Below are 56418 nucleotides of genomic sequence, written 5' to 3' on the forward strand. Positions count from 1 at the left end.
ACTTGTGATGCTGATAATCTTTGTGACTATCAGTCCGTACTCACAAGCACCCACACGAATTGCTTGATTCGATTTGTTAAAGAGCGTTTGGTTAAGAGCCTTTCGTCTCAACCGAGGCGCGCATTCTACGCTTTCCTCATTTGCTGTCAAGCGTTTATTTTGAAGTTTTCTGCGAGAAACTCGTTTAGCTTCAAACACTTGACTCGCTGCGATCTCTCGTAGCGGGAGGCGAATCATACAGCGTTTAGAAGCGCTGTCAACCATCATCTCAACCACTGCCGATCATTCGATCGAAGCGCTCCTGACACTACCTGAATCGCCCAACTAATTGATTTGCAAGAAGTTTTGCGCTTCGACTACGTCAGAAGTGGGGCGCATTATAAGGGGATTCGAAACCGCGTCAACCCTTAATTTCAAGAAACCTTGATATCGCTGAAAAGCAAAGCGGGGAGGCCTGACGGCCACCCCGCTTTTCACCAAAGCCAAACGTCCTTAAAGCACACCGGCACTGCGCAGCCGCTGCACCTCACCGGCATCCAGCCCCAATACATCCTCCAGCACCACCTCGGTATGCTCACCCAGCAGCGGCGGTGCGCGAAGGTACTCAACCGGCGTCTCCGACAACCGTATCGGGCTCGCCACCTGCGGCACACTCCCCGCCAACGGATGCGGAATGCTTACCGCCAATCCGCGCGCCAGCACCTGCGGGTCCTGGAACATCTGCGCCAGGTCATTGATAGGCCCGCACGGCACCCCTGCAGCCTCCAGTTGGCTCACCCATTCCGCCGTGGTCTTGAACACCGTGGCCTGGCGAATCAGAGGAATCAGCTCGGCCCGGTTGGCAACCCGCAGCTTGTTGGTAACGAAACGCGGGTCGTCCGCCCACTGCGGCTGCCCAGCCACCTCGGCGAACTTGCGGAACTGGCTATCGTTGCCCACGGTAAGGATGAAGTCGCCATCCGCCGTCGGAAAATCCTGATAAGGCACGATATTGGGGTGCGCATTACCCAGGCGACGAGGCGGGTTGCCCGTGGTCAGGTAGTTCATCGCCTGATTCGCCAGGCAGGCCACCTGCACATCGAGCAACGCCATGTCGACATGCTGGCCCACCCCGGTCTGCTCGCGATGGGCGAGGGCAGCGAGGATCGCCACCGTGGAATACAACCCGGTAAGGATGTCGGTCAGCGCCACCCCTACCTTGACCGGCCCCGCACCTTCCTCACCTTCCGGGCGGCCGGTCAGGCTCATCAGCCCGCCCAACCCCTGGATCATGAAGTCATAACCCGCGCGCCTTGCATAAGGCCCGGTCTGCCCGAACCCGGTGATGGAACAATAGATAAGCCGCGGGTTGATCGCCTTCAGGCTCTGGTAGTCCAGACCGTAGGCAGCCAACCCACCAACCTTGAAGTTCTCGATGACGATATCGGACTTCGCCGCCAACTCACGTACCAGGCGCTGCCCCTCGGCCTGTGTGAAGTCGATCGTAACCGAGCGCTTGTTGCGGTTGGCCGACAGGTAATAGGCCGCCTCACTGGTGTTCTCACCCTCGGCATCCTTGAGGAAGGGCGGCCCCCACGAGCGGGTATCGTCACCACTGCCAGGGCGCTCGACCTTGATCACATCGGCACCAAGGTCAGCTAGAATCTGGCCAGACCATGGGCCGGCCAACACGCGAGAAAGGTCCAGCACCCGCAGATGTGATAGCGCGCCCATGGGCTGGCTCCTTATCAATAGAAGGCCTGGATGCCGGTCTGCGCACGCCCCAGGATCAGTGCATGCACATCGTGAGTACCTTCATAGGTGTTGACCACCTCCAGGTTGACCAGGTGACGAGCCACGCCGAACTCATCGGAAATGCCATTGCCACCCAGCATGTCACGCGCCATGCGAGCAATATCCAGCGCCTTGCCACAGGAGTTGCGCTTCATGATCGAGGTGATCTCCACTGCAGCTGTGCCTTCGTCCTTCATGCGCCCCAGACGCAGGCAGCCCTGCAGTGCCAGGGTGATTTCCGTCTGCATGTCGGCCAGCTTCTTCTGGATCAACTGGTTGGCAGCCAACGGGCGACCGAATTGCTGACGGTCCAGGGTGTACTGACGCGCGGTGTGCCAGCAGGCTTCCGCAGCGCCCAGCGCACCCCACGAGATGCCATATCGGGCGGAGTTCAGGCAGGTGAACGGGCCCTTGAGGCCGCGTACATCCGGGAAGATGTTTTCCTCCGGCACGAATACGTTATCCATGACGATTTCGCCAGTGATGGAGGCGCGCAGGCCGACCTTGCCGTGAATCGCCGGCGCGCTGAGGCCTTGCCAACCCTTTTCCAGAACAAAGCCGCGGATATCACCCGCATCGTCCTTGGCCCAGACCACGAATACATCGGCGATCGGGCTGTTGGTGATCCACATCTTGCTGCCAGTCAGGCGGTAGCCGCCGTCGACCTTCCGGGCACGAGTGATCATCGAACCCGGGTCGGAGCCGTGGTTGGGCTCGGTCAGGCCGAAGCAACCGATCCACTCGCCGCTGGCCAGCTTGGGTAGGTACTTCTGCTTTTGTGCCTCGGTACCGAACTCGTTGATTGGCACCATCACCAGCGACGACTGCACGCTCATCATCGAGCGGTAACCCGAGTCGATGCGCTCTACCTCGCGAGCAATCAGGCCGTAGCAAACGTAGTTCAGGCCACTGCCACCGTATTGCTCGGGAATGGTGGCGCCCAGCAACCCGACCTCACCCATTTCACGGAAGATCGCCGGGTCGGTCTGTTCATGACGGAAGGCCTCGAGCACACGCGGGGCCAGCTTGTCCTGGGCGAACTGATAAGCGCTGTCACGCACCATGCGCTCTTCTTCAGTGAGCTGCTGATCGAGCAGCAGCGGGTCGATCCAGTTGAAGCTTGCTTTACCGGCCATGAGCGAAATCCTCGAAATAGGGGGCAGTTTCTTGTGCCTTTGAGCCTAGGCCTGATCGGCCGCCGGGACAAACGAGGATTGCGCACCAATTAGTGATAATTTGTCACTTCGTAAATCGGCAAAACGCCATATTGACAGCCTTACGAGTGAGGTTGACGTACATGCGCCGCAAGATCCCCAGTACCGCCGCCCTGGTTTGCTTCGAGGCGGCGGCCCGCAACGAGAGCTTTACCAAGGCCGCCCAGGAACTTGCACTGACCCAGGGCGCCGTCTGTCGGCAGATAGGCGGCCTGGAAGCCTTCCTCAATGTGGAACTGTTCCGCCGCTCGCGCCGCGGCGTGAAGCTGACCGAAGCAGGCCTTTCCTATAGCCGCCAAGTGGCCGCCCAACTGGACGCGGTAGAGCGCGACACCTTGTCAGTCATGCGCCAGCAGGGCGCCAACGTGATCGAGCTGGCCGTCGTGCCCACCTTCGGTACCCAATGGCTGCTACCACGGCTAAAGGACTTCCAGCAGCGCCACCCGGAGGTCACGGTAAACCTCACCAACCGCACCCGGCCATTCCTGTTTGCCGACACCACCTTCGATGCCGCTATCTACTTCGGCGATGCCGACTGGTCCGGCACCCAGTCGCACCGGCTGATGGGGGAAAACCCGGTACCGGTGTGCAGCCCGGCGCTGCTGGGCGGGCAGGGCACACTCGACGCTCAGCGTATTGCCCAACTGCCACTGCTGCAGCAGAGCACGCGCCCCTATGCCTGGCGGCAATGGTTCGGCAGCGTCGGCATGAATGTGGAACGCGACATGACAGGCCCGCGCTATGAACTATTCTCGATGCTCGCTCAGGCGGCCATGCATGAGATGGGCATCGCCCTGATTCCACCGTTCCTGATCCAGCGCGAGCTGGAGGAGGGTAGGTTGGTGGTCGCTAACAGGCATGCCCTGAGTAGTGACAAGGCCTACTATCTGATGATTCCGGAGCGCAAAGTGGAGTCGGCTTCGCTGCGCGCCTTCCGTGACTGGCTGGTAAGCCAGGCCCAGGCGTACACGGCCAAGACGTGAGCAGGCACGATAAATTGACTCCGTAGTCAATTATTTTTAACACCTACAGATATATGTATTTGTCGCATATACATAAACTGTTATGCAGGAGCAAAAATCCGCTTTAACCCTGCTTACGGCGCGGCTTCGCGGGTTATTTTGCGACATTCACCAAGCCGTAAGCGAATCAACCGCAAATTTTTTGTTTTTTTCTCCTAATCTGCCAATAGCCTATGTTTGACAGGCTGCAGCCTGGCCGTTGCGACATACGGTCACAGGGTGACTTGTAGTTTTGACTTCGTTTCGCTCCAGAACCGGTTGAAGGCCTCTGGCTTCGTCTGCAAAATGCTTCGCCCGCCCGGGATTCGGCGGGTCGGCGCTCCACAGCCGCCCCAGCGCACCATCCGAAGTGCGCTGGCTTTTAAAAAGACAAAAGGTCACCGCAGGAGAAATAGTCGTGCACATTGGTGTTCCTCTCGAGACGCAGACCGGTGAGACAAGGGTCGCTGCGACCCCGGAAACCATCAAGAAACTGATTGGCCAGGGCCATCAGGTCACCGTCCAACGGGGGGCAGGGCTCAATGCCAGCATTCCGGACAGTGCCTATGAGGCCGTGGGTGCTTCCCTAGGGAGTGCAGCCGATGCCTACGGCGCCCAATTGGTGCTCAAAGTGGTCGCCCCCAACGACCAGGAACTGGCCCTGATCAACAGTGGCAGCCTCCTGGTGGGCATGCTCAACCCCTTCAACAGCGAGCTGATCGGCAAGATGGCCGAGCGCGGCATTACCGCGTTCGCCCTGGAAGCCGCGCCGCGCACCTCGCGGGCGCAGAGCCTGGACGTGCTGTCGTCGCAGGCCAATATCGCCGGTTACAAGGCGGTGTTGCTGGCTGCCCATCACTACCCACGCTTCATGCCCATGCTCATGACCGCCGCCGGTACCGTCAAGGCCGCGCGCGTGCTGATCCTGGGCGCGGGCGTAGCCGGCCTGCAGGCCATTGCCACGGCCAAGCGCCTGGGCGCAGTGATCGAGGCGTCCGACGTACGCCCGGCCGTGAAGGAGCAGATCGAGTCGCTGGGCGCCAAGTTCATCGACGTACCCTACGAAACCGAAGAAGAGCGCGAGTGCGCCGAAGGTGTCGGCGGTTACGCCCGGCCGATGCCGGCCAGCTGGATGCAACGCCAGGCCCAGGCCGTGCACGAGCGCGCCAAGCAGGCGGATATTGTCATTACCACTGCGCTTATCCCGGGGCGCAAGGCGCCGACCCTGCTCAGCGCCGAAACCGTCGCGCAGATGAGGCCCGGCTCGGTGGTCATCGACCTCGCAGCAGCCCAAGGCGGCAACTGCCCACTGACTGTCGCCGACCAGGTGGTACAGGAGAACGGGGTGATCATCGTCGGCCCGACCAACCTGCCGGCCCAGGTGGGCGCCGATGCCTCCGCACTGTATGCACGCAACCTGCTGGACTTCATGAAGCTGCTGTTCGACAAGGACGGCGCGCTGGTCATCAACCTCGAAGACGACATCGTCGCGGCCTGCCTGATGTGCCGTGATGGTCAGGTCGTCCGCAAGAACGGCTAAGGAGCACGACAATGGAAGACATGCTGATTTCCCATGGCATCTACAACCTGATCATCTTCGTGCTGGCCATCTATGTGGGCTACCACGTGGTGTGGAACGTCACCCCGGCGCTGCACACGCCGCTGATGGCCGTGACCAACGCCATCTCCGCGATCGTCATCGTCGGAGCCATGCTGGCCGCCGCCCTGACGGTAACCCCGGCCGGCAAGCTGATGGGCACCCTGGCGGTGGCCCTGGCCGCGGTCAACGTGTTCGGTGGCTTCCTGGTCACCCGTCGCATGCTTGAGATGTTCAAGAAGAAAACCAAGAACGAGGCGCAGAAGTAAGCATGAGCATGAATCTGGTAACGCTCCTCTACCTCGTCGCCTCGGTGTGCTTCATCCAGGCGCTCAAGGGCCTGTCGCACCCGACTACCTCGCGCCGCGGCAACCTGTTCGGCATGATCGGCATGGGTATCGCCATCGTCACTACGGTCGGCCTCATTTATAAGCTCGGGGCCGAGCTTGCCACCGCCGGCATCGGCTACGTCCTCGTTGGCTTGCTGGTCGGCGGCACCGCCGGTTCGATCATGGCCAAGCGCGTCGAGATGACCAAAATGCCGGAACTGGTCGCCTTCATGCACAGCATGATCGGCCTGGCAGCGGTGTTTATCGCCATCGCCGCGGTACTGGAACCGCAATCGATGGGCATCGTTGCCGCCATAAGCGACCCGATCCCCACCGGCAACCGTCTGGAGCTGTTCCTCGGCGCAGCCATCGGTGCCATTACCTTCTCCGGCTCGGTGATCGCCTTCGGCAAACTGTCGGGCAAGTACAAGTTCCGCCTGTTCCAGGGCGCACCGGTACAGTTCGCCGGCCAGCACAAGCTGAACCTGATCCTCGGCCTGACCACCATCGCCCTGGGCCTGCTGTTCACCTTCACTGGCCACTACAGTGCCTTCACCCTGATGCTGGTATTGGCCTTCATCATGGGCGTGCTGATCATAATTCCGATCGGGGGCGCCGACATGCCGGTGGTGGTGTCGATGCTTAACAGCTATTCGGGCTGGGCAGCGGCCGGTATCGGCTTCTCGCTGAACAACTCGATGCTGATCATCGCAGGCTCTCTGGTCGGCTCGTCCGGTGCCATCCTTTCGTACATCATGTGCAAGGCGATGAACCGTTCGTTCTTCAACGTCATCCTCGGTGGCTTCGGTGGTGATACCGATGCTGGCGCGGCGCAAGGCTCCAAAGAGCAGCGCCCGGTGAAGTCTGGCTCTGCCGACGATGCCACCTTCCTGCTCAGCAACGCCGACAGCGTGATCATCGTCCCGGGTTATGGCCTGGCGGTGGCTCGCGCCCAGCACGCGCTCAAGGAACTGACCGAGAAGCTGAGCCACAACGGTGTGACCGTGAAGTACGCGATCCACCCGGTGGCCGGCCGTATGCCCGGGCACATGAACGTGCTGCTGGCGGAGGCCGAAGTGCCGTACGACCAAGTGTTCGAGATGGAAGACATCAACGCCGAGTTCGGCCAGGCCGATGTGGTGCTGGTGCTGGGCGCCAACGACGTGGTGAACCCTGCGGCGAAGAACGACCCCAAGTCGCCGATCGCCGGCATGCCGATCCTCGAAGCGTTCAAGGCCAAGACCATCATCGTCAACAAGCGCTCCATGGCCAGCGGCTATGCCGGCCTGGACAACGAACTGTTCTATCTCGACAAGACCATGATGGTGTTCGGCGACGCCAAGAAGGTCATCGAAGACATGGTCAAGGCCGTGGAGTGACAATGGCAGCTGCAAACCAGCTGATATAAAGGAAGCCCCGGTCAGAATCTGCCGGGGCTTTTCTTTTATTGATCCGGATCAACGGCTCTATTCCAAGGCTTCTCATACGACCATGGTCGTGGGACGGCAAGGGGCGAAGTCTCTAGACTGCGCTGCAGTAGTTTCAGTAGCCCGAGATAACAATCCATGTACCGTGATCGTATCCGCTTGTCCTCCCTGCACAGCAAGGTAATGAGTGCGGCTGATGCCGCTGGTCTGATCGAGGACGGCATGACCGTCGGCATGAGCGGTTTCACCCGCGCCGGCGAAGCCAAGGCCGTACCACATGCACTGGCCGAACGTGCCAAGCAGTCGCCACTGAAAATCAGCCTGATGACCGGCGCCAGCCTGGGCAACGACCTGGACAAGCAATTGACCGAGGCCGGCGTGCTGGCTCGCCGCATGCCGTTCCAGGTCGACAGCACCCTGCGCAAGGCCATCAACGACGGCCAGGTGATGTTCATCGACCAGCACCTGTCGGAAACCGTCGAGCAGCTGCGCAACCAGCAGCTGAAGCTGCCGGACATCGCGGTCATCGAAGCCGTGGCCATCACCGAGCAAGGCCATATCGTGCCAACTACCTCGGTGGGCAACTCGGCCAGCTTCGCGATCTTCGCCAAGCAGGTGATTGTCGAGATCAACCTCTCGCACAACACCAACCTCGAAGGCCTGCACGACATCTATATCCCGACCTACCGCCCGACCCGCACGCCAATCCCGCTGGTCAAGGTCGACGACCGTATCGGCAGCACCGCCATCCCGATCGACCCGGCCAAGATCGTCGGCATCGTCATCAGCGACCAGCCGGACTCGCCGTCCACCGTATTGCCGCCGGATGACGAAACCCAGGGCATCGCCGACCATCTGATCAACTTCCTCAAGAAAGAAGTCGAAGCTGGCCGCATGACCAACAAGCTCGGCCCGCTGCAGGCCGGTATCGGCAGCATTGCCAACGCAGTGATGTGCGGCCTGATCGAGTCGCCGTTCGAAGACCTGACCATGTACTCCGAAGTACTGCAGGACTCCACCTTCGACCTGATCGACGCCGGCAAGCTGAGCTTCGCCTCGGGCAGCTCGATCACCTTGTCGACCCGCCGCAACGCCGACGTGTTCGGCAACCTGGAGCGTTACAAGGACAAGCTGGTACTGCGCCCGCAAGAAATCTCCAACCACCCGGAGGTGGTCCGTCGCCTGGGCATCATCGGTATCAACACCGCGCTTGAGTTCGATATCTACGGCAACGTCAATTCCACACACGTGTGCGGTACCAAGATGATGAACGGCATCGGCGGCTCGGGTGACTTCGCCCGTAACGCCCACCTGGCCGTGTTCGTCACCAAGTCGATTGCCAAGGGTGGCGCGATTTCCAGCGTGGTGCCGATGGTCAGCCATGTCGACCACACCGAGCACGATGTGGACATCCTGGTCACCGAGCAAGGCTTGGCCGACCTGCGCGGCCTGGCGCCACGCGAGCGCGCCCGGGCGATCATCGACAACTGTGTGCACCCGGACTACCGCGCAGCACTGAGCGACTACTTCGATCGCGCCTGCCAGCGTGGCGGCCATACCCCGCACATCCTGCGTGAAGCCCTGAGTTGGCACGAGAACCTGGAAGAAACCGGGCGCATGCTGGCTAGCTGATACAAATGAGGAATGGAACGGCGGCCCTGCTTCCGCTGTTCCGGTCGTTATTCTTGTGATCCTGGGGCCGCTTTGCGGCCCCTTTCGCGACACAAGGCCGCTCCTACAGGAGCAAGCATTACAGCATCAGTTATTTTTAAACAAAACTGTACTACTGTACTTGTTATTTTTAGCCCTTCCGCCTGAAAGATCCCGTCTCCGAAGCCAGAACGCACCAAAAAAGGGCGAACCAGTACAGTTACGCCAGTTTCGAGTGCAACAGTAGGGTTACACAGTTAACTGGACCATCGTCTTTCAACCGAACTGTATCTACTGTTATGGACGACAGAGGAGGATCATTGGCATCAGTTAAATCACTACCTAATCCCGCCATAAGCGGAAGGATGAAACATCATGGAACGTACCCTCAGTTCCGGTCTGGTTTTTGAAAGCAACGCCCAACAATCCAACGCTTCGCTGCCGCTGCGCGCTCTGTCCACCTTGCTGCTGTGGCAGCGCCGCATGGCCAGCCGCCGTCAACTGGCTCGCCTGGACGCCCGCCTGCTGGCCGACGCCGGTATCAGCGAGTCGCAGCGTTACGAAGAGCTGAGTAAGCCATTCTGGCGCTAAGCTCCGGCTTGCCGGCTTCGGCCGGCACCGCGAATTCCCGAAACCCGTTGCAGGTGACTGCGACGGGTTTTTTGTTTGCAGGCGGCATGCCAGAGCCTTTTACAACCGTACCTGTACAGTTTTAAAAATCATAAAACAGACCATAACAGTTTATTGGTGCGCTGTTCATTAACATCCAGAAACACCGGCGCGTGATACGCTTGGCGTAACAGTCTGGTAGAACGCACTGTTGAAAAGTACCGCGACGAGCTGTGCGAGCGTCCGATAAAGCAGAACCACCCGACCCTAGTCCAGGAGTCCACGATCATGTCCCGTAAATACCTGATTGGCGCCGCCCTGATGCTGAGCCTGGCCGGCACCGCAAACGCCACCAGCTTCGTTGTAACCACCGACGCCGTCGTTGGCGCAGTGGCCGCGTCCACCGATGCCACTTCCGATATTTCCTCCTCGTTCCGTGACGACAAGATCGTCCAGGCCGCCCGTGACGACGCCGCCAGCTTCGTTGGCAGCCAGGGCGACATCCGCGGTGCCAAGCTGGAAAGCGCTTTCCTGCACATCCGCTCGCAGATGCCAACCCTGCAGGCCAGCGACGCGCAACTGGCCCAGGCCATTCTGGCGCTCTGACCCCGCCTGAGCCGTTCAGCTGTGCTGGCCACCACCAGCACAGCCGTACTCACCATTGCCGCCCACGTTTCCAGCTGTTGTAGAGCCCATGCGTTATCTGTTGCCGTTGCTGTTCTCCGTTATTGGCATGGCCAGCGCCCATGCCATGGATACCACTACGCAAAGCCTGGTCATCACCGGCTATGTCACCAGCCAGGTCACCAGCGCACCGTTCGACCGCAAACTGGTCCGCCAGGCCCAGGACGATGCCGCTGCCTTCGTCGCCAGCGACGGCCAGATCCGCGGTGCACGGCTGGAGGCAGCACTGGAATCATTACGCCACAATTGCACACGGCATACCGTCGGCGATCTGGAACTGGCGCAAGCAATTCTCGTCCAATAATTAAATCTGACTCCCTGTATTTTTCGGAGATGCTCCATGCGTAAACCGCTGATTGCCGCTACCCTCGGCATGCTGCTGCTGGCCGACCTGGCCCAGGCACAGACCCTGGTGGCCACCAGCAATATCATCGTGCGCGCCTTTGGCCGTTCGATCGATTTCACCTCTGACACCACCACCTCGATCCGCGATTCCAAAGTGGTTCGCGAAGCCCATGACGACGCCGCCAGCTTTGTCGCAAGCAACGGTGAGATCCGCGGAGCCCAGCTCGAGGCCGCCTTCAACACCCTGCGCGAGCGCGTGCCGCAAGCGCGTGACGCCAGCGACCAGGTACTGGCTGAAGCCATCCTCGCGCTGTGAACCGCGTGCGCGCCTGGCTGCTCGGCTGCGCCCTGACGCTGCTCGGCACGCCCGCCCTGGCCGACCTGCAGCTCGAGCTGCAGGCGTCCGGCCTTGACTCACAGCAGGCCCTGGCCACTCAGGCTCTGCTCGACGAAGCCATGGGCAAGCTGCCCCCCAGCTTCAAGCAACAGCTGAACCGTCGCGTGCGTGTCAGCTGGAGCGACAACATGCCTGCCGACGCCTATGGCCAGGCATCGCTGGTCTCTACCCTCGAACTCAATCGCCGCCTGCTGCCCAGCCTCACCGATGGCAGTGCGGCCACCGAACGCACCAACCGCCCGCATGGCACGGTGCGAGAAGAACTGCTGGCCACCGTGCTGCACGAACTCACCCATATCTATGACCGTGCCCGGCTGTGGCCCAACGCCGAGAACGCGCTGATCGCCCGTTGCAAGCGCCAGCAAGGTACGTTGGGCAAGGTCGGCCTGCCCGAAGCATGCCGTGGCCAGGCCGAGCGCCGCTTCACCCTCAGCGACGACCCGCGTCTGCTCGACCTGGCCGGCTGGCAGCAGTACGTGGGCCGACGCGGCGAGCGCGAGCAGCACAACGGCCAGTTCGTGCGCAGCCCCGACAGCTATGAACTGAGCAGCCCCAAGGAGTACATCGCGGTCAATATGGAGTACTTCCTCCTCGACCCGAGCTACGGCTGCCGCCGTCCGGCGCTGAACCAGTACCTGCGCGAACACTTCGGCTGGGCACCGCAGCAGGACAGCTGCGCCAAGGGCCTGCCGTTCATCAATGCCGGCAGCGACTTCGCCCGCCAACCGCTGGGCGAAATCGACCCCGAGCGGGTCTATGAGGTGGACTACCTGCTGGCCGAAGCCAACCAGAACCTGGTCAGCCGCTGGGGCCACAGCATGCTGCGCCTGGTGATCTGCAAGCCGGGCCGCCCACGCGGGCCGGACTGCCGCCTGGACCTCGACCAGAGCCTGGTGCTGTCGTACCGTGCCTTCGTCAACGATGTGCAACTTTCCAGCTGGGACGGCCTGGTCGGCGCCTACCCCTCGCGCCTGTTCGTGCTGCCGCTGGGCCAGGTGATCGACGAGTACACCAAGACCGAACTGCGCAGCCTGGCCTCGGTGCCCTTGCGGCTCGACCGCGACGAGATCGAGAACCTGGTGCGTCAGGCCGCCGAAATGCACTGGAGCTACGATGGCAACTACTGGTTCCTGTCCAACAATTGCGCAGTAGAGTCGTTGAAGCTGCTGCGCAGCGGCACCGCCAACCCGCGCCTGAACGACCTCGACAGCATCATGCCCAATGGCTTGCTGGCTGTGCTCAAGGGCAGGGGACTTGCCGACACCAGTGTGCTCGACGACCCCCGCGAAGCGTTGCGCCTGGGTTATCGCTTCGACTCCTACCGTGACCGTTACCAGGCCATGTTCGAGGTGTTGAAGAAGCAGTTGCCAATAAAGCAGGACAAGGTCGAGGACTGGCTGGCCCTGGACGCCGAGCAACGGCGGGCCTGGTTCGCCCAGGCCGACCTGCGTACCAGCGCCGCCTTGCTGCTGCTTGAACAGGCCAGCTTGCGCCGGCAACTGCTGCTGGCCCAGGACGAGGTCAAGCAGCGTTACCTGAACGCCGCAGCGCTGAAGGATGGCAGCGTCAGCAAGGCCGATGCGACCCTCAGACAAATGCTCGCCAACAGTGGCTTCCTCAGCCGCCCGGCAGAGTTGCTCGACAGCAAGGGCTACGGGCTGCCGCAGCCGCAGGAGCGCAAGCATCTGGAGCAGGTCAGCAGCGAGCGGCAAGCGCAGTTGCTGCGCTTGAGCACGAGCCTGGACAAAGAGGTGAGGGCGCTGCTGGAGCCGTCGCGGGCCAAGGAAATTGCGGCGGTGGAAGCCAATGTGAAGCAAGTGGGCGAACATCTGCGGGCATTGCACAAGGCTGCAGGAGGCCTGCAGTTGTAAATATGGCTGTACTGGCCCTATCGCCGGCAAGCCAGCTCCCACCATAGGTCTGAAGGTGGTGGGACACCTGTGGGAGCTGGCTTGCCGGCGATAGGGCCATCAGCACCAACACAATCTCTTACAGGTTCTCCTCGGCCTCCGAAGGCAAATCCTCATCCAGATGCAACCAAGGCAACCGGCTACCCACCCAGATATGCCGGTTGGCCCTGACCCGTTCCGGGTGGTCCAGCGTCGCCACCGTCACATCCACCGTCTCCGGGCTATGTGTAGTCACCAACGCCACATGCGCCCCGCAATGCCCACAGAAGTACCGGCTGCAACTGGCCGGCGCCACATAGCAGTTCGGCTGGCCCGCCAGCCACCGGAACCCCGAGCGGGGCAGGGTGAGCCAGGTCATCACCAGCCCGCCACTGACCCGCCGGCAGATCGAACAATGGCAATGGGCAATGTCCGTCAGGTCGCCCTCCAACCGATAACGCAAGGCGCCACAATGGCAGCCACCCTCGGTCACATCCTGCATCACCTACCTCTCGTCGCCTTTGCTTCGGCGAAAGCTGGCTGAAAGCTTGCCCTCATAGGATAGCCCCCACTACCGGCACAAGACCGGTCAGCCAGGGCACCCGGTAACCACCGCGCCCGGCCCAATCAACAACAACAATGGTGATTCTGATGTATTCCTGTGCCCGACTTTCCGTAGCCCCCCTCCGCATGCTCCCTGCACAGCGCCAAGCGCGCTGATCCGCCCGAATCGACGTTCCTTTCGCCGCGCCACGCCTGGAGTACTGCCATGCTGACCTTCCTCGGCTTTGCCATGGTCATCACCTTCATGTACCTGATCATGACCAAGCGCCTTTCGGCCTTGATCGCGTTGATTCTGGTACCGATCCTGTTCGCCCTGTTCGGCGGTTTTTCCGCCAAGATCGGCCCGATGATGCTCGAGGGCATCAGCAAGCTCGCACCTACCGGCGTGATGCTGATGTTCGCCATCCTCTATTTCGCCCTGATGATCGATTCCGGCCTGTTCGACCCGGCCGTGCGCAAGATCCTCAAGCTGGTCAAGGGCGATCCGCTGAAAGTGTCCGTCGGCACCGCGGTACTGGCCCTGGTGGTCTCGCTCGACGGTGACGGCGCCACCACCTACATGATCTGCTGCGCCGCCATGCTGCCAATGTACAGCCGCCTGGGCATGAGCCCGCGGATCATGGCCGGCCTGATCATTCTCGCCGGCGGGGTAATGAACATGACCCCCTGGGGTGGCCCGACCGCCCGCGCCGCCAGCGCCCTGCACGTGGACCCGTCGGACATCTTCGTGCCGATGATCCCCGCCATGCTGTTCGGTGTGCTGGCGATCCTGGCCATCGCCTACATGTACGGCAAGCGCGAACGTGCCCGCCTGGGCGAGTTGCACCTGCCCACCGACGACATCGACCACAGCGAAATTACCGTTTCGCAGTACCCGGACGCGCGCCGGCCAAAATTGCTGTACTTCAACGGTGCCCTGACCGCTGCCCTGATGGTCGCGCTGATTGCCGGCGTGTTACCGCTGCCCGTGCTGTTCATGATCGCCTTCAGCATCGCCATGATCGTCAACTACCCGTGCCTGCAGCAGCAGAAAGACCGCATCGCCGCCCACGCCGGCAGCGTGCTGGCGGTCACCGGGCTGATCTTTGCCGCCGGCATCTTCACCGGCATCCTGTCGGGCACCGGCATGGTCGACGCCATGTCCAAGAGCCTGCTGTCGGTCATCCCCGAGGCGTTGGGCCCATACCTCGCGGTGATAACCGCGATCGTGAGCATGCCGTTCACCTTCTTCATGTCTAACGACGCGTTCTACTATGGCGTGCTGCCGGTGCTGGCCGAAGCTGCCAGCCACTACGGCATCAGCCCGGTGGAAATGGCCCGTGCTTCGATCGTCGGGCAACCGGTACACCTGCTAAGCCCCCTGGTACCCTCCACCTACCTGCTGGTGGCCCTGGCCGGCATCGAGTTCGGCGATCATCAGCGCTTCACCTTGAAGTGGGCAGTGCTGGTGTGCCTGTGCATAATGCTCGCCGCGCTGCTGATGGGGATTTTCCCGCTGTTCAGTAGTCTTTAATAAACACGTATTTCCCTAACGCGACGCGCCCGGATCCGGGCGCGTCGCCTTTACCGTTCGAAGGAAGACACATGGAATGGCTGACCAGCCCGGAAATCTGGGTTGCCTTTTTTACCCTTACCGCGCTTGAGATCGTCCTCGGTATCGATAACATCATCATGATCTCGATTCTGGTCAGCCGCATGCCCAAGCACATGCAGCCGCGCACCCGGATCTTCGGGCTGGCCCTGGCCATGGTCACTCGTATCATGCTGCTGCTGTCGATCACCTGGGTCATGCGCCTTACCGCCGACCTGTTCGTGGTCATGGGCCAGGGCATCTCCGGGCGGGACCTGATCCTGTTCTTTGGTGGCCTGTTCCTGCTGTGGAAAAGCTCGCAAGAGATCTATCACGGCCTGGAAGGCGAGGACGAAAACCCGGAAGAACCGAAAGGCGCGGGTGGCAAGTTCTTCTACACCATCATCCAGATCGCCATCATCGACATCGTGTTCTCGCTGGACTCGGTGATCACGGCGGTGGGCATGGTGTCCCACGTACCGGTGATGATCGCCGCGATCATCGTCGCCGTGCTGGTGATGATGCTGTGCGCCGGCACCATCAGCGATTTCATCGACAAACATCCGTCGTTGAAGATGCTCGCACTTTCGTTCCTGATCGTGGTCGGTACCGTGCTGATCGCCGAATCTTTCGACGTACATGTGCCTAAAGGCTATGTCTACTTCGCCATGGCGTTCTCGCTGGCGGTGGAAGCCATCAACATCCGCATGCGAACTGCCTTGGCCCGCAAGAACGGCAAAGAGCACGAGCCAGTGAAACTGCGCAAGGACATTCCGGGTCAATAAGATCAGGAAGTGCAGGACAAAGGGCCCTTCGGGCCCTTTTTTCATTTCCGCCGTATTTCAAACAAATGACAGCCATGCGAAGCTGGCGACAGCTCCGCAAAACAACTAAAGCTTTGAGTGAGCACTGAAAATTCTTCAAACGCTCACGCTTCGTCTCTTGGCCCTCTGGGCCGATGCAACAGGGGGCCGTCGCCATGCTGACCCTGCTCAACCTGCTCTCGGCCGTTACGCTTCTGGTCTGGGGCACCCACATCGTGCGTACCGGCATACTCCGGGTATTCGGCTCGAGCCTGCGGCGCATCATCAGCCAGAACATGAGCAAACGCCCGCTCGCGTTCGTCGCAGGCATTCTGGTCACAGCCCTGGTGCAAAGCAGCAACGCCACAGCCATGTTGGTCACCTCGTTCGTCGGCCAAGGCCTGATGGCCATGACCCCGGCCTTGGCAATCATGCTCGGCGCCGACGTGGGTACCGCGCTGATGGCCCGGGTGCTGACCCTGGACCTGTCCTGGCTGTCGCCGCTGCTGATCTTCCTGGGTGTGATCTTCTTCCTCTCGCGCAAGCAGACGCGGGCGGGCCAGCTGGGCAGGGTAGGGATCGGGCTTGGCCTGATCATCCTGGCACTTGAGCTGATCGTGCAGGCAGCTACACCGATTACCCACGCCCAGGGCGTGAAGGTGCTGTTCGCTTCGCTCACCGGCGACATCATGCTCGACGCCCTGGTCGGCGCACTGTTCGCCATGATTTCCTATTCCAGCCTGGCCGCCGTGCTGCTCACCGCGACACTGGCCGGCGCCGAAGTGATCAGCCTGCCGGTGGCTATCGGCCTGGTGGTGGGCGCCAACATCGGCAGCGGATTGCTGGCCTTCATCAGCACCAGCATGCAGAACGCCGCTGGACGCCGTGTGGCCCTGGGCAGCCTGCTGTACAAGCTGATCGGCCTGCTGCTGATCATCCCAGTGCTGCACCCGCTGGTGGGTTGGATGGACTCACTGAGCTTCAGCCCACAGGAGCTGGTCATCGGCTTCCACCTGCTCTACAACACGCTGCGTTGCCTGATCATGCTACCCACGGTCAAACCTATGGGCCGGCTGTGCAACACCCTGCTACCCGAACGGGAAAACGGCAACGGCCAGATTCGCCCGCGCCATCTCGACACCTCGGCGCTGGAAACACCCAGCCTGGCCCTGGCCAACGCCTCCCGCGAAACCCTGCGCCTGGGCGATATCGTCGACAGCCTGCTCGAAGCCATGCTCGGTGCCCTGCGCGGTACCCAGGCCGCCTTGCCGCAACAGGTCCGCGCCCTTGGCGAGGACGCCGAAGCCTTGTACAGCGCGATCAAGCTGTACCTGGCGCAGATTTCACGTGAAGGCCTCAGCGAACAGGACAACCGCCGCTGGGCAGAAATCATCGAACTGGCGATCAACCTCAAGCTGGCCTGCGACCTGATCGAGCGTATGCTGCGCAAGGTCCAGCAGCAGAAAACCAGCCAGCGCCGGGAGTTCTCCCAGGTGGGCCTGGAAGAACTCACCGGCTTGCAGGAACAGCTTCTGGCCAACCTGCGCCTGGGCTTGTCGGTGTTTCTCAGTGCCGACCCGGAAAGCGCCCGTCTGCTGCTGCGGGAAAAACGCCGATTTCGCGCACAGGAACGGCGCCTTGCCCACGCCCATGTCAGCCGCCTGCAGCGCAAGGTAGTGCAAAGTATCGAGACCAGTTCGCTACACTTGGAGCTGATCGCCGACATGAAACGGTTGAACTCTTTGTTCTGTAGCAGTGCCTATGTGGTACTGGGCGGCTCGGACACGGGCGGGCTGATGCTCGACAGCGTGCCGGACGAAGCCCGCCTGCCGTGATTTCGCCTACCTGAGGACCCAAGCTCGCCCATGCGTTGCCTGATGTTCGTTTGCCTGCTGATCTGCAGCCTGCCCTCATTCGCCCTCGACCGCTCGCGAGTTGAAGGTTACCTGTTGCCCAACGGCCTGCAGGTCATCCTGAAAAACGGCTATGAACGTGACCATGTAGCGATTCGCCTGGTGGTCGGCGTCGGCCTGGATGACTTCAATTGCGAGCAGAAAGAGCTGCCGCACCTGCTCGAGCACCTGCTGTTCAGCGGCATCGACGCAACCGGCGAGGGTGGCCTGGAAGAGCGCCTGCAATCGCTGGGCGGCGAGTGGAACGCCTACACCAGCAGCGCCGACACCACCTTCGTCATCGAAGCCCCGGCGCGCAACCAGCGCAAAGTCCTCGACCTGCTACTGGCGGTGATCCACGAAACCCGCATAGATGCCAAGGCCCTGGCCACCGCCAAGCGCATCATCGAGCGTGAAGATGGCGGCCATTATGGCCACCTGCAGCGCTGGCTCGACCGCCAGGACATCGGCCACCCCGCCAGCGACCAGTTGGCCACCGAGCTAGGCCTGAAATGCCCGGAGCGCTCCAACCTCGACGACATGACCCTGGAGCAGGTGAACACCTTGCGTGACCGCTGGTACGCGGCCAACAACATGACCCTGATAGTGGTCGGCGGCCTCGACCGCCTGCTGCCGGCCTACCTGGAGCGTACCTTTGGCGAATTGCCCGCCACCGAGCCGGAGGAGCGCCGCACCCTGGAAAGCATCGGCCAGCAAGCTGAACAGCGCCGCGACCTGACCCGCGGCTGGCTGGGCGACAGCGTCAAGCTGCACTGGCTGTTCGTCGAGCCGGTGCTGGACAACGACCATCAGGCCACCCTCGACCTGCTGTCGCACTACCTGGATTGGGCGCTGTATGACAAGCTGCGCTTGCGCAACGGGTTGTCCTACGGCCCTTCGGCACAACGCGAGAGCTTCGGCGACACTGGCCTGCTAAGCCTCAATGCCGACCTGGAGCGCGAGGACATCGACCAGGCGGTCGAGGTGATGCAGAAATTGTTCGATCACCTGCGCAAGGAAGGCCTCGACCCGGACACCTTCGAGCGCATCAAGTACGCCAGCGTCGCCAAGGAAAGCTGGAGCACCCAGGGCAACAGTGCCTTGGCCGACTACTATTGGGGCGCGCTGAACGACTATAGCGACGGACGCTTCGCCAACCCGGTGCGCAAGTTGCGGCAGGTCAGCCTGGCGCAGGCCAACGAGGCGCTGAAGGAACTGCTCAAGGAAGATGGCTATGTGCGTATCGAAAAGCCGTTGCTTGGCTATGATGAACTCTATGGGCTGGTTGCCTTGCTATCGGGGCTGATCCTGGCAGCGGGGCTGTTGCGCTGGCGTCGGCACGGTCCGGAAAAACCGAGCGGTGCTACACGCTAGCGGTGAATCGGCGGTATCCTTTTGCCAGTACCGGCCCCTTCGCGGGTATCGCAACGCGGTCCCTGTGGGAGCGGGTTCACCCGCGAAGAAGCCGGCACAGCCACCATATCCTTTCTGTTGTAGCCCCCAATGCCCCAAATCCCCCACATCGTCCAGCGCATCATCGAACTGCTCAAACGCTACCCCGGCATCATCGCGCTCGGCGGTTTCCTCTCCGGCATCGGCAGTTTCATCCTGGTCGACCGTCAGGCTGGCCTTGCCAGCTGGGTAGCTGTGCTCATGCTGGTCAGCTGGCTCTGGCTGATGCTGGAAAACACCCTCACCGGCCTGTTCGCGCGCACCTTCAACCGCGAAATACCGCAGCCATTGCTGCGCTACGCGACACAGATGATCCACCAGGAATCGCTGTTCTTCGTGCTGCCATTCTTCTTCATCACCACCACCTGGAACAGCGGCCAGTTGGTGTTCACCGGCCTGCTTGGTGCCGCCGGGCTGATTTCGATCATCGATCCGCTGTACTACAAGTGGCTGGCACCGAGGCGCTGGCTGTTCCTGGCGCTGCATACCCTGACCCTCTTCGCCGCCCTGCTGACCGCGCTGCCGATCATCCTGCACCTGACCACCGCGCAAAGCTTCAAGCTGGCCCTGATCGCAGCCATGGCCCTGTCGTTTCCCAGCCTTGCCAGCAGCTTCCCGATCAACAACTGGCGCCGTGCCGTGGCCCTGGTGCTGGTCACCCTGTCGGTTGGCGGCGGGGGCTGGCTTCTGCGCTCCTGGGTGCCACCAGCAACCTTGTGGATGACCGAAGTGGCGGTCAGTACCGAAGTGCTGAACCGCCAGCCGGGCGATTCGCTGCACGAAATTGCCGCCAGCCGCATCCGTAGCAGCGGCCTGTATGCCTACACCGCGATCAACGCGCCACGCGGCCTGAACGAGCGGATCTATCACGTGTGGCAAAAGGACGGCCAGGAAGTTGATCGCATTGCCCTGGACATCCATGGCGGGCGCAAGGAAGGCTACCGGGCCTGGACCCACAAGCAGAACTTCCCGCCGAACCCGGTGGGCAAGTGGCAGGTGAGGGTACTGACAGAGGATGGGCAGGTCATCGGTGTGCTGCGCTTCAAGGTGGTCGATGACGCGCCCGCAGGGTGAGTGTAAGGGGGCCCCTTTGCGGCCCCCAAGGTCCGTGAAGACAGCACATAATCACCAAACAGCCCATGCCCGCTGCGCTATGATCAGGCCCTAAGCCTTAGCGCCGAGTCAGTAGCATGGAGCCGATGACCACCCCCAGCGCCACCCTGGACACCAGTAGCCAACCGGCTTGCCTGCGCATTACCGGTGACTGGACCCTGGCGCACTACGCCAGCCTCAAGCGTGAGAGCGAGCGCCTGCGGGCGCAATATGCTGCCGATACCGTCGCCGACCTTAGCCAACTGGGACGCCTGGATACCGCCGGTGCCTCGCTGCTGGCCGAACTGCTCGGCTCCGAACGCCTGTCCCGCTGCACCGATGGCCTGCCCGAAGCCAGCCGCGCCCTGCTCAAGAATGTCTACTGCTCGGTGCAGGACTACTGCATTCCGGTCAAGGAACCCGAGCGTAACGTGCTGCTGTTGCTGCTAGAGCGCATCGGCTGCGCCGTTGGCACCTTGTGGCAAGACACCCTGCAGGTGCTCGGCTTCGTTGGCCTGATCCTCGAAACCCTGCTGCGCCGTGCCCTGCAACCCCATCGCTGGCGCTTTACCCCGGTCGTGGCGCACATCGAACAGACCGGTCTGGACGCCGCGCCGATCGTCGCCCTGCTGACCTTCCTGGTGGGCGCGGTGGTGGCCTTCCTCGGCGCCACGGTGCTGGCCGATTTCGGCGCGACCATCTTCACCGTCGACCTGGTGGCATTCTCGTTCCTGCGAGAGTTCGCCGTGCTGCTGACCGCCATCCTCATGGCCGGCCGCACCGCCAGCGCGTTCACCGCGCAGATCGGCTCGATGAAGGCCAACGAGGAAATCGACGCCATCCGCACCCTGGGCCTGAACCCCATGGAGCTGCTGGTGGTGCCGCGCGTACTGGCGCTGTTGATTTCGCTGCCCTTGCTGACCTTCATCGCGATGATCTGCGGCATCGTCGGCGGCGCGGTGGTGTGCGCGCTGACACTGGACATCTCGCCAGCCATGTTCCTGTCGCTGCTGCAAAGCGACATCGGCGTGCAGCACTTCCTGGTCGGCCTGGCAAAAGCACCGTTCTTCGCCTTCCTGATCGCCGCCATCGGCTGCCTGGAAGGCTTCAAGGTCAGCGGCAGCGCCGAATCGGTGGGCGCGCACACCACCTCGGCGGTCGTGCAGTCGATATTCGTGGTCATCGTGCTGGATGCGGTGGCTGCGCTGTTCTTCATGGAGATGGGCTGGTGAATGGCCAGGAACGTGTGATCGAGGCCCGCGGCATCTGTAACCGCTTCGGCCGTCAAAGCGTGCACGAAAACCTCGACCTCGACCTGTATCGCGGCGAGATACTCGCCGTGGTCGGCGGTTCGGGCAGCGGCAAGTCGGTGCTGCTACGCAGCATCGTTGGCCTGCGGCGGCCCGACGAAGGGCAGATCAAGGTGTTCGGCCAGGACTTGGCCGGCCTGCGCGAAGAGCAGCGCTCACTGGTCGAACGGCGCTTCGGCGTGCTGTTTCAGAAGGGCGCGCTGTTCTCTTCGCTGACCGTCACCGAAAACGTGGCATTGCCGCTGATCGAGCACGCCGGGCTGTCCCGCGCCGATGCCGAGCACCTGGCCGGGGTGAAACTGGCCTTGGCCGGGCTGCCAATCTCGGCCGCCGACAAATACCCGGCCTCGCTGTCCGGGGGCATGATCAAGCGCGCCGCGCTGGCCCGGGCACTGGCACTGGACCCTGACATCCTGTTCCTCGACGAACCCACCGCCGGCCTGGACCCGATCGGTGCCGCCACCTTCGACCAGTTGATCCTTACCCTGCGTGACGCCCTGGGCCTGTCGGTGTTCCTCATCACCCACGACCTCGACACCCTGTACACCATTACCGACCGCATCGCCGTGCTGTCGCAGAAGAAGGTCCTGGTGGCCGGCCCGCTGGCCGAGGTCGAGCAGACCAACGACGCCTGGATTCAAGAATACTTTCATGGCCCACGCGGGCGCGCGGCCGAGCAGGCCGCCACCCGTGCCGGGCAGGAGCGCTGAGCAATGGAAACCCGAGCCCATCATGTTCTTATCGGCCTGGTCACCGTCCTGGTGGTGGCCGGCGCCATGCTGTTCGGCCTGTGGCTGGCCAAGTCGAGTGTCGACGACGCCTTCAAGGACTACGAAGTGGTGTTCAACGAAGCCGTCTCCGGCCTGTCCCGCGGCAGCCCGGTGCAGTACAACGGCATCAAGGTAGGCGATGTGTCCACCCTGCGCCTGGACCCGAAAGACCCGCGCCGGGTACTGGCACGGGTGCGCCTGAGCGCCGACACCCCGGTGAAGGAAGACACCCAGGCCAAGCTCACCCTGGCCGGCGTGACCGGCAACTCGTTCATCCAGCTCAGCGGGGGCACCCCGCAAAGCCCCGAGTTGAAAGGCAAGGACGGCAAGCTGCCGGTGATCATCGCATCGCCCTCGCCAATCTCGCGCCTGCTCAATGACAGCAGCGACCTGGTGACCAACATCAACCTGCTGCTGCATAACGCCAACCAGATGTTTTCCGAGGACAACATCGGCCACCTCAGCAACACCCTGTCCAACCTCGACAAGACCACCGGCGCCTTCGCTGGCCAGCACGGCAGCATCACCCAGGCCATCGAGCAACTGGTGCAGGTGGGCAAGCAGGCCAGCGCCACCCTGGCCGAAACCCAGGCACTGATGCGCAATGCCAACGGCCTGCTGGGCAGCGAAGGCAAGCAGGCAATCGGCAGCGCCGAGCAGGCCATGCAGTCACTGGCCGAGAGCACCGCCACCATCAACCGCCTGCTCGAGGACAACCGCGAAGCCATCGGCGACGGTGCCCAGGGCCTGAACCAGCTGAACCCGGCGATTCGCGAGCTACGCGAAACCCTAAACGCACTCAAAGGCATTTCCCGGCAACTGGAGGCCGACCCTAGCGGCTACCTGCTCGGCCGCGACAACAACAAGGAGTTCCAACCATGAAACCGTCGCCGCGCCCGTTGGCCCTGGCGGCCGCACTGAGCCTGGCCAGCGCCTGCTCGATCCTGCCGCAGAGCGAGCCCGTCGACCTGTACCGTCTGCCGGTGAACCAGCCCGGCCGGACGGCACCGGCGCTGGACTGGTCATTGCGCCTGAACAAGCCGCTGGCCAGCGAAGTGCTGGCCGGGCCACGGATTGCAGTGATTCCCCAGGGCGATGTGGTCAGCAGCTACAAGGGCGCGCGCTGGAGCGACGCAGTGCCGGTGCTGCTGCGCAACCGCCTGCTCGACGGTTTCCAGCGTGACGGCCAGGTACAACGCCTTAGCGCCGACGACAGCAACCTGCAGGCCGACTACGAGCTGGCTGGCGAGCTGCAGGCGTTCCAGACCGAATACCGCGCGGGCGGGGCGGTGGAGGTGGTGATCCGCTATGACGCACGCCTGGTCCAAGGCCGCAACCAGCGCATTCTGGCCAGCAAACGCTTCGAAATCCGCCAGCCGCTGGCCGACAAGCAGGTGTCAGCGGTGGTTGCCGGCTTCGGGAAGGCCTGCGACCAGCTGACCGGGCAGGTGGTGAGTTGGACCATTGCACAGGCAGGTAGTACACAACCACCATCAGTCCGTTGAGTCAGGCCCGGTTCTATCTCCTGTCAGGGCCTCATCGCCGGCAAGCCAGCTCTCATAGAACAACACATGACTCATTGGTTCGGCGAGGTTCTGTAGGAGCAGCCTTGTGCTGCGAAGAGGCCGGTACTGACAAAGCCTTTCTATCGATTGTACCGGCCTCTTCGCAGCACAAGGCTGCTCCTACAAAGGCCGCGTCAGACGAGCGATATTTGTTCTCTGCGCGACAGCGCAGCCCAAAAGGGCTGGGTAATCTCCCACAGGTACTTCGCATGCCTTGAAGTCTGTGAGGTCAAGGTGGGAGCTGGCTTGCCGGCGATGGGCCGCAAAGCGGCCCCAAAAAGGTCAGGCGAAAAACCAGTAACAGACGAAGATCGCCGCGATCACACCGGAAAACTCCGCCAGCAAGGCGCAGCCGACGGCATGGCGCACGCGCTGGATACCCACCGCACCAAAGTAAACCGCCAGCACGTAGAAGGTGGTTTCGGTACTCCCCTGAATCGTCGCTGCCACCAGCGCCGGGAAGCTGTCCACACCGTGGGTCTGCATGGTCTCGATCAGCATCGCCCGCGCCGCACTGCCGGAGAACGGTTTGACCAGCGCCGTGGGCAAGCCCTCGACGAAGCGGGTGTCCAGGCCCAGCCCAGTCACCGCATGACGAATACCGTCCAAAGCCAGCTCCAGGGCGCCTGAGGCCCGCAATACACCCACCGCCACCAGCATCGCCACCAGGTAAGGCAACAGGCCCTTGGCCACATCGAAACCTTCCTTGGCGCCTTCGACAAAGGCTTCATACACCTTGACCCGCTTCAAGGCGCCGATCACCAGGAACAGGGTGATCACGCCAAACAACGTGAGGTTGCCCAGGATCGACGACAGGCTGGCCAGCGCGGCCGCCGAAAGGGTGCCGAGAAAGGCCATGAAGCCGCCCAGCAGCAAGGCACCGGGAATCAGGTAGGCAAGCACTACCGGGTCCCACAGGCGCAGGCGCTGCATCACTGCCACCGACAGCAGGCCGACCAAGGTGGAGACGCTGGTGGCCAGCAGGATTGGCAGGAACACCATGGTCGGGTCCGCCGCACCTTGCTGGGCCCGATACATGAAGATGGTCACAGGCAGCAGGGTCAACGACGATGCGTTGAGCACCAGGAACAGGATCTGCGCGTTGCTCGCCGTGGTACTGCTGGGGTTCAACTCCTGCAGCGCGCGCATGGCCTTCAGGCCGATCGGCGTGGCGGCGTTGTCCAGCCCCAGGCCGTTGGCGGCGAAGTTCATGGTGATCAGGCCCAGGGCCGGGTGGCCGGGCGGAACTTCCGGCATCAGCCGGGCAAACAGCGGGCCGAGCACCTTGGCCAGCCACTCGACGATGCCAGCCTTCTCGGCGATCTTGAGAAAGCCCAGCCACAGGGTCAGCGTGCCGAACAGCAGCACCATCACCTCGACCGACAGCTTGGCCATGGCAAAGATGCTCTCGACCATCGCCGCGAAGATGCCGGCGTTGCCGCCTACCAGCCATTGGGCCAGGGCGGACACTGCCGCCACCAGGAAAAAGCCAAGCCAAAGGCCGTTGAGCATCCGTGTGTTCCCCCTGAAAAATGCCCGAATGATAGCGTATCGGGGCCTGTGACTGGCGATCGCGATCCTTTGTAGGAGCGGCCTTGTGTCGCGAAAGGGGTGCGCAGCGCCCCCCAAGATTTCAGCTCCGCTGCACAAATTGCCGGGGCCGCTCTGCGGCCCTTTCGCGACACAAGGCCGCTCCTACAAGGGTTCGCAATTGGCTCCCAAGATCTCACAGGCAACAAAAAGCCCCGACAGGTCGGGGCTTCTTGTTCAGCTCATCAGGCTCAGCGCTTGGCAGCTTCGCCAACCATGGCCGCTTCCTGTTTGCCGGCCATCAGCGAGGCGTAGTACTTCTCGCCCTTGGCGGCGTCGTACATGCCTTCCCAGCGAGCGATGACCAGGGCTGCCAGGGCGTTGCCCACAACGTTCAAGGCGGTACGGGCCATGTCCATGATGCGGTCGACACCGGCGATGAAGGCCAGGCCTTCCAGCGGGATACCCACGCTGCCCAGGGTGGCCAGCAGCACCACGAAAGAAACACCCGGTACGCCAGCGATACCCTTGGAGGTGACCATCAGGGTCAGCACCAGCAGCAGCTGCTGGCTCCACGACAGATCGATACCGTACAGCTGGGCAATGAAGATGGCCGCGATGCTCTGGTACAGGGTCGAGCCGTCGAGGTTGAACGAGTAGCCGGTCGGTACCACAAACGAGCAGATCGACTTCGGCGCACCGTACTTCTCCATCTTCTCGATCACGCGCGGCAGCACGGTTTCCGAGCTGGAGGTGGAGTAAGCGAGAATCAGCTCATCTTTCATGATGCGCATGATCTTGATCACCGAGAAGCCGAACAGGCGGGCAACCAGGCCCAGCACCATGAAGGCGAAGAAGGCGATGGCGAAGTACACCAGTACCACCAGCTTGGCCAGCGGCAGCAGCGAGCTGAACCCGAAGTTGGCCACGGTCACGGCGATCAGGGCGAACACGCCGATAGGGGCGTAGTTCATGATCATGTGGGTGACCTTGAACATGGTCTCGGAAACCGCCTGGAAAGTACGCACCAGCGGGTCGCGCAGCTCTGCCTGCAGGCTCGACAGACCCAGGCCGAACATCACCGAGAAGAAGATGATCGGCAGCATTTCGCCACGCATCAGCGCTGCGAAGATGTTCGACGGGATCAGGTTCAGCAGGGTTTCGATGAACGCATGCTCATGCTGCACCTCGGCCGCGGTAGCCTGGTACTTGGAGATGTCCACTGTACCCAGGGTGCTCATGTCGATGCCGGCGCCCGGGTGGAACAGGTTGGCCAACACCAGGCCGACGACGATGGCGATGGTGGTCACCACTTCGAAGTAGATGATGGTCTTCAGGCCGATGCTGCCCAGTTTCTTCGCGTCGCCAACCCCGGCGATACCCACGATCAGCGACGAAATCACGATCGGGACGACGATCATCTTGATCAGGCGAATGAAGATGTCACCAGCGGGCTGGAGGACGTTGCTGATCCACCATGCCTTTTCTGCACTGAAATGATTCAGTAGAGCGCCGATTGCAACACCCAGGACCAGACCGATGACGATCTGCCAGGCGAGGCTCAGTTTTGCCTTCTTCATGTCTTTACCCTTTGTTCTAGTGGTCATGGGCACCCAACGGAAACGCGCGTAACAGAGCCGTTGGCTAGGTCACGGGCAGCAGCTGCTTCCGTCCGGCGACTTCATGTAAGGACACCGCAGGCGAGCGACAGGGCGCTCGGCCGGCGAAAAAGGCGGCAACTATTGCGATGGCAAAGGGGGAAATCTAATGCCTGAAGCGCATGGCCCATGCCGTTTATGCATAACGTTTCTGACCACAACGAGAGGTTCGCAAGTGCTTGATTTACAACGTTCGGAATCCCGAACAAGACCAAACCGCCATATTTAGGCAGATTTGGCAGGGTAAAAAGAACAGGGGCGATGGCTTGTTCGACAATCCGAATGGCCGAAATGCCACTTGAACAAGCGCCGAGCTGATCGAAAAAAATTGATGTGCGGTCGAGACAAAATGTGTCTCGAAGAGGAAATCGCGCAGGGAAGAGACGTTTCCTACATGGCTCCTCGGAAGTCAGGTCTGGTCAGATGCCCCTATGGCACCGCCGACCTGAAACTTCCGATTCCGCCGTTCCTGACCCGGCCCATGGCTGGAGGCACTCCCTGTACCCCTAGGCCACTCCGATCCTGCAACAATCAGAACAGCCCGGCCCCTTGGTCATGTGCAGCCCCTCCTCGGGGCGGCGCATCATAGAAGGCTGAAATATAGACAGGTTCAGCTTCTATTACGTGACAGTGCATGACCTTTCATCCGTACCGGCTACAAACGCTCAGTACCAGTTCGGGTCACGCTTGAGCTGCTCCTGCAGCATTGCCTTCATGCCGTCATCCGGCTCACCCAGCCAGCGGTACTGCGCGTGGCGGGTGGGCGACTTGTCGTTCGGCAGACCTTCGGGCACCTCCACGAGCATCCCGTAGGCATCATCCTTGTCCCAGCTGAACGCCACGATCAGGCGCTTGTAGGTGCAGTTGTCCTGGCCTTCGCACAACGGGCCGACCAGGTACTTGTCGCCGTCTTCGGTGACGGCAGACATCTGCTGCTGGGAACTGCCGGTCAGATTGACCACCCAGTCAGGCAGGCGTTCCTCGCCTTTGATCGTGTCCTGCCAGGTTCCCCTGTACTCCGGGTCCGAGCCGAGCAACTGGTCGACCCGGACCTGGCCGTCATTGGCCGCCATCGCCGCCGCACTGCCACCCAGTAACAGGGCGGCAGCCAGGGCTGTCCAACGCTTCCTGCCCATCTTCAACCTCGTCCACGTCCAAAGAAGAAGGAGGCTACGAACAGCACCAGGAAGACAATGAACAGAATCTTCGCGATACCCGTGGCAGCGCCCGCGATACCACCGAAGCCCAGTACGGCGGCGACAATGGCGATGATGAGGAAAGTGATAGCCCAACTCAGCATGGTGGTTCTCCTTTCTTTTTCGGAATCGGTTCAACCGGCGGTCAGAACACCCAGCGGTCCTGGGGTACGACATTTTCCAAGGTGCCCGGTGACGCACTGGCCTGGCCGGTTGGCAGCGGGTCGGCGGCCTTGACCAGGGTGTTGGCACGGGTTGCCTGAATGTGCGTCAACAGGGCGGTCTGCGCCGCCACTTGCTCGGCCAGGCGCGCGGTCTGCCAGCTGTAATAGAAGAGGCCAGCGGCCAAAGTCAGTACCAGCGCCAGGCCGAGTGACAACACCTGGCGCAGGGGCAGTGCGGCGCTCTGCAAGCGGTTGACGGATTGGCAGTTCATGCCGGCTCCTCCTGCTGTAATTCTTGTTCAAACCTGAATAAGTAATTGCAGCCTGCATGCCAGCCTTTTGAATCAAATAAAATCCTTTCAAATCAAGTAGTTACACATAAAGGCGATAATCGACAGGGACGTATCCTGCACGATGCCTTCCGTGGGGTCGTGCGAATTGCACGATCAACCTTCGATCTTGGTCGCCACCTTGAGCAGGTCGGCATCCACCCCGCGCACGCCGATGATCTGCCTAGCGATTTCCACGGCGATGGTTTTTTGCTCGCTGCTGACCACTTCGCCTGAAAGCCGAACCAGCCCCTCTTCGCTGGCCACTTTCAGGTTCAGGCCATCGAGGTTGCGGCTGAAGCGGTAGCTGTTCTGGATCTTGTCGATGATCCAGCTATCACTCGGCTGCGGCCCGGTCGGCAGCCCAACCGGAGCTTCCCGGGCCTTGGCCATGGCGGCGGTATCGAGGCTGACCAGGTTGTTGACCAGGTGTACGCCCTCGGTGGTGCGCGCCACCACGCCGGCCAGCTCCTTGGCCTCGGCACTGTCGACCTTGCCGCGCAGGGTCACCACACCTTCGCTGCTCTGTACATCTATAGGTGCCTTCTCGGTTATGCGGCTCCATAGCAGCCGAGCACGGATCACGGCGGCCAGGGTGGCATCCTCCAGGCGCTGGGCGTAGGCACGCAACGCCAGCGGGCGCTCCACCAGCTGGGCATTGACCCGCAGTTGGTTGTCAACCTGCTCGATGCCACGGGTAGCCAGAGCCACATGCTCTGCCAGCTGGCGCTCGACGTCGTTCTCCACCTCACCGGAAAGCCGCGCCTGCTTGCCATCCACCTCGACCTGAATACGGAACGGGTCGAGCATGCGGTTCAGCGACAGGGCAGTTTGCAGGGCCCCCTCCAGGCGGGCGTCTTGCACCGGATCGGCGAATACCGGCGTGAACACCGGTAGCAGTGTGGCTGCCAACATGGCGGCTCGGATGGAAAAGCGCATGGCAGTGCCTCCTTTTGTAGGCAAAAACTGAAAATCCTCGCAACCAATGTGCCACCGTGCGCCTCTAAGAAAATCATCTGGATAACGCGGCCTCCACGCGCTGATTGGCCAGTGGCTAGCATGCATAGGACAGGTTCCTTCACAATGGACCATGCAACTTGCCCGATTTTTCCCACACTAAATGAAGATCTTTCCTAAAGGAGCGCAGCACATGGAGTCAGCCCAGGACAACCAAGGCCGCATTCTGCTGGTGGATGACGAGTCCGCGATCCTGCGCACCTTCCGCTACTGCCTGGAGGACGAGGGCTACAATGTGGCAACGGCCAACAGCGCCGCCCAGGCCGAAGCCTTGCTGCAGCGCCAAGTATTCGACCTGTGCTTCCTCGATTTGCGCCTGGGCGAGGACAACGGCCTCGATGTGCTGGCGCAGATGCGTATCCAGGCCCCCTGGATGCGGGTGGTGATCGTCACCGCGCACTCAGCGATCGATACGGCGGTAGACGCGATCCAGGCCGGCGCCGCCGATTACCTGGTAAAGCCGTGCAGCCCCGACCAGCTGCGCCTGGCTACCGCCAAACAGTTGGAAGTGCGCCAGCTTTCCGCGCGACTGGAGGCCCTGGAAGGTGAAGTGCGCAAACCCAAGGACGGCCTCGACTCGCACAGCCCGGCCATGATGGCGGTACTGGAAACCGCCCGCCAGGTCGCTACCACCGACGCCAACATCCTCATCCTTGGCGAGTCGGGCACAGGTAAAGGTGAACTGGCCCGGGCCATCCACGGCTGGAGCAAGCGCGCGCGCAAATCCTGCGTGACCATCAACTGCCCGTCACTGAACGCCGAGCTGATGGAAAGCGAGTTGTTCGGCCACACCCGCGGCGCCTTCACCGGCGCCAGCGAAAGCACCCTGGGGCGAGTCAACCAGGCAGATGGGGGCACGCTGTTCCTCGACGAGATCGGCGATTTCCCGCTGACCTTGCAGCCCAAACTGCTGCGTTTCATCCAGGACAAGGAATACGAGCGCGTCGGCGACCCGGTCACCCGTCGCGCCGATGTGCGTATCCTCGCCGCCACCAACCTCAACCTCGAAGAGATGGTGCGTGAGAGCCGTTTCCGCGAAGACCTGCTGTATCGCCTGAACGTCATCACTTTGCACCTGCCGCCGCTGCGCGAGCGCAGTGAAGACATCCTGACCTTGGCCGACCGCTTTCTCGCCCGCTTCGTCAAGGAATACTCTCGGCCTGCGCGCGGCTTCAGTGATGAAGCCCGCACAGCCCTGCTCAACTACCGCTGGCCCGGCAACATTCGCGAACTGCGTAACGTGGTGGAGCGGGCCAGTATCATCTGCCCGCAGGAACGCGTGGAAATCAGCCACCTGGGCATGGGCGAGCAGCCTGCTGGTAACGCCCCTCGCATAGGCGCCGCGCTGAGCCTTGATGAGCTGGAGCGCGCCCACATTGGCGCGGTGCTGGCCGCCAGTGACACCCTTGACCAGGCCGCCAAGACCCTGGGGATCGATGCATCCACCCTGTACCGCAAGCGCAAGCAGTACAACCTATGAAATGGCCGCCCATGAAGCTGCGCACGCGGCTTTTCCTCAGCATTTCGGCGCTGGTCACCGTGGCCCTGCTCGGGCTGCTGCTGGGCCTGGTCAGCGTGCTGCAAATGGCCACGGTGCAGCAGCGACTGGTGCGCGATACTACCCACACCTTGGAAATAGGGCTGAAGCTGCGCCAGAACCTTGGCGAACAGTTGACTCTGATCCTCGATGACGAGACCGCCCCGGAAAACCTGCGGCTGCTGCAAGACAACTTCCAGACCCTGCTGAACCAAGGCCTGGACCAAGGTGGCGAGCGCACCGGCTTCAGCAAGGCCAGCAGCAATTACCAGGCCTTCCTCCAGGCCTACCGCGACAGCCCGGCGCCCTCCCGCAGCATGGGCGTTGACCAACCACTCGGGGCCGCGTTCAACCAGGTCCGCACCGATCTGATCGATTCCCACAAGCAGGCCTTGGAGCACATCACCCGCAGCGAGGAACACACCCGCGCCCACGCCCTCCTGGTCAGCGGCGTACTCGGCCTGATGGGTTTGGTGGTACTGGTACTGGGCTTCATCACTGCGCACAACATCGCCCGGCGCTTCGGTCAGCCGATCGAAGCATTGGCTAAAGCGGCCGACCAACTCGGCAAGGGCGATTTCGACGTCACCCTGCCGGTCACACAGGCCACCGAACTGAACCAGCTCACCCGCCGCTTCGGCCTGATGGCCGATGCCTTGCGCAAGCACCAGGCCACCAACGTCGATGAACTGCTGGCTGGCCAGCAACGCTTGCAGGCCGTGCTGGACAGCATCGACGATGGCCTGCTGATCATTGATCGCCAGGGCCGCCTGGAACACCTCAACCCGGTGGCGCAGCGCCAGCTGGGCTGGACCGACAGCCGCGCCGGCAGCAGCCTGGCCGAAGCCCTGCAGCGCCCGGAACTGGAACAGCAGCTACGGCAGGTACTGCGCGGCGGCAACCTCGACCGCCAGCCAGACGACCTGAACATGGACGTCGATGACGAAACGCGCCTGCTCGCCTACAGCCTGACCCCGGTCAGCCACCCGCAAGGGCCGATACTTGGCGCAGTGATGGTGCTGCATGATGTAACCGAGCAGCGCGCCTTCGAACGCGTGCGCAGCGAGTTCGTGCTGCGCGCTTCCCACGAGTTGCGCACCCCGGTGACTGGCATGCACATGGCCTTCGGTCTGTTGCGCGAGCGGCTCAAGTTCCCGCCAGAGGCGCGCGAGCATGACCTGCTGGAGACCATCGGCGAGGAAATGCAGCGCCTGACCCAGTTGATCAACGACCTGCTCAACTTCAGCCGCTACCAGAGCGGGATGCAGAAGCTCGAGCTGGCTCCCTGCGCCATAGACGAACTGCTGGAACGTGCACAACATCGCTTTGCCGAGCCAGCGGCGAACAAGCAGATCGAGTTGATCACGGAGCTGGAACCGCCGCTACCGCGTATCCAGGCCGATGTCGCCCAACTCGACCGGGTGCTGGACAACCTGTTGCACAATGCCATCCGCCATACCGCCAGCGGCGGTCGTATCCGCCTGCATGCACGACGGCATGCGGAGCGGGTCATCATCAGTGTCGAGGATAACGGCGAAGGCATTGCCTATGGGCAACAGGGGCGCATCTTCGAGCCCTTCGTGCAGGTAGGGCGCAAGAAAGGCGGCGCGGGGCTGGGGTTGGCGCTGTGCAAAGAGATCGTGCAGCTGCATGGCGGGCGCATGGGCGTGTTTTCCCGACCGGGGCAGGGGACCCAGTTCTACATGGCACTACCGGTCTGAATGTACCCTGCCCCCGGCCCCATCTTCGGTGCCGGATCAGTCAATGCTCAACCCGCCGCGGCAGCCGACCTCGAGTCACCAGTTCGGCAAACTGCCGGGCATTCAGTGGCCGGGCAAAAAGCCAGCCCTGGCCATAATTGACCCCTTCGCTGTTCAGCAGCACCGCTTGGTCTTCACACTCGATTCCTTCGGCAATCACCCGCAGGTGCAGGTCGTGAGCCATGCGAATGATATGCGGGGCAACACCGCTACTGGCGGCGTCGTGCCCCAAGGCATCGATAAACGCCTTGTCGATCTTCAGGCAGTCCACTGGCAGGGTTTGCAGGTACGCCAGGCTGCAATAGCCAGTCCCAAAATCGTCGATCAGCACTTGATGCCCCACTGCGCGCAGCGCCTGGAGGTTGTCGCGGGCCACAACCACATCGATCAGGCCGCGCTCGGTCACCTCGAAGGCGATCTGGCTGGCCGACACACGGTGCAAGGCCAGCAAGCGTGCCGCCACCCGCCCGATGCGCGGCACCATCACATCACAGGCCGCCAGATTCACCGAAATGTACAAGTTGGGGTGCGAGCGCAGTAGCTGCCCTAGCTGTTCCAGCACACGCTGCAGGACAAAGTCCGTGATCTGGCGAATCTGCCCGGTGTTTTCCGCCAAAGGGATGAACAGGTCCGGGCTGGTCAGGGTACCGTCCGGGCGGCGCCAGCGCACCAGAGCCTCGGCCCCGACACAGCGTCGGCTGTCGAGCTCGAAGATCGGCTGGTAGAGCACCTGCAGTTCGCCGCGACGCAAAGCATTCTGCAATTCCGAGCTCATCGACCGCCGCTGCAGGATCAGTTGCAGTACCAGCCAGCCGATGCAACAGGCCGCCAGTACACTGCCGGGGAACAGAAGCCAGAGCATGCCGTTCATCCTCAACGGCAGGCTCGCCCGCGGGGCGATCAGCACCAACTGGTAGTCCGGTGACTTGGTCGGCATTCGGTAGATCAGTCGATCGCTGAGTTCAAGCAGCGACTTGTGGCTGGTTGACCAGGCCGAAGGAGGCGGCCATACCTGCGGTGGGCCCAGCACGGGGATGGCCCGGGCACCGTTGTCCAACACCACCACCAGGCTGCCGCCCGGGGGCAAGTCGACCACATCGGTCAGGTGCCCACGAGAGGTGGATACCACGAACTTGCCCCTCCCAAGCATCAGCGCGGCCAGGTTCTCGTTCGGCTCGGTCGTGGTATTCAGCCAGTAGCTGTAGGTCGGCCCTTGAATGTCGGGGGCGCGCAGGGGTTCGAACGCCCGCTCATCACCGCGGTTTGAGCAGGCCACATCTCCATCCACGTACGCCGCTTCATAAATGAAGCGGGAACTCAGGCCTACCTGCTGCAATGCCGTCAGCATCGCCGGGCTGCAGCCGCGCAAGGGTTGCGCCTGCAGCAGGTCGACCCCTTCGCGCAACTGGCCGAACACCTGCTCGAGGCGCTCCAGAAAGCGTTCGCCCTGGGCGTTCATCTGTGCACTCTCGCTTTGCTTCATCTGTTGCAGGGCAATGCCGATGCTTGCAGAAAGCAACAGTGCCGCGCTGGCCAGTGCTGCCAACGTGGCCAGCATCCAGGGACGGTAAAAAATTTGGCGCAGCAAGGCGATGAGGGCTGACATCGAGGGCATCCAGTTGATTACTAGGTTATAGCAACTGAATCAGGAATCACCTTTGCCGTTTGGCGCTTCGCTACAAGCGCCGAAGGCCGCTCCTAAACAAGAGCCCGTCTCACCTTGGCAGATCAACGCATCCGGTTGAGCACCTGCAGCATCGCCGCCGTCTGCGCATCCGGCATGCCATCGAAGCGCTGCGGGCGGAAACGCATCTGGAAGGCGGCGATCACATGGCGGGTGGCAACATCAAGTACCCCAGTCTGCTCGATCGCATAGCCAAACCGCGCCAGCTCCTGCTGGTACCAGCCAACGCTCGGCGGGTTGACGCTGAAATAGGCTTGCTGCCGTGCCACGGCAGTTGCATCCGGCCAGACACCCAATCCGGCGTCGGCCAGGCGTTTCCACGGAAATAGCGGCCCCGGGTCAAGCTTGCGCAGCGGCGCGATATCGCTGTGGCCAATGATGTGCCGTGGCTCGATGTTGTTACGCTTGACGATGTCCTTGAGCAGCGCGATCAGCGACTGGACCTGCGCTTCGCTGTAAGGGTGCCAGACCCGCCCATTCGGCGTGTCGGTGAAGCCCGGGTTGACGATTTCGATACCGATGGACGAGGAGTTCAGCCAGGTCCGCCCCTGCCACTGGCTATCACCGGCATGCCAGGCGCGGCGGCTTTCATCCACCAGCTGGTACACCGTCGCCGGGCCGTCACCAATCAGATAGTGGCTGCTGACTTCCCCATGGGTCAGCAACGCCAGGGAACGCTCCAGCGAAGCATTGGTGTAGTGCAGGACAACGAACTGGATGCGGTTGTCCTGGTTGATCGAAGGGTGGCTACGGTCGATGCGCAGGCCGGTCGAGCAACCGGCGACAGACAACAGCAGGAAGGAAATCAGGGTTTTTTTAAGCGTGGAAAGCACGTCAGTGGCCTCAGCGTATGAGCGCTACAGTATAACGTGCTCCCCAAGGGCCGTGCTTGCCGCGAGTCAGCAGCTACCGGCTATGCCAGCTCGACACGGTTGCGTCCCGATTCCTTGGCCCGGTAAAGCGCCGCATCGGCGCGCTTGAGCACCTGATCGCCGCGCTCGCCGGGACGGAATGCACCCAGGCCGATGGACGTGGTGATCACCACCCGTTCGCCCTTGAAGTGGAACGGGCACGCCTCGACCGTGGCCCTCAGCATCTCGGCTATCTGGGCAGCGGCAGCCGGCGAGGTTTGCGGCAGCAGCAGGACAAACTCCTCGCCGCCAAACCGGGCGATGAAGTCATGGCTGCGCAGGCGCTTGCGCAACTGGTCGGCGACGATCTTCAAGACCTTGTCCCCAGCCAGGTGCCCATAGCTATCGTTGATACGCTTGAAATGGTCCAGGTCGAGGATCGCCATCGCCAGATGGCCGCCGTGTGCCTGCCATTCGAGCATTTCGCGCTCGACCCGCTCGCTCCAGGCCGCACGGTTGGGCAGGCCGGTTAGGGGATCGAGCAAGGCCTTCTGGCGCTGCTCTTCCAAGTGCTCACGGTAGCCGAGCGCCTCTTGCTCCATGTTCGCCACCCGCTCCGACAGCCCTTGCAGGCGACCAGCCAGCTCCTGTTCGCGGCGATCACGCTCATGCTTGTGCTCATCCATAGTCACCAACAGACCTTCCAGGCGGTTTTCCAGAATGTGCTTGAGGCTGTCGACGTCGGCGGCACCTTGCACACTGCTCTGCAACCCATCGACGTGCTCACGCAGCTGGGTATCCAGCTCGCGAGCGGCCGAGCTGTTGTCGGCATGGCCGGCGCTAGCCTCGTGCAGGTGGCTCTGGAAACCTTCCAGGCGTTCGTTGAGCTGCTGCAGGTAGGTTTCGAATTCGTGCTGGCCGCTGTCGGTGATCGCCAGCATGAGCACAGCCAGGTCATCCAGCACCGGTATCAGCTCATACCAGTTCAAGCCGCGGGCGACGCGTTCACGCATCTCTAGCGCCTGGGCCTTGTGTCGCTCTGGCAGGCTGAGGTCATCGAGCAAGCCGATCAGAGTGTGCTCGATGTGCTCGGCAACCTGGCTGTAGGGCGGCTCCACCGCGTAGGGCAGGGCGTAGGGGCCATCTTCGCCAAAGGTTTCTTCGAGTGTTTGCGCCGGTCCTGCTTCAACCGGCGGCTCGCTGGCGATAGCTACCGCTGCCGGTACATCGTCCGGGAGCGGCTGCGGCAGCGGGGCTGGTGACAGTTCGGCCGTTTCGATAAGCGCCGGGCCTGGTGCCTCCAGCTCGGGCTCCGATATTACGAGGGCTTCGACAACAGAAGCTGAGGAGGCTGGCAGCGGCTGTAGCGCGTCCATGTCGTCGGGCTGCGGGGCATCGACACCGGCAGGTGCCGCCAAGGGCTGCGCCTCGGCAACCGGCAGCGCCAGAGGCACAAGCGCTGGCTCGCCTTGCACACCATCCTCGCGGCTGCCGAACAAGCGCTGCAAGAAGCCGGGGCGGGCCTCCGCCGCCGATTTGCCCAAGGCTGACAGCGCGCGGCCCTGCAAGCCGCTCAACTCGCCCAGCAACGGTGGCAGGTCGCGTGACTGGGCCACTCCGCCATCGAGCTTCTTCGCCAGCTTTTTCAACGGACGCGACACATCGTTCGGCAATGGCAGGCCTTGCAGCTGGTTGACCAGCGCTGTCAGCGCATCGCTGACCTGGTTCATGCGGGCTTCCCGACGCTGTTCGGAGTCCAGTACCGCCTTCTCAAGACGAGGAATCAACCCGGCAAGGCCGGCGTCCATGTTGTCGCTGCGGATGACCTCGCGCATTTCCTTCATGCACTGGTCCACCACCTTGTCGCTGCCTTCGGCAGCCAGGGTGCTGCGTACCAAACCACGACGCAGCAGGTCGAGACGGGCGTCCCAACGGCGCTCGAGCTTTTCCTGCTGCTCGATGCTTTTCAGGTATTTTTCTTTCCAGCGCTCAGCGTCTTCAGTCATGCCCGGGTCCGCAAACGGTGATGGCAATTAGCTCAGGACCGGCAGCGTATCCACAGTCAATGCATCAGGCAATCGAATCTCTACAGCAACGGGAAGGTGGTCGGAAATTGGCTGCGCCAGCACCTCGACACGCTCCAGCGTGAGGCTTGGGCTGAGCAGGATATGGTCCAGGCAACGCTGTGGTCGCCAGCTGGGGAAAGTGGCCTCGACTTGCGGGGCTATCAGGCCCAGGTCGCGCAACGGCGAGTGCTCCAGCAGGTCGGTTGCATGGGTATTCATGTCGCCCATTAGCACCTGGTGGCGATAGCCGCCAATCAGCTCGCGGATGTAGCCCAGCTGCAGAGTGCGGGTCTTGGCGCCGAGGGCCAGGTGCATCATCACCACGATCAGCGCATCTTCACCCTCGCCAAAGCGCACCAGGATCGCACCACGCCCAGCCGGGCCGGGCAACGGGTGATCCTCCAGCAGATGCGGCTTCAGGCGGCTGAGCACCCCGTTGCTGTGCTGGGCAAAACGCCCGAGGTTGCGGTTGAGTTGCTGGTACCAGTAGGGGAAGGCACCCAGGTGGGCAAGGTGCTCGACCTGGTTGACGTAGCCCGAGCGCAGGCTGCCGCCATCGGCCTCCTGCAAGGCTACCAGGTCGAAGTCGCCCAGCAGTTGGCCAATCTTCTGCAGGTTGCCGGCACGCCCGTTGTGCGGCAGCAGGTGCTGCCAGCTGCGGGTCACGTAATGCCGGTAGCGCTCGGTGCTGATGCCCACCTGGATGTTGAAACTGAGCAGCCGCAGGCGACCATCCTCAGGCAGGCCAGGGGCCTGCAGGTGATGCTCGTTGACCTGCGGCTGGTGCAGGCCAATGCCACGCGCGGTTCTGAAGCGGCGCATGGGTTACGCCGCCTACTTAGCGGCGCGCTCCTTGGCGATCAGCTGGTCGGCAACGTTCAGTACGCCTTCCGGCCCGCCGGCGGTACCCAGGTCGAAGCGGTACTTGCCGTTGACCACCATGCTCGGTACGCCGGTGATCTCGTACTTCTTCGCCAGTTCCTTGGCCTGGTTGACCTGGCCCTTGATGGCGAACGAATTGAAGGTGGCGAGGAACTTGTCCTTGTCCACGCCTTGGGTGGCAAGGAAGTCGGCCATGTCCTGCGGGTCGGTCAGGCGCTTGCGCTGGTTCTGGATGGCATCGAACACTGCGGCGTGCACCTTCTGCTCGACGCCCATGGCTTCGAGGGTCAGGAACATCTGGCCGTGGGCGTCCCATGCGCCACCGAACATGGCTGGTACGCGCTTGAAGTTGACGTCCTTGGGCAGTTTATCGACCCACGGGTTGATGGTCGGCTCGAAGTGGTAGCAGTGGGGGCAGCCGTACCAGAACAGCTCGACCACTTCGATCTTGCCAGGTACGGAAACCGGAACAGGGTTGCTCAGCTCGAGGTATTCCTTGCCAGCGACAGGCTCGGCGGCCTGGACGGCAGTCATACCGAATACGCTGGCAGCGACCAGCGCGGCGCTGAGAATCAGTTTACGCATGCTTTACTCCTGGGCAGTCATTGGTCGCCACGACGCGACCTGCACTGAGACAGGCCGGGAACGGGCCGAGTTCTGTAGTGTAACGGCTGCGAACGAAAAAAAGGGCGGTCCGGCCGCCCTTTCATCATTGGCCTACAACATTAACTGAAGGTTAATGCGCCGACCGTAATGGCCTCAGTGCAGGCCCTGGATGTAACTGGCCAGCGCCTCTATGTCGTGGTTGCTCAGCTTGCCAGCGATGGTGCGCATGGTCATGGCATCGCCATCGTTGGTGCGGTTGCCTTCGCGGAAGTCGGTGAGCTGCTTGGTCACGTACTGCGCGTGCTGCCCGCCCAGGTGCGGGAAGCCGGCCAAGGCGATACCCGCGCCGTTCGGCGAGTGGCAGCCGGTGCAGGCAGGCATGCCTTTTTCCAGGTCTCCACCGTTGAACAGCGCCCGACCACGTTCGACCAGCTTGGGATCGGCGGCGCCCACGCTGCCTTTCTGGCTGGAGAAGTAGGCGGCGATATCGGCCAGGTCCTGGTCGCTGAACGCGGCCAGCATGCCGGTCATCTCCAGCACGGTACGCTTGCCCGACTTGATATCGTGCAATTGTTTTTCAAGGTAGCGCTGGCCTTGGCCGGCCAGTTTCGGGAAGTTCGGTGCCAGGCTGTTGCCGTCGGGGTTGTGGCAGGCGCCACAGACGGCCGTCTTGGCCTGGCCGGCGGCGGCATCGCCTTTGACGGGTTGCGCAGCAGTGGCCGCACCTGCGACACCCAGGGTCAACAGCAGACTCACGACTAGTTTGTTCATCAGCTAATCCAACACGGCTAAGGGTGAAATGTTATGTATCGGGACTGCCACTCATCCAAAGGATGACCAAACGGTAGTCCTCGGCACTGCAGTCCATGCACAATCCACGCGGCGGCATAGCCTTGAAACCCTGGGTCACGTGCTTCACCAGTACATCCATGCCTTGCGCCAGCCTTGGCTCCCATGCTGCCCGGTCACCCTGCCTGGGTGCCTGTGGCAACTGCCCGGTGTGACAGGCCGCACACGTGCGGTTGTACAACACCTCGGGATCCTGTGTAGCCTGTGCGCTGAAAAACGGCAGGAACATACCGACAGCAAGCAGCCATTTCGCCATGCGGAACGACCTTCAGGGTTGGGGGCCGCGCTGCGTTCTGTTGCGCGAGCTATTGTTCGACACCCCATGCCCGTTCTCCTTCGCCGGGAGAATGAGCACACAAAAACTGGGGCATTATATACTTCCGCCATCCAAACGGAAACGACACCGCTTGCCAGGCTCGGGCCTATAGAGTCAGGCAACACCCACATCGGATATCCCATGCAAGTCAAGAACCCCATCCTCGGCCTCTGCCAGAAAGCCAAATTCGCCCTCAGCGCTGCCAAGGTCGAACAATGCCCGGACGACCAGGGTTACGAGGTGGCTTTCGCCGGCCGCTCCAACGCCGGCAAATCCAGCGCCCTCAACACCCTGACCCATGCCAGCCTGGCACGCACCTCGAAAACCCCTGGGCGCACCCAGCTGTTGAATTTCTTCAGTCTGGACGATGAACGGCGTTTGGTCGACCTGCCAGGCTACGGTTATGCAAAAGTCCCGATTCCGCTCAAGCAGCACTGGCAGAAACACCTGGAAGCCTACCTGGGCAGCCGGGAGTGCCTGCGTGGCGTGATCCTGATGATGGACGTGCGCCACCCGATGACCGACTTCGACAAGATGATGCTCGACTGGGCCAAGGCCAGCAGCATGCCGATGCACATCCTGCTGACCAAGGCCGACAAGCTGACCCACGGCGCGGGCAAGAACACCCTGCTCAAGGTGCAGTCGGAAATCCGCAAGGGTTGGGGCGATGGCGTGACCATCCAGCTGTTCTCGGCGCCCAAGCGCCTGGGCGTGGAAGAGGCGTACCGGGTGCTGGCGGACTGGATGGAGCTGGAAGACAAGCCAGTAGCCTGAGGCCCGCACCGCTCGTTGTAGGAGCAGCCTTGTGCTGCGAAGAGGCCATGACAGGCTGTATAGGTCTGTTGGCTGTACCGGCCCTTTCGCAGCACAAGGCTGTTCCTACAGGGGTAGCTGCGCCATCAGGTCAAATTCCGGGCAAAAAAAACCCCGGACTTCGTATGGGGAGGGGGAAGTTCGGGGTCCAAGTCCGGACCGCTAGGGCGGGGTCCAGATATCTGCCAACACTTAACACAACATAGGAGCATCGAAAGGCTTCACCAGCCATTCAGTTACTCTGAGTTCCGCTTCACCGGTTTAGTTCCAGAGCCCTGAAAACTATTTGCGATAGTTTCATGAAACCTCAGCACCGCTGGCACTGAGCAGTGCCAAGATCCGCATCCCTACGACACGGATCCTACACAGCTTTCCCCACCCGATCAGTGAGCTTCGTCCCAATTCGCACCAATTCCTGCCTCGACCAGCAGCGGCACATCCAGTTGCGCGGCCTTGCTCATGTGCTGGCGAATTTCATCTTTCACCTGCTCCACCAGGTCCTCGCGCACTTCCAGCACCAGTTCGTCGTGCACCTGCAGGATCACCCGTGCATCCAGCCCGCTCTCGCTCAGCCAGTTATCCACATTGACCATGGCCCGCTTGATGATGTCGGCTGCAGTACCCTGCATCGGGGCGTTGATCGCCGTGCGCTCGGCGCCTCTGCGCAGGGCCGGGTTCTTGGCATTGATATCCGGCAGGTACAGGCGGCGGCCGAACAGGGTTTCTACAAAGCCTTGCTCCGCCGCCTGGGCGCGGGTGCGCTCCATGTACGCCAACACGCCCGGGTAGCGGGCGAAGTAGCGGTCGATGTAATCCTGCGACTGCTTGCGGTCTACGCCGATCTGCTTGGCCAGGCCAAAGGCGCTCATGCCGTAGATCAGGCCGAAGTTGATGGCCTTGGCACTGCGGCGCTGATCGGTGGTGACGTCTTCCAGGGCTACGCCGAATACTTCCGCCGCCGTGGCGCGGTGCACGTCCAGGTTGTTGCGGAAGGCATGCAGCAAGCCTTCGTCCTTGGCCAGGTGGGCCATGATACGCAACTCGATCTGCGAGTAGTCCGCCGCCAGCAGCTTGTAACCCGGGCTGGCAACGAAAGCCTGGCGGATGCGCCGGCCTTCGGCAGTACGGATCGGGATGTTCTGCAGGTTCGGGTCGCTGGACGACAGTCGACCGGTGGCCGCCACCGCCTGCTGGTATGAGGTGTGGATACGCCCGGTGCGCGGGTTGATCTGCCCCGGCAGCTTGTCGGTGTAGGTGCTCTTGAGCTTGCTCAGGCTGCGGTACTGCATCAGTACCTCCGGCAGCGGGTAACCTTGCTCGGCCAGTTCGTCGAGCACCGCTTCTGCCGTGGATGGCTGGCCCTTGGTGGTCTTGCTCAGCACCGGCATGCCCAGCTTGTCGTAGAGGATCGCGCCCAGTTGCTTGGGCGAGCCGAGGTTGAACTCCTCACCGGCCAGCTCATAGGCGCGCTGCTCGAGTTCGGCCATCTTTAGCCCCAGTTCACCGCTCTGCACCTGCAGCAACGCGGCATCGACCAGCGCCCCCTGGCGCTCGATCTTGGCCAGCACCGGCACCAACGGCATCTCGATGTCCATCAACACCGGCTGCACGCTTGGCGTCTGTGCCAGGCGCGCCTGCAGCGCCTGGTGCAGGCGCAGGGTGATGTCGGCATCTTCGGCAGCGTAGGGGCCGGCCTTGTCCAGGTGGATCTGGTTGAAGGTCAGCTGCTTGGCGCCCTTGCCGGCGATATCCTCGAAGGCAATGGTGGCATGGTCGAGGTACTTCTGCGCCAGGCTGTCCATGTCGTGACGGGTGGCGGTGGAGTTCAGCACGTACGACTCGAGCATGGTGTCGTAGGCAACGCCGCGCATTTCGATAGCGGGCGAGCCATTGGCAAGGATGTTGATATCGTACTTGGCGTTCTGCCCGACCTTGGCCTTGGCCGGGTCTTCCAGCAGTGGCTTCAGCGCCTGCAGCACGGCAGTGCGGTCCAACTGGGCCGGCGCGCCTTCATAGTCGTGGGCCAGCGGCACATAGGCCGCTTCGTGCGGTTCAACGGCGAACGACAGGCCGACCAGCTGGGCCTGCTGAGCGTCTAGGCCGGTGGTCTCGGTATCGAAAGCGAACAATGGCGCCTGGCGCAGCTTCTCCAGCCAGAAGTCGAAACGGGCCTGGTCGAGAATGGTTTCGTACCTGGGCTCGACCTTGGCCACCTGCTCCGCGACCGGCGCGATTTCGTCACCGGCCTTGGCAGCGTCACGCTGCACCTCGGCGATCCAGCTCTTGAATTCCATCTCGGTGTACAGCGCCAGCAACGCGTCGCGATCAGGTTCGCCGCACACCAGGGCATCTACTTCGATATCCAGCGGCACATCGACCTTGATGGTAGCCAGCTCATAGGACAGGAACGCCGCGTCGCGGTGCTCTTCCAGCTTGGCCGGCAGGGTCTTGGCGCCGCGAATGGCCAGCGTCGGGACCTTGTCCAGGTTAGCGTACAGGTCGCTGAGACCGCCGCCGATACCGGTCAGCAGGCCCACCGCGGTTTTTTCGCCCACGCCCGGCACACCGGGGATGTTGTCGACCTTGTCGCCCATCAGCGCCAAAAAGTCGATGATATGTTCCGGGCCGACGCCAAATTTCTCGTGCACGCCAGCCACGTCCAGCACGCTTCCGGTCATGGTGTTGACCAAGGTAATGTGCCCGTCCACCAGCTGCGCCATGTCCTTGTCACCGGTCGAGATGATCACCGGGCGGTCCAACGCGGCGCTGCTGCGCGCCAGGGTGCCGATCACGTCGTCGGCCTCGACCCCCTCGACGCACAGCAGCGGGTAGCCCAGCGCCTTGACGCTGGCGTGCAGCGGCTCGATCTGTACCCGCAGGTCGTCAGGCATGCTCGGGCGGTTTGCCTTGTATTCAGCGAACATGGCATCGCGGAAGGTGCCACCCTTGGCATCGAACACCACCGCGAACAGGCTGTCGGGGTATTGCTTGCGCAGGCTCTTGAGCATGTTCAGCACCCCCTTCACCGCGCCGGTCGGCATGCCCTTGGAGGTAGTCAACGGCGGCAGCGCGTGGAAGGCGCGGTACAGGTAGGAGGAACCGTCCACCAGGACGAGGGGCGCTTGGCTCATGAGCAGAATCAACCTTTTCGACGGGTCCGGCGCTAGAATAGCCAGAATCATTGACGACAAAGGGACAAGGTTATCATGCGTACACTCAATCGCCTGTTACTGCTCGGTCTGTTGGCCACCATGCCTGTCGTCACCCTGGCGGCGGAAGACGCCCCCTCGGCCGATCCCGAGGTGACCATTCGCACGGAAGGCGACAAAACCATCCAGGAGTACCGGCAGAACGGGTTCCTGTATGCGATCAAGATCACGCCGAAAAACGGCAAGCCTTATTTCCTGGTACGCGCCGATGGCTCTGATGGCAATTTCATTCGTTCCGACCAGCCGGACATGCTGATTCCGTCCTGGAAGATCTTCGAGTGGTAATCTGACGCGCACCGTTCACATCAACCCGGCACTTCCCGGCGGAAGTGCCCGTATGGGCAAATTTTCATCATGTCAGTCTTCACCCCCGTGACCCGGCCTGAGCTGGAAACCTTTCTGGCGCCGTACGCGCTGGGTCGTCTGCTCGATTTCCAGGGCATCGCCGCCGGCACCGAGAACAGCAATTTCTTCGTCAGCCTCGAACAGGGGGAGTTCGTCCTGACGCTGATCGAGCGCGGGCCCAGCGAGGACATGCCGTTCTTCATCGAGCTGCTGGACACTTTGCACGCAGCCGACATGCCGGTGCCCTATGCCATACGCGACCGCGACGGCAATGGCCTGCGCGAGCTGTGCGGCAAGCCGGCGCTGCTGCAGCCACGGCTGTCGGGCAAGCACATCAAGGCACCGAACGCCCAGCACTGCGCCCAGGTCGGCGAGCTGCTGGCGCACATTCACCTGGCTACCCGCGAGCACATCATCGAGCGCCGCACCGACCGCGGCCTGGACTGGATGCTGGCTTCGGGGGCCGAGTTGCTGCCGCGCCTTACCACCGAGCAAGCCGCGCTGCTGCAACCGGCGCTGGATGAAATCAGTGCGCACAAGGCACAGATCCTGGCCCTGCCACGGGCCAACCTGCATGCCGACCTGTTCCGCGACAACGTGATGTTCGAAGGCACCCACCTGACCGGTGTGATCGACTTCTACAACGCTTGTTCCGGGCCGATGCTATATGACATTGCCATCACCGTGAACGACTGGTGCCTGGATGAACACGGCGCGATCGATTTGCCACGCGCCCAGGCGTTGCTGGCGGCCTATGCGGCGCTGCGGCCGTTCACCGCGGCCGAAGCCGAGCTGTGGCCGGAGATGTTGCGGGTAGGCTGCGTGCGCTTCTGGCTGTCGCGCCTGATTGCAGCGGAATCGTTTGCCGGGATGGATGTGATGATCCATGACCCGAGCGAGTTCGAAGTGCGTTTGGCGCAGCGCCAGCAGGTGGCTTTGCACCTGCCGTTCGCCCTCTAGAGCGTGTCTGCTTCTTTGCGGGTAAACCCGCTCCCACAGGTACGGTGACAAGCGTGAGGCTGGCGCTATCCCTGTGGGAGATTACCCAGCCCTTTTGGGCTGCGCTGTCGTGCAGAGAACAAATATCGCTCGTCTGACGCGTCCTTTGTAGGAGCAGCCTTGTGCTGCGAAGAGGCCGGTAAAAGCAACAGACAGGCTTTGTCAGTACCGGCCTCTTCGCAGCACAAGGCTGCTCCTACAGAACCTCGCCGAACCAATGAGTCATGTGTTGTTCTATGAGAGCGGGTTTACCCGCGAAGAGGTCGGTACAGGCTTACAACTGTTCCAGGCACCCAACCAGGTCGCCACCCAGCTTCTCCAGCAAGCGCTCATAGCCCTTGCCATCCACCGGGTCGGTACCGCCCAGGGCATCCAGCTCGGCCAGGCGCACCGGCAGCCCGGCGGTCAAGGTCTCGGCTAGCCGCGGCCGCAGCGGCGGTTCGCTGAACACACAGGTCTTGCCCACTTCCTGCAGGCGCTTGCGCATGGCTGCCACGTGCTGCGCACCCGGCTGCACCTCGGACGCCACGCTGAACACCCCGGTGTGCTTCAGGCCATACTCGGCCTCGAAATAGTCGAATGCTTCGTGAAACACGAAGTACGGCTTGCCGGCAATCCCGGCCACCCGCGCCTTGATCCGCTTATCCAATGCGTCCAGGCGTTCGTCGAAGGCCTTGAGGTTGCTCTGGTAGCGCACCGTATTGGCCGGATCGATCTGCGCCAGGTCAGCCGCCATTTTCGCTGCAATCACACGCGCGTTGACCGACGATAGCCACAGGTGCGCGTCCAGGCTGCCCGGGCGGTGGTCGTGGTCATGGTCGTCGTGGTCTTCTTCCTCATGGGAATGGCTGTCCTCGCCAAAATGCCGGAGCTTCATGCCCGGTAGCGCCTGCACGGCCACAGTGGGCTTGCTGCGATTGCCCAGTACCCGCGGCAGGAAGCCTTCCATGTCCGGGCCGATCCAGTAAAGCAGGTCGGCATCGCCTACCCGCCGTACGTCGGACGGGCGCAGCGCGTAGTGGTGTGGCGAAGCCCCCGGAGGCAGCAATACCTCAGGGGTGCCAACACCGTCCTGCACCGCAGCGGCAATCTGCTGCAGGGGTTTGATACTGGTCAGCACGCGCACGTCGGCCTGGGCGGAAAATGCGATGAAAGCGACAAAAAGGACTAGGAATCGGGACACGGTGAATACTCGAGTCGTCAGAAACAGGTAACATAATAACGTCTCCATCCAGAACCGTCGCTGCCCATGTCCATCACGCCGCTGGCCAACCGTCCTCACGATCATTCACATTGCGTACACAGCGCATTGGCTGAAGCCGACGCCTTGTGCACCCGCCAGGGCCTGCGCCTGACCGCGCTGCGCCGTCGAGTGCTGGAACTGGTGTGGCAAAGCCACAAGCCGCTGGGCGCCTACGATATCCTCGCCGTGCTCAGTGAGCAGGACGGCCGCCGCGCCGCGCCCCCCACGGTGTACCGTGCGCTGGACTTCCTGCTGGAAAACGGCCTGGTGCACCGCATCGCCTCGCTCAACGCATTCATCGGCTGCAGCCACCCGGAACACCTGCACCAGGGTCAGTTCCTGATCTGCCGGGCCTGCCATGTGGCCATCGAACTGGAACAGGACAGTATCAGCGAAGCCATCATCAGCAGCGCCAAGGGCGTGGGCTTCACGGTCGAGACCCAGACGGTGGAAGTGGTCGGTCTGTGCAGCAATTGCCGGAGCGCGGCATGAGTGATGCACTGATCCGCCTGGAGCAGGTCGGTGTCACCTTCGGTGGCGAGGCGGTGCTCGACAGCATCGACCTGTCGGTCGCACCTGGCCAGATCGTCACCCTGATCGGCCCGAACGGCGCGGGCAAGACCACCCTCGTGCGCGCCGTGCTCGGCCTGCTCAAGCCGCACCGCGGCAAGGTTTGGCGCAAGCCGAAACTGCGCATTGGCTACATGCCGCAAAAGATCCAGGTCGATGCCACGCTCCCGCTGTCAGTGTTGCGCTTCTTGCGCCTGGTGCCCGGTGTAGACCGCGCGGCAGCCTTGTCGGCGTTGCAGGAAGTAGGCGCCGAGCAGGTCATCGACAGCCCGATCCAGACCATTTCCGGCGGCGAGATGCAGCGCGTGCTGCTGGCCCGCGCCCTGCTGCGCGAACCCCAGTTGCTGGTGCTTGACGAGCCAGTGCAGGGCGTAGACGTGGTTGGCCAGACCGAGCTGTACAACCTCATTACCCGCCTTCGCGACCGTCACGGCTGCGGCGTGCTGATGGTTTCCCACGATCTGCACCTGGTGATGAGCGCCACAGACCAGGTGGTGTGCCTGAACCGCCACGTGTGCTGTTCGGGCCACCCCGAGCAGGTCAGCGGCGACCCGGCATTCGTCGAGCTGTTCGGCCAGACCGCCGCACCCAGCCTGGCCATCTACCACCACCATCACGACCACAGCCACGACCTGCACGGCTCGGTGGTCGCCCCTGGCACCCATGTTCACGGAGCGCACTGCAAGCATGGCTGATTTTCTTCTCTACGCCCTGCTTGCCGGTTTGTCCCTGGCGCTGGTAGCCGGCCCACTGGGCTCCTTCGTGGTGTGGCGGCGCATGGCCTATTTTGGCGACACCCTGTCCCACGCCGCGCTGCTCGGCGTGGCCCTGGGTTTTGCTCTGGACGTCAGCCCGGCGCTGGCGGTAACCGTGGGCTGCCTGTTGCTGGCGATCTTGCTGGTTACCTTGCAGCAACGCCAACCGCTGGCCTCCGATACACTGCTTGGCATCCTCGCCCCCAGCACCTTGTCGCTGGGCCTGGTGGTGCTGAGTTTCATGCATGATGTCCGCATCGACCTGATGGCCTATCTGTTCGGCGACCTGCTGGCCATCAGCACTACCGATCTTGCCTGGATCCTCGGTGGCAGCGCGCTGGTCCTGCTGCTGCTCGCTGCACTGTGGCGGCCGTTGCTTGCAGTCACCGTGCACGAGGAGCTGGCCATGGTCGAGGGCCTGCCGGTGGCCGGGCTGCGCATGGCGCTGATGCTGCTGATCGCGGTGGTGATTGCCGTTGCCATGAAGATCGTCGGGGTGCTGCTGATCACCTCGCTGCTGATCATTCCTGCCGCTGCGGCGCAACGTCACGCCCGTTCTCCCGAACAGATGGCCTTGGGCGCCAGCCTGCTGGGCGTGACCGCGGTATGCGGCGGCCTGGCCCTGTCCTGGTTCAAGGACACCCCTGCCGGCCCGTCGATCGTGGTCTGCGCGGCGGTGCTATTCTTGCTGAGCCTGGCCCTGCCAAAACGCTGAAAAACAGGGCGTGCGAAGGCGCGCCCTGCAACCTTTCCGCACGTAAAGGGTCTGTAAGACTTGTTTTCGAGCGTGCGCACCTGGGTGTAGACTTGCTCGCTTTTTGCGCAAATAGAGAGTCGCAGGAATGAAGCCGTTCGCCTCCCGTTATCTGCTTGTTGCCGCGTTTTCCCTGTTCCTGGCTGCGTGTTCAAACGCGCCGGTCGAACAGGCCACCGCACCTGCCCAAGCAGATGCCTGGCAACAATTGCAACAGAACATCGCCAGCAACGAGCTGGCCACCGCCGAAGACCAGCTGGCAGCCTTGCAGGCCCAGGCGCCGGATGACGCGCGCCTGGAGCAATACCAGCGCCAGCTTGCCGAAGCCTACCTGCAACGCAGCCAGATCTTCCTGCAAAAGGGTGATGTGAACGCTGCCGCCACAGCCCTGGCCCGTGCCCGCGCGCTGATGCCGCAGGCCCCGGCGGTTACTGGTGGCGACGCCGTGACCCAGGCGCGCAAGGCCGAGCTGGAGAAAGCTGAAGCGGCGTTGAGAGCGGCCGAGGCCAAGCCCAAGGCGCGCATCATCGACCCGGCTGCACCGAGCACCGTGGTGGCCTTGAAGACCACCGACAGCCGCGCCATGCGTCGCCAGCTGGATGACATTGCCGCCGATGTGGTGAGCTATCAATGCGACGTGGTGTTCCAGGTGCCGCGTACCGAAGATGCGCCTTGGCTGAAGACCTTGCTGGAGAAACGCGTGCGCAAGATCGACAGCGGGTTCGAGCTGAAGCAGAAGCACAAGATCCAGCGGTCGCTGCCGGCGCAAGTGGTTCTGGTTCCGCATCAGCAATAAGCCTCCCGGGCCCTATCGCCGGCAAGCCAGCTCCCACCTCGACCGCACCAATTTCAAGCCTGGTTCAGTACCTGTGGGAGCTGGCTTGCCGGCGATGGGCTGCAAAGTAGCGCCCTTAGGCCGGCACAGCCTCCGCAGCCGCCTCCCGCTCCCACACCCGATGCCCCTCTACCGCTTTGACGAAGGCATCCACGGTCTTCTGCTCATCCCCCAGCAGCAACCCCTTGTCTTCTTTAAGCCCCAAGCTGCCCAAAAGGTCTTTGGTCACCACCATCGCCTTCAGGTGTTTGTAGCCCTCCAGCAGGAAGTGCTTGGCCAAACCACTGCCTGCCAGCGCATCGGTCGAGGCCTTGCCCGCTGGCACAACAATCCCGTCAAACATGATCGAGGGCATCCCTTCCATGGAGGCACCCACCGGCAGCTGCTTGCCGTCCGTGGCCATCACTGGTGCCGAGGTCGGCCCAAGCAGCATCGGCCGGGCACTGTGCGCCTCCAGAGCCTTGACCAGCTTGTCCACGCTGGCAGCGTCTACGCCATCTGCCACCAGCACGGCAATTTTGCGCCCCTTGATGCCAACCGAGCCCGGGTGGTTCATCTGGCTCAGGGCAGGCGACTGCGCAAGCTGGCTTCCCTTCACTTGCACAGTGCCTGCGTTCGGTGCAGGCAAACCGAGGTTGGCAGCAACCGCAGCCGCCAGCTTCAGGTCGATATTGGCGAGAATCTCATTCACTTCCCGAGCACGGATCGTCTCCCGCTCCACCTTGCCCAGCTCAAAGCTGTAAGCCTTGATGATGTGCTGCTGCTCGGTCGGGCTCATGCTCTGGAAGAACAACCGCGCCTGCGAGAAATGGTCGCCGAACGAATCGCTGCGCTGGCGGATCTTGTGCGCATCGATACGCTCCTGGTAGCTCTCGAAGCCGCCATCCTGCGCGGCTGGTGGCGTTTCCTTCGGCCAGCCACCGTCGATGGAGTTGGGCTCGTAGGATGCGCGACCCTTGTGCACCACATGCTGATGCAAGGCGTCACGCTGGTTGTTGTGGTTAGGGGCGACGGGGCGGTTTACCGGGATCTGGTGGAAGTTGGGCCCGCCGAGGCGGCTAAGCTGCGTGTCGGTGTAGGAGAACAGCCGTCCCTGCAGCAAAGGGTCGTTGGTAAAGTCGATGCCAGGCACGATATGAGCCGGGCAGAACGCCACCTGCTCCACTTCGGCAAAGAAGTTGTCCGGGTTGCGATTCAGGACCATCTTGCCCAAAGGTGTAACCGGCACCAGTTCTTCCGGGATTATCTTGGTCGGGTCCAGCAGGTCGAAATCGAATTTGTGCTCGTCGGCTTCCGGCACGATCTGCACACCCAGTTCCCATTCAGGGTAATCACCCGTCTCGATAGCCTCCCACAGGTCGCGCCGCTGGAAATCAGCATCCTTGCCTGCCAGCTTCTGCGCTTCGTCCCATAACAGGGAGTGCACACCCTGGCGCGGTTTCCAGTGGAATTTGACGAAACTGGCTACGCCCTGGGCGTTGATCAGGCGGAACGTATGCACCCCGAACCCTTCCATCATCCGCAAGCTGCGCGGGATAGCGCGGTCCGACATCGCCCACATGACCATATGGGCCGACTCCGGTACCAGCGAGACGAAATCCCAAAAGGTGTCATGGGCCGAAGCGCCGGTCGGGATCTCGTTGTGCGGTTCTGGCTTTACGGCGTGGACGAAATCCGGGAATTTGATCGCATCCTGGATGAAGAACACCGGCATGTTGTTGCCCACCAGGTCGAAGTTGCCCTCGTCGGTGTAGAACTTCACAGCAAAGCCCCTCACGTCACGCACGGTGTCGGCTGAGCCGCGCGGGCCTTGTACCGTGGAAAATCGCACGAAGACGGGCGTGACTTTCTCCGGGTCCTGCAGGAAGCCGGCTTTGGTCAGCTCGGCGTGGTTGCCATAGCTCTGGAAATAGCCATGCGCCCCTGTTCCTCGCGCATGCACGATGCGCTCAGGAATGCGCTCGTGGTCAAAGTGCGTGATCTTCTCGCGCATGATGAAATCTTCGAGCAACGACGGGCCTCTATCACCCGCCTTGAGCGTGTTCTGGTTGTCAGCGATGCGCACCCCCTGGTTGGTACGCAACGCTTTGCCTGTGGCATCGCTTCGGTCAGCCTCCAGGCTCTGCAACTTGGTGTTGGTATTGGCCCGGTCCGGGGTCTGGGTGCCAGCGGCCTCGCTGTGCTTTGGCGCGTCCGTGTTCTTGCTGGGCATGATCGGCTCTCCTCGTCAGTCTTAAGGCATACCCGTTTCGGGCTGTGTGCAAGTAGTGACCGGGAGGCTTTGCCGAGCGTTCAATCAGGATTACCGGTTGTCGCGATATGCCCGAAGGATTGGTGCATTACGAAATAAATGCTAAGAACAGCTATGGGAAAAGGCTAAAATGCGCGACCCCAGCTAACCGCTGACCCAAATTCCATGCGCCCCACAAGGTTCGCTACGTGATCGAGTTCCAACAGGTACACAAGACCTACCGCGTCGCCGGTAGGGAAATCCCCGCACTGAATCCGACCAGCCTGACCATCGAAGATGGCCAGGTGTTCGGCCTGATCGGCCATTCCGGCGCCGGCAAGAGCACCATGCTGCGCCTGATCAACCGCCTGGAAGAGCCTTCCGGCGGCAAGATCATCGTCGACGGCGAAGACGTTACCGCGTTCAACGCGAGCCAGCTGCGCGGTTTCCGTCAGCAGGTCGGGATGATTTTCCAGCACTTCAACCTGCTGGCCTCCAAGACTGTCGCCGACAACGTCGCCTTGCCACTGACCCTGGCCGGCGAGCTGTCGCGCAGCGAAATCGACAAGCGCGTGACCGAGCTTCTGGCCCGCGTCGGCCTTTCCGACCATGCCAAAAAGTACCCGGCGCAGTTGTCCGGTGGCCAGAAGCAGCGCGTCGGCATCGCCCGCGCCCTGTCCACCAACCCGAAGATCCTGCTGTGCGACGAGGCCACCAGCGCCCTCGACCCGCAAACCACCGCCTCGGTCCTGCAATTGCTGGCCGAAATCAACCGTGAGCTGAAGCTGACCATCGTGCTGATCACGCACGAAATGGACGTGATCCGCCGGGTCTGCGACCGCGTGGCAGTGATGGACGCCGGCCAGATCGTCGAGCAGGGCTCGGTGGCCGAGGTGTTCCTGCACCCGCAGCACCCCACCACCAAGCGCTTCGTCCAGGAAGACGAGCAGGTTGACGAAGGCGAGCAGCGTGACGACTTCGCCCACGTGCCGGGCCGTATCGTGCGCCTGACCTTCCAGGGCGACGCCACCTACGCGCCGCTGCTGGGCACCGTGGCCCGCGAAACCGGTGTGGACTACAGCATCCTCGCCGGGCGTATCGACCGCATCAAGGATGTCCCCTATGGCCAGCTCACCCTCGCCCTGATCGGCGGTGACATGGAAGCGGCGTTCGCCCGCTTCAAGGCAGCTGACGTACATATGGAGGTACTGCGTTGATGGACGCCCTGAATTTCTTTGCCAACGTCGACTGGGCCGAAATCTGGCTGGCCAGCGTCGACACCATGATCATGCTGTTCGGCTCGCTGTTCTTCACCGTGCTGCTCGGCCTGCCGCTGGGCGTGCTGCTGTTCCTCTGCGGGCCAAAGCAGATGTTCGAGCAGAAGGGTGTGTATGCGCTGCTGTCGCTGATCGTCAACATCCTGCGTTCGCTGCCGTTCATCATCCTGCTGATCGTTATGATCCCGATCACAGTGCTGATCACAGGCACTTCCCTGGGCGTAGCCGGCGCCATTCCGCCGCTGGTGGTGGGTGCCACGCCGTTCTTCGCGCGCCTGGTGGAAACCGCCCTGCGTGAAGTGGACCGCGGCATCATCGAAGCCACTCAGTCGATGGGCGCCACTACCCGCCAGATCATCACCAGCGCACTGCTGCCGGAGGCTCGCCCGGGCATCTTCGCCGCCATTACCGTGACCGCCATCACCCTGGTTTCGTACACCGCCATGGCTGGTGTGGTCGGTGCCGGCGGCCTGGGCGACCTGGCCATCCGCTTCGGCTACCAGCGTTTCCAGACCGACGTGATGGTCGTCACCGTGGTGCTGTTGCTGGTACTGGTTCAAGTCCTGCAGAGCGTGGGCGACAAACTGGTCGTGCATTTTTCCCGTAAGTAACCCCAATGGGGTCGGCCCGGCCGACCCGTTCGGGGGCCGTCGCGGCCCTCACAAGGAGTGATCAATGAAGAAGCTGCTTGCTGTTGTCGCCGCTGTCGCGGCCTTCTCGGCCCACGCCGAGTCCCTGACCGTTGCCGCTACCCCGGTTCCGCACGCCGAGATCCTCAACTTCGTCAAACCTGTTCTGGCGAAAGAGGGCGTGGAGCTGAAGGTCAAGGAATTCACCGACTACATCCAGCCGAACGTGCAGGTGGCGGAAAAGCGCCTGGACGCCAACTTCTTCCAGCACCAGCCGTACCTGGATGAGTTCAACAAGGCCAAGGGTACCAACCTTGTGAGCGTTGCCGGCGTGCACATCGAGCCGCTGGGCGTGTACTCGACCAAGATCAAGAAGCTGGACGAGCTGTCCTCCGGCGCCACCGTGGTCATCCCCAACGACGCCACCAACGGCGGCCGCGCGCTGCTGCTGCTGGACAAGGCCGGCGTGATCAAGCTGAAGGACAACAAGAACATCCTGTCCACCGTGAAGGATGTTGCCGAGAACCCGAAAAGCCTGAAGTTCCGTGAGCTGGAAGCAGCCACGATCCCGCGTGTGCTGACCCAGGTCGATGCTGCCCTGATCAACACCAACTACGCGCTGGAAGCCAAGCTGAACCCGGAAAAAGACGCCCTGGTCATCGAAGGCAGTGACTCGCCTTACGTGAACATCCTGGTTGCCCGCCCGGACAACAAGGACTCGGACGCCATGAAAAAGCTGGCTGCTGCGCTGCACTCGCCTGAGGTGAAGCAGTTCATCAACGAGAAGTACAAAGGCGCTGTGGTTCCGGCGTTCTGATCCGAAATCCCCGGGGCCGCTTTGCGGCCCATTCGCCGGCAAGCCAGCTCCCACAGGTACAGCGCCAGCCTCAGGCTCTGTGAGGTCCCTGTGGGAGCCGGCTTGCCGGCGATTTGCCCTGGCAGGCAAACCATGAGGACCGAGGCGTACGCCGTACTTTGTGGGAGCGGCCTTGTGTCGCGATAGGCCTGCGCAGCAGGCCCAAAAATCTCAATCCCGCTTCACGAGCCCGGGCAACTGCGCCACCAGCTTCTGGTTGTTGAACGGCGCCCGAATGAACCCGCGCTGACGCCCATCCGGCCCCACTACCGCCAGGTTGCCGCTGTGATCCACGGTATACCCCGGCTTGCTGGTATCGGCCGGAATGAACGGAATGCTCAAGGCATTGGCCAGCTTCTGGGTATCCTCGATCGACCCCGCCACCCCGACGAAATCCTTGTCGAAATAACCCAGGTACTGCTTCAGCTGGTTCGGCGTGTCGCGGTTCGGGTCAACGCTCACCAGCACCACCTGCAGCCGGTCGACGGCCTCCTTGGGCAGCTCGCTCTTCACCTGGCGCAGCTGGGCCAGGGTGGTCGGGCAGATGTCCGGGCAGTAGGTGTAGCCGAAGAACAGCAACGACCATTTGCCCTTCAGGTCATCCAGTTGCACCGGCTGGCCGTCCTGGTTGGTCATGGTCACGTCGGCCACGGTACGGCTCTGCGGCAGCAGGATGATGCCGGCATCGATCAGCTCGGTGGGGTTGGGCTGGTCGCGGCCATTGAGCACCTTGTTGACGGTCAGGCCCAGGATCAACGCGACCAGGGCAACGAGGATGAAGACGGTTTTCTGGGTTCGGGTCATAGGTTCAGCAACAGGTAGTGGTCGAGGAGCAACGCGATGAACAGCGCGAACAGGTAGCCGATAGAGTACTTGAAGGTGCCGATCGCTGCGTGCGGCCGGCTGCCACGGTACAACACCCAGGCCCATTGCAGGAAGCGCAGGCCTAGCACCAGGGCGCAAGCCAGGTACAGCGGGCCGCTCATGTGGATGGCATACGGCAGCAGGCTTACCGCCAGCAATACCAAGGTGTACAGCAGGATATGCAGCTTGGTGTAGCGCTCGCCGTGGGTCACCGGCAGCATCGGGATATCGGCCTTGGCGTATTCCTCCTTGCGGTGGATCGCCAGAGCCCAGAAGTGGGGTGGTGTCCAGGCGAAGATGATCAGCACCAGCAGCAGGGGCTCGGCGCTGACATGCCCACTGACCGCCACCCAGCCCAGCAACGGCGGGGCGGCGCCGGCCAATCCGCCGATGACGATGTTCTGCGGCGTGGCGCGCTTGAGAAAGCCGGTGTAAAGCACCGCATAGCCGAGCAGGGAAGCCAGTGTCAGCCAGGCAGTGAGGGCGTTGGTGAACACCAGCAGCAGGGCCATGCCAAGTAGCGCCAGCGCCAGGGCGAACAGCAGCGCCGGCAGCGGCTCGACCCGGCCCTGGGCCAGCGGCCGCTTGTGGGTACGCGCCATCAGCGCGTCGATACGTCGGTCCACCACATGGTTGACCACCGCCGCGCCGCCTGCACAAA

Annotated in this window: 52 protein-coding genes and 1 pseudogene (1 of these 53 only partly in view); 31 read left to right on the plus strand and 22 right to left on the minus strand. The window is 62.3% G+C overall.

Annotation, left to right across the window (positions count from 1 at the left end):
- The 3 genes from CAG18_RS27170 to CAG18_RS18990 all read right to left on the minus strand — a co-directional run.
- A partial coding sequence (locus CAG18_RS27170) for a hypothetical protein (protein ID WP_218191474.1) occupies positions 1-276 on the minus strand: 276 nt, incomplete at its 3' end.
- 216 nt (positions 277-492) lie between these two features.
- Complete coding sequence (locus CAG18_RS18985) at positions 493-1713, minus strand: CaiB/BaiF CoA-transferase family protein (protein WP_085721366.1); 1221 nt, start codon at positions 1711-1713, stop codon at positions 493-495.
- A 14-nt stretch (positions 1714-1727) separates the two neighbouring features.
- A complete protein-coding gene (locus tag CAG18_RS18990) occupies positions 1728-2909 on the minus strand; it encodes an acyl-CoA dehydrogenase (protein ID WP_003252907.1) in 1182 nt (393 codons plus the stop codon).
- A 161-nt stretch (positions 2910-3070) separates the two neighbouring features.
- Between CAG18_RS18990 and CAG18_RS18995 the strand changes: the two genes are divergently transcribed.
- The 10 genes from CAG18_RS18995 to CAG18_RS19040 all read left to right on the plus strand — a co-directional run bounded on the left by CAG18_RS18995 (position 3071) and on the right by CAG18_RS19040 (position 12897).
- On the plus strand, positions 3071-3970 hold the full coding sequence (locus CAG18_RS18995) for a LysR family transcriptional regulator (protein ID WP_054572517.1): 900 nt from the start codon (positions 3071-3073) through the stop codon (positions 3968-3970).
- 436 nt (positions 3971-4406) lie between these two features.
- Positions 4407-5528 carry a Re/Si-specific NAD(P)(+) transhydrogenase subunit alpha gene (locus CAG18_RS19000; protein WP_085721367.1) on the plus strand — a complete coding sequence of 374 codons (1122 nt, stop codon included), beginning with the start codon at positions 4407-4409 and terminating at the stop codon, positions 5526-5528.
- A gap of 11 nt (positions 5529-5539) precedes the next feature.
- Positions 5540-5854: an NAD(P) transhydrogenase subunit alpha gene (locus tag CAG18_RS19005; protein WP_003256966.1), complete on the plus strand. Its 315-nt coding sequence runs from the start codon at positions 5540-5542 to the stop codon at positions 5852-5854.
- 2 nt (positions 5855-5856) lie between these two features.
- Complete coding sequence (locus CAG18_RS19010; RefSeq protein WP_085627263.1) at positions 5857-7293, plus strand: NAD(P)(+) transhydrogenase (Re/Si-specific) subunit beta; 1437 nt, start codon at positions 5857-5859, stop codon at positions 7291-7293.
- Between the two features lie 186 nt (positions 7294-7479).
- Positions 7480-8973: an acetyl-CoA hydrolase/transferase family protein gene (locus CAG18_RS19015; RefSeq protein ID WP_015268504.1), complete on the plus strand. Its 1494-nt coding sequence runs from the start codon at positions 7480-7482 to the stop codon at positions 8971-8973.
- A 393-nt stretch (positions 8974-9366) separates the two neighbouring features.
- Complete coding sequence (locus CAG18_RS19020) at positions 9367-9582, plus strand: DUF1127 domain-containing protein (RefSeq protein WP_003256968.1); 216 nt, start codon at positions 9367-9369, stop codon at positions 9580-9582.
- Between the two features lie 306 nt (positions 9583-9888).
- On the plus strand, positions 9889-10206 hold the full coding sequence (locus CAG18_RS19025; RefSeq protein ID WP_015268503.1) for a DUF2388 domain-containing protein: 318 nt from the start codon (positions 9889-9891) through the stop codon (positions 10204-10206).
- Positions 10207-10294: 88 nt separating this feature from the next.
- Complete coding sequence (locus tag CAG18_RS19030) at positions 10295-10588, plus strand: DUF2388 domain-containing protein (RefSeq protein WP_085721368.1); 294 nt, start codon at positions 10295-10297, stop codon at positions 10586-10588.
- A gap of 36 nt (positions 10589-10624) precedes the next feature.
- Entirely contained in the window at positions 10625-10945 is a 321-nt protein-coding gene (locus CAG18_RS19035; RefSeq protein ID WP_015268501.1) for a DUF2388 domain-containing protein, read from the plus strand.
- Positions 10942-12897, plus strand: a complete 1956-nt coding sequence (locus CAG18_RS19040; RefSeq protein WP_085721369.1) for a DUF4105 domain-containing protein — start codon at positions 10942-10944, stop codon at positions 12895-12897. The genes CAG18_RS19035 and CAG18_RS19040 overlap by 4 nt, the downstream gene beginning before the upstream one ends.
- Positions 12898-13015: 118 nt before the next feature.
- On the opposite strand, the gene CAG18_RS19045 is transcribed toward CAG18_RS19040, so the two are convergent.
- Complete coding sequence (locus CAG18_RS19045) at positions 13016-13417, minus strand: GFA family protein (protein ID WP_085721370.1); 402 nt, start codon at positions 13415-13417, stop codon at positions 13016-13018.
- Positions 13418-13684: 267 nt separating this feature from the next.
- Here CAG18_RS19045 and CAG18_RS19050 point away from each other — a divergent pair, with 267 nt between their 5' ends.
- From CAG18_RS19050 to CAG18_RS19090, 9 genes are all read left to right on the plus strand, one after another.
- Positions 13685-14992 (plus strand): CitMHS family transporter, encoded by a 1308-nt coding sequence (locus CAG18_RS19050; protein WP_015268498.1) that lies wholly within the window; start codon positions 13685-13687, stop codon positions 14990-14992.
- A 71-nt stretch (positions 14993-15063) separates the two neighbouring features.
- Entirely contained in the window at positions 15064-15834 is a 771-nt protein-coding gene (locus CAG18_RS19055) for a TerC family protein (RefSeq protein ID WP_015268497.1), read from the plus strand.
- A gap of 194 nt (positions 15835-16028) precedes the next feature.
- On the plus strand, positions 16029-17687 hold the full coding sequence (locus CAG18_RS19060) for a Na/Pi cotransporter family protein (protein WP_015268496.1): 1659 nt from the start codon (positions 16029-16031) through the stop codon (positions 17685-17687).
- Positions 17688-17717: 30 nt separating this feature from the next.
- Positions 17718-19118, plus strand: coding sequence for a pitrilysin family protein (locus CAG18_RS19065; protein ID WP_085721371.1), 1401 nt, complete (start codon positions 17718-17720; stop codon positions 19116-19118).
- Between the two features lie 129 nt (positions 19119-19247).
- The gene (locus tag CAG18_RS19070) at positions 19248-20270 is read left to right on the plus strand and encodes a DUF5924 family protein (protein WP_015268494.1); all 1023 of its coding nucleotides are present in this window, start codon (positions 19248-19250) and stop codon (positions 20268-20270) included.
- Positions 20271-20386: 116 nt separating this feature from the next.
- A complete protein-coding gene (locus tag CAG18_RS19075; protein WP_085721372.1) occupies positions 20387-21520 on the plus strand; it encodes an ABC transporter permease in 1134 nt (377 codons plus the stop codon).
- Positions 21517-22308 (plus strand): ABC transporter ATP-binding protein, encoded by a 792-nt coding sequence (locus CAG18_RS19080; RefSeq protein WP_085721373.1) that lies wholly within the window; start codon positions 21517-21519, stop codon positions 22306-22308. Before CAG18_RS19075 ends, CAG18_RS19080 begins: the two co-directional genes overlap by 4 nt.
- A gap of 3 nt (positions 22309-22311) precedes the next feature.
- Entirely contained in the window at positions 22312-23250 is a 939-nt protein-coding gene (locus CAG18_RS19085) for an MlaD family protein (protein ID WP_061305085.1), read from the plus strand.
- Positions 23247-23873 carry an ABC-type transport auxiliary lipoprotein family protein gene (locus tag CAG18_RS19090; RefSeq protein ID WP_015268490.1) on the plus strand — a complete coding sequence of 209 codons (627 nt, stop codon included), beginning with the start codon at positions 23247-23249 and terminating at the stop codon, positions 23871-23873. The genes CAG18_RS19085 and CAG18_RS19090 overlap by 4 nt, the downstream gene beginning before the upstream one ends.
- Positions 23874-24215: 342 nt before the next feature.
- Here the strand turns inward: CAG18_RS19090 and CAG18_RS19095 are convergent, their stop codons facing one another.
- The 6 genes from CAG18_RS19095 to CAG18_RS19120 form a co-directional block, all read right to left on the minus strand.
- Positions 24216-25445, minus strand: a complete 1230-nt coding sequence (locus CAG18_RS19095; protein WP_015268489.1) for a nucleoside recognition domain-containing protein — start codon at positions 25443-25445, stop codon at positions 24216-24218.
- 269 nt (positions 25446-25714) lie between these two features.
- Positions 25715-27043, minus strand: a complete 1329-nt coding sequence (gene gltP, locus CAG18_RS19100) for a glutamate/aspartate:proton symporter GltP (RefSeq protein WP_003256981.1) — start codon at positions 27041-27043, stop codon at positions 25715-25717.
- Positions 27044-27786: 743 nt separating this feature from the next.
- Positions 27787-28257, minus strand: coding sequence for an inhibitor of vertebrate lysozyme family protein (locus CAG18_RS19105; RefSeq protein WP_015268488.1), 471 nt, complete (start codon positions 28255-28257; stop codon positions 27787-27789).
- Positions 28258-28259: 2 nt separating this feature from the next.
- A complete protein-coding gene (locus CAG18_RS19110; protein WP_003252966.1) occupies positions 28260-28421 on the minus strand; it encodes a DUF1328 domain-containing protein in 162 nt (53 codons plus the stop codon).
- 41 nt (positions 28422-28462) lie between these two features.
- Complete coding sequence (locus tag CAG18_RS19115; protein ID WP_015268487.1) at positions 28463-28753, minus strand: hypothetical protein; 291 nt, start codon at positions 28751-28753, stop codon at positions 28463-28465.
- Positions 28754-28927: 174 nt separating this feature from the next.
- The gene (locus CAG18_RS19120; RefSeq protein ID WP_015268486.1) at positions 28928-29749 is read right to left on the minus strand and encodes a BON domain-containing protein; all 822 of its coding nucleotides are present in this window, start codon (positions 29747-29749) and stop codon (positions 28928-28930) included.
- Positions 29750-29960: 211 nt separating this feature from the next.
- Between CAG18_RS19120 and algB the strand changes: the two genes are divergently transcribed.
- Positions 29961-31307 carry a sigma-54-dependent response regulator transcription factor AlgB gene (gene algB / locus CAG18_RS19125; protein ID WP_015268485.1) on the plus strand — a complete coding sequence of 449 codons (1347 nt, stop codon included), beginning with the start codon at positions 29961-29963 and terminating at the stop codon, positions 31305-31307.
- Complete coding sequence (locus CAG18_RS19130) at positions 31304-33085, plus strand: KinB sensor domain-containing domain (protein WP_015268484.1); 1782 nt, start codon at positions 31304-31306, stop codon at positions 33083-33085. The genes algB and CAG18_RS19130 overlap by 4 nt, the downstream gene beginning before the upstream one ends.
- A gap of 40 nt (positions 33086-33125) precedes the next feature.
- Here CAG18_RS19130 and CAG18_RS19135 read toward each other — a convergent pair whose 3' ends face one another.
- From CAG18_RS19135 to CAG18_RS19165, 7 genes and pseudogenes are all read right to left on the minus strand, one after another.
- Positions 33126-34730, minus strand: coding sequence for an EAL domain-containing protein (locus tag CAG18_RS19135; protein ID WP_015268483.1), 1605 nt, complete (start codon positions 34728-34730; stop codon positions 33126-33128).
- A 122-nt stretch (positions 34731-34852) separates the two neighbouring features.
- Positions 34853-35641 (minus strand): N-acetylmuramoyl-L-alanine amidase, encoded by a 789-nt coding sequence (locus CAG18_RS19140; protein ID WP_013970322.1) that lies wholly within the window; start codon positions 35639-35641, stop codon positions 34853-34855.
- Between the two features lie 80 nt (positions 35642-35721).
- On the minus strand, positions 35722-37665 hold the full coding sequence (locus tag CAG18_RS19145; protein ID WP_015268482.1) for a GGDEF domain-containing protein: 1944 nt from the start codon (positions 37663-37665) through the stop codon (positions 35722-35724).
- A 27-nt stretch (positions 37666-37692) separates the two neighbouring features.
- Positions 37693-38525, minus strand: a pseudogene (locus tag CAG18_RS19150) (endonuclease/exonuclease/phosphatase family protein).
- Positions 38526-38559: 34 nt separating this feature from the next.
- Positions 38560-39192: a thiol:disulfide interchange protein DsbA gene (gene dsbA, locus CAG18_RS19155; RefSeq protein WP_003256950.1), complete on the minus strand. Its 633-nt coding sequence runs from the start codon at positions 39190-39192 to the stop codon at positions 38560-38562.
- 174 nt (positions 39193-39366) lie between these two features.
- Positions 39367-39984 (minus strand): cytochrome c, encoded by a 618-nt coding sequence (locus CAG18_RS19160; protein WP_003256951.1) that lies wholly within the window; start codon positions 39982-39984, stop codon positions 39367-39369.
- A gap of 31 nt (positions 39985-40015) precedes the next feature.
- Entirely contained in the window at positions 40016-40318 is a 303-nt protein-coding gene (locus tag CAG18_RS19165; RefSeq protein WP_015268479.1) for a cytochrome c5 family protein, read from the minus strand.
- A gap of 201 nt (positions 40319-40519) precedes the next feature.
- Here CAG18_RS19165 and yihA point away from each other — a divergent pair, with 201 nt between their 5' ends.
- The gene (gene yihA, locus CAG18_RS19170; protein ID WP_015268478.1) at positions 40520-41152 is read left to right on the plus strand and encodes a ribosome biogenesis GTP-binding protein YihA/YsxC; all 633 of its coding nucleotides are present in this window, start codon (positions 40520-40522) and stop codon (positions 41150-41152) included.
- Positions 41153-41574: 422 nt separating this feature from the next.
- Here the strand turns inward: yihA and polA are convergent, their stop codons facing one another.
- Positions 41575-44322, minus strand: a complete 2748-nt coding sequence (gene polA / locus CAG18_RS19175) for a DNA polymerase I (protein WP_015268477.1) — start codon at positions 44320-44322, stop codon at positions 41575-41577.
- 75 nt (positions 44323-44397) lie between these two features.
- Here polA and CAG18_RS19180 point away from each other — a divergent pair, with 75 nt between their 5' ends.
- Together CAG18_RS19180 and CAG18_RS19185 are read left to right on the plus strand one after the other, a co-directional pair.
- Positions 44398-44685, plus strand: a complete 288-nt coding sequence (locus CAG18_RS19180; RefSeq protein WP_015268476.1) for a DUF2782 domain-containing protein — start codon at positions 44398-44400, stop codon at positions 44683-44685.
- 69 nt (positions 44686-44754) lie between these two features.
- The gene (locus tag CAG18_RS19185; protein WP_085721374.1) at positions 44755-45705 is read left to right on the plus strand and encodes a homoserine kinase; all 951 of its coding nucleotides are present in this window, start codon (positions 44755-44757) and stop codon (positions 45703-45705) included.
- 313 nt (positions 45706-46018) lie between these two features.
- Here the strand turns inward: CAG18_RS19185 and CAG18_RS19190 are convergent, their stop codons facing one another.
- Positions 46019-46975, minus strand: a complete 957-nt coding sequence (locus CAG18_RS19190; protein WP_043935186.1) for a zinc ABC transporter substrate-binding protein — start codon at positions 46973-46975, stop codon at positions 46019-46021.
- 18 nt (positions 46976-46993) lie between these two features.
- Between CAG18_RS19190 and zur the strand changes: the two genes are divergently transcribed.
- The 4 genes from zur (at position 46994) to CAG18_RS19210 (ending at position 49862) form a co-directional block, all read left to right on the plus strand.
- A complete protein-coding gene (gene zur / locus CAG18_RS19195) occupies positions 46994-47479 on the plus strand; it encodes a zinc uptake transcriptional repressor Zur (RefSeq protein WP_015268473.1) in 486 nt (161 codons plus the stop codon).
- Positions 47476-48252, plus strand: a complete 777-nt coding sequence (znuC, locus tag CAG18_RS19200) for a zinc ABC transporter ATP-binding protein ZnuC (RefSeq protein WP_025337219.1) — start codon at positions 47476-47478, stop codon at positions 48250-48252. Before zur ends, znuC begins: the two co-directional genes overlap by 4 nt.
- Complete coding sequence (gene znuB / locus CAG18_RS19205) at positions 48245-49027, plus strand: zinc ABC transporter permease subunit ZnuB (protein WP_003256958.1); 783 nt, start codon at positions 48245-48247, stop codon at positions 49025-49027. The genes znuC and znuB overlap by 8 nt, the downstream gene beginning before the upstream one ends.
- A gap of 127 nt (positions 49028-49154) precedes the next feature.
- Positions 49155-49862, plus strand: a complete 708-nt coding sequence (locus CAG18_RS19210; RefSeq protein ID WP_085721375.1) for a PA5502 family lipoprotein — start codon at positions 49155-49157, stop codon at positions 49860-49862.
- Positions 49863-49977: 115 nt separating this feature from the next.
- Here the strand turns inward: CAG18_RS19210 and katE are convergent, their stop codons facing one another.
- Positions 49978-52113 carry a catalase HPII gene (katE, locus tag CAG18_RS19215; protein ID WP_015268470.1) on the minus strand — a complete coding sequence of 712 codons (2136 nt, stop codon included), beginning with the start codon at positions 52111-52113 and terminating at the stop codon, positions 49978-49980.
- A 227-nt stretch (positions 52114-52340) separates the two neighbouring features.
- Here katE and CAG18_RS19220 point away from each other — a divergent pair, with 227 nt between their 5' ends.
- From CAG18_RS19220 to CAG18_RS19230, 3 genes are all read left to right on the plus strand, one after another.
- Positions 52341-53348 (plus strand): methionine ABC transporter ATP-binding protein, encoded by a 1008-nt coding sequence (locus tag CAG18_RS19220; protein ID WP_061305075.1) that lies wholly within the window; start codon positions 52341-52343, stop codon positions 53346-53348.
- On the plus strand, positions 53348-54019 hold the full coding sequence (locus CAG18_RS19225) for a methionine ABC transporter permease (protein WP_013970307.1): 672 nt from the start codon (positions 53348-53350) through the stop codon (positions 54017-54019). The genes CAG18_RS19220 and CAG18_RS19225 overlap by 1 nt, the downstream gene beginning before the upstream one ends.
- Positions 54020-54083: 64 nt before the next feature.
- On the plus strand, positions 54084-54854 hold the full coding sequence (locus CAG18_RS19230) for a MetQ/NlpA family ABC transporter substrate-binding protein (protein WP_013970306.1): 771 nt from the start codon (positions 54084-54086) through the stop codon (positions 54852-54854).
- A gap of 210 nt (positions 54855-55064) precedes the next feature.
- Here the strand turns inward: CAG18_RS19230 and CAG18_RS19235 are convergent, their stop codons facing one another.
- Both CAG18_RS19235 and cyoE read right to left on the minus strand, forming a co-directional pair.
- Positions 55065-55697 (minus strand): SCO family protein, encoded by a 633-nt coding sequence (locus CAG18_RS19235; RefSeq protein ID WP_013970305.1) that lies wholly within the window; start codon positions 55695-55697, stop codon positions 55065-55067.
- Positions 55694-56418, minus strand: the 3' portion of a protein-coding gene (gene cyoE / locus CAG18_RS19240; RefSeq protein ID WP_013970304.1) for a heme o synthase. 169 nt of this gene lie beyond the right edge of the window; only the last 725 of its 894 coding nucleotides appear in the window; its start codon lies beyond the right edge, outside the window — the gene reads right to left on this strand; the stop codon is at positions 55694-55696. Before cyoE ends, CAG18_RS19235 begins: the two co-directional genes overlap by 4 nt.

Origin of the sequence: Pseudomonas sp. B22(2017) (assembly GCF_002113105.1) — a bacterium.
GTDB lineage: Bacteria > Pseudomonadota > Gammaproteobacteria > Pseudomonadales > Pseudomonadaceae > Aquipseudomonas > Aquipseudomonas asiatica.

What these genes read in the sequence shown, in the direction of transcription:
- CAG18_RS18985 (WP_085721366.1), bottom strand. Translation starts at nt 1,713, where the DNA reads ATGGGCGCGCTATCACATCTGCGGGTGCTGGACCTTTCTCGCGTGTTG.
- CAG18_RS18990 (WP_003252907.1), bottom strand. Translation starts at nt 2,909, where the DNA reads ATGGCCGGTAAAGCAAGCTTCAACTGGATCGACCCGCTGCTGCTCGAT.
- CAG18_RS18995 (WP_054572517.1), top strand. Translation starts at nt 3,071, where the DNA reads ATGCGCCGCAAGATCCCCAGTACCGCCGCCCTGGTTTGCTTCGAGGCG.
- CAG18_RS19005 (WP_003256966.1), top strand. Translation starts at nt 5,540, where the DNA reads ATGGAAGACATGCTGATTTCCCATGGCATCTACAACCTGATCATCTTC.
- CAG18_RS19010 (WP_085627263.1), top strand. Translation starts at nt 5,857, where the DNA reads ATGAGCATGAATCTGGTAACGCTCCTCTACCTCGTCGCCTCGGTGTGC.
- CAG18_RS19015 (WP_015268504.1), top strand. Translation starts at nt 7,480, where the DNA reads ATGTACCGTGATCGTATCCGCTTGTCCTCCCTGCACAGCAAGGTAATG.
- CAG18_RS19020 (WP_003256968.1), top strand. Translation starts at nt 9,367, where the DNA reads ATGGAACGTACCCTCAGTTCCGGTCTGGTTTTTGAAAGCAACGCCCAA.
- CAG18_RS19025 (WP_015268503.1), top strand. Translation starts at nt 9,889, where the DNA reads ATGTCCCGTAAATACCTGATTGGCGCCGCCCTGATGCTGAGCCTGGCC.
- CAG18_RS19030 (WP_085721368.1), top strand. Translation starts at nt 10,295, where the DNA reads ATGCGTTATCTGTTGCCGTTGCTGTTCTCCGTTATTGGCATGGCCAGC.
- CAG18_RS19035 (WP_015268501.1), top strand. Translation starts at nt 10,625, where the DNA reads ATGCGTAAACCGCTGATTGCCGCTACCCTCGGCATGCTGCTGCTGGCC.
- CAG18_RS19045 (WP_085721370.1), bottom strand. Translation starts at nt 13,417, where the DNA reads ATGCAGGATGTGACCGAGGGTGGCTGCCATTGTGGCGCCTTGCGTTAT.
- CAG18_RS19050 (WP_015268498.1), top strand. Translation starts at nt 13,685, where the DNA reads ATGCTGACCTTCCTCGGCTTTGCCATGGTCATCACCTTCATGTACCTG.
- CAG18_RS19055 (WP_015268497.1), top strand. Translation starts at nt 15,064, where the DNA reads ATGGAATGGCTGACCAGCCCGGAAATCTGGGTTGCCTTTTTTACCCTT.
- CAG18_RS19060 (WP_015268496.1), top strand. Translation starts at nt 16,029, where the DNA reads ATGCTGACCCTGCTCAACCTGCTCTCGGCCGTTACGCTTCTGGTCTGG.
- CAG18_RS19065 (WP_085721371.1), top strand. Translation starts at nt 17,718, where the DNA reads ATGCGTTGCCTGATGTTCGTTTGCCTGCTGATCTGCAGCCTGCCCTCA.
- CAG18_RS19070 (WP_015268494.1), top strand. Translation starts at nt 19,248, where the DNA reads ATGCCCCAAATCCCCCACATCGTCCAGCGCATCATCGAACTGCTCAAA.
- CAG18_RS19075 (WP_085721372.1), top strand. Translation starts at nt 20,387, where the DNA reads ATGGAGCCGATGACCACCCCCAGCGCCACCCTGGACACCAGTAGCCAA.
- CAG18_RS19085 (WP_061305085.1), top strand. Translation starts at nt 22,312, where the DNA reads ATGGAAACCCGAGCCCATCATGTTCTTATCGGCCTGGTCACCGTCCTG.
- CAG18_RS19090 (WP_015268490.1), top strand. Translation starts at nt 23,247, where the DNA reads ATGAAACCGTCGCCGCGCCCGTTGGCCCTGGCGGCCGCACTGAGCCTG.
- CAG18_RS19095 (WP_015268489.1), bottom strand. Translation starts at nt 25,445, where the DNA reads ATGCTCAACGGCCTTTGGCTTGGCTTTTTCCTGGTGGCGGCAGTGTCC.
- gltP (WP_003256981.1), bottom strand. Translation starts at nt 27,043, where the DNA reads ATGAAGAAGGCAAAACTGAGCCTCGCCTGGCAGATCGTCATCGGTCTG.
- CAG18_RS19105 (WP_015268488.1), bottom strand. Translation starts at nt 28,257, where the DNA reads ATGGGCAGGAAGCGTTGGACAGCCCTGGCTGCCGCCCTGTTACTGGGT.
- CAG18_RS19110 (WP_003252966.1), bottom strand. Translation starts at nt 28,421, where the DNA reads ATGCTGAGTTGGGCTATCACTTTCCTCATCATCGCCATTGTCGCCGCC.
- CAG18_RS19115 (WP_015268487.1), bottom strand. Translation starts at nt 28,753, where the DNA reads ATGAACTGCCAATCCGTCAACCGCTTGCAGAGCGCCGCACTGCCCCTG.
- CAG18_RS19120 (WP_015268486.1), bottom strand. Translation starts at nt 29,749, where the DNA reads ATGCGCTTTTCCATCCGAGCCGCCATGTTGGCAGCCACACTGCTACCG.
- algB (WP_015268485.1), top strand. Translation starts at nt 29,961, where the DNA reads ATGGAGTCAGCCCAGGACAACCAAGGCCGCATTCTGCTGGTGGATGAC.
- CAG18_RS19130 (WP_015268484.1), top strand. Translation starts at nt 31,304, where the DNA reads ATGAAATGGCCGCCCATGAAGCTGCGCACGCGGCTTTTCCTCAGCATT.
- CAG18_RS19135 (WP_015268483.1), bottom strand. Translation starts at nt 34,730, where the DNA reads ATGTCAGCCCTCATCGCCTTGCTGCGCCAAATTTTTTACCGTCCCTGG.
- CAG18_RS19145 (WP_015268482.1), bottom strand. Translation starts at nt 37,665, where the DNA reads ATGACTGAAGACGCTGAGCGCTGGAAAGAAAAATACCTGAAAAGCATC.
- dsbA (WP_003256950.1), bottom strand. Translation starts at nt 39,192, where the DNA reads ATGCGTAAACTGATTCTCAGCGCCGCGCTGGTCGCTGCCAGCGTATTC.
- CAG18_RS19160 (WP_003256951.1), bottom strand. Translation starts at nt 39,984, where the DNA reads ATGAACAAACTAGTCGTGAGTCTGCTGTTGACCCTGGGTGTCGCAGGT.
- CAG18_RS19165 (WP_015268479.1), bottom strand. Translation starts at nt 40,318, where the DNA reads ATGGCGAAATGGCTGCTTGCTGTCGGTATGTTCCTGCCGTTTTTCAGC.
- yihA (WP_015268478.1), top strand. Translation starts at nt 40,520, where the DNA reads ATGCAAGTCAAGAACCCCATCCTCGGCCTCTGCCAGAAAGCCAAATTC.
- polA (WP_015268477.1), bottom strand. Translation starts at nt 44,322, where the DNA reads ATGAGCCAAGCGCCCCTCGTCCTGGTGGACGGTTCCTCCTACCTGTAC.
- CAG18_RS19180 (WP_015268476.1), top strand. Translation starts at nt 44,398, where the DNA reads ATGCGTACACTCAATCGCCTGTTACTGCTCGGTCTGTTGGCCACCATG.
- CAG18_RS19185 (WP_085721374.1), top strand. Translation starts at nt 44,755, where the DNA reads ATGTCAGTCTTCACCCCCGTGACCCGGCCTGAGCTGGAAACCTTTCTG.
- CAG18_RS19190 (WP_043935186.1), bottom strand. Translation starts at nt 46,975, where the DNA reads ATGGAGACGTTATTATGTTACCTGTTTCTGACGACTCGAGTATTCACC.
- zur (WP_015268473.1), top strand. Translation starts at nt 46,994, where the DNA reads ATGTCCATCACGCCGCTGGCCAACCGTCCTCACGATCATTCACATTGC.
- znuC (WP_025337219.1), top strand. Translation starts at nt 47,476, where the DNA reads ATGAGTGATGCACTGATCCGCCTGGAGCAGGTCGGTGTCACCTTCGGT.
- znuB (WP_003256958.1), top strand. Translation starts at nt 48,245, where the DNA reads ATGGCTGATTTTCTTCTCTACGCCCTGCTTGCCGGTTTGTCCCTGGCG.
- CAG18_RS19210 (WP_085721375.1), top strand. Translation starts at nt 49,155, where the DNA reads ATGAAGCCGTTCGCCTCCCGTTATCTGCTTGTTGCCGCGTTTTCCCTG.
- katE (WP_015268470.1), bottom strand. Translation starts at nt 52,113, where the DNA reads ATGCCCAGCAAGAACACGGACGCGCCAAAGCACAGCGAGGCCGCTGGC.
- CAG18_RS19225 (WP_013970307.1), top strand. Translation starts at nt 53,348, where the DNA reads ATGGACGCCCTGAATTTCTTTGCCAACGTCGACTGGGCCGAAATCTGG.
- CAG18_RS19230 (WP_013970306.1), top strand. Translation starts at nt 54,084, where the DNA reads ATGAAGAAGCTGCTTGCTGTTGTCGCCGCTGTCGCGGCCTTCTCGGCC.
- CAG18_RS19235 (WP_013970305.1), bottom strand. Translation starts at nt 55,697, where the DNA reads ATGACCCGAACCCAGAAAACCGTCTTCATCCTCGTTGCCCTGGTCGCG.